Origin of the sequence: Pediococcus parvulus (assembly GCF_007990205.1) — a bacterium.
Classification (GTDB): Bacteria; Bacillota; Bacilli; order Lactobacillales; family Lactobacillaceae; genus Pediococcus; species Pediococcus parvulus.
The window spans coordinates 57,672-115,342 of the sequence record NZ_BJWE01000001.1; the positions used below are offsets into that span (position 1 = coordinate 57,672).

General features: G+C 38.3%; 54 protein-coding genes, 1 other RNA gene and 1 pseudogene (2 of these 56 cut by a window edge). 11 read left to right on the forward strand and 45 right to left on the reverse strand.

Annotated elements, in window-relative coordinates:
- Both rnjA and fakB read right to left on the reverse strand, forming a co-directional pair.
- Nucleotides 1-586, reverse strand: partial view of a ribonuclease J1 gene (rnjA, locus tag PPA04_RS00260; protein ID WP_057782346.1) — the start only. 1,100 nt of this gene lie to the left of the window's left edge; the window shows 586 of its 1,686 coding nt (coding positions 1-586); the start codon lies at nt 584-586; its stop codon lies off the left edge, out of view.
- A gap of 220 nt (nt 587-806) precedes the next feature.
- Nucleotides 807-1,670 (reverse strand): DegV family protein, encoded by an 864-nt coding sequence (gene fakB / locus PPA04_RS00265; protein ID WP_057782348.1) that lies wholly within the window; start codon nt 1,668-1,670, stop codon nt 807-809.
- A 202-nt stretch (nt 1,671-1,872) separates the two neighbouring features.
- On the opposite strand from fakB, the gene PPA04_RS00270 reads away from it, so the two are divergent.
- On the forward strand, nt 1,873-3,570 hold the full coding sequence (locus PPA04_RS00270) for an NFACT RNA binding domain-containing protein (protein WP_057782350.1): 1,698 nt from the start codon (nt 1,873-1,875) through the stop codon (nt 3,568-3,570).
- Nucleotides 3,571-3,626: 56 nt separating this feature from the next.
- Here PPA04_RS00270 and PPA04_RS00275 read toward each other — a convergent pair whose 3' ends face one another.
- The 12 genes from PPA04_RS00275 to PPA04_RS00330 all read right to left on the reverse strand — a co-directional run bounded on the left by PPA04_RS00275 (nt 3,627) and on the right by PPA04_RS00330 (nt 15,007).
- Nucleotides 3,627-6,089, reverse strand: coding sequence for an ATP-binding protein (locus PPA04_RS00275; protein ID WP_057782352.1), 2,463 nt, complete (start codon nt 6,087-6,089; stop codon nt 3,627-3,629).
- Between the two features lies 1 nt (nt 6,090).
- Nucleotides 6,091-7,173, reverse strand: a complete 1,083-nt coding sequence (locus tag PPA04_RS00280) for a carbamoyl phosphate synthase small subunit (RefSeq protein WP_057782354.1) — start codon at nt 7,171-7,173, stop codon at nt 6,091-6,093.
- A gap of 18 nt (nt 7,174-7,191) precedes the next feature.
- Entirely contained in the window at nt 7,192-7,728 is a 537-nt protein-coding gene (pyrR, locus tag PPA04_RS00285) for a bifunctional pyr operon transcriptional regulator/uracil phosphoribosyltransferase PyrR (RefSeq protein WP_057782356.1), read from the reverse strand.
- A 113-nt stretch (nt 7,729-7,841) separates the two neighbouring features.
- A complete protein-coding gene (locus tag PPA04_RS00290; protein ID WP_057782359.1) occupies nt 7,842-8,753 on the reverse strand; it encodes an RluA family pseudouridine synthase in 912 nt (303 codons plus the stop codon).
- Between the two features lie 2 nt (nt 8,754-8,755).
- A complete protein-coding gene (gene lspA / locus PPA04_RS00295) occupies nt 8,756-9,211 on the reverse strand; it encodes a signal peptidase II (protein WP_057782361.1) in 456 nt (151 codons plus the stop codon).
- A gap of 19 nt (nt 9,212-9,230) precedes the next feature.
- Nucleotides 9,231-10,889 carry a formate--tetrahydrofolate ligase gene (locus PPA04_RS00300; protein WP_057782364.1) on the reverse strand — a complete coding sequence of 553 codons (1,659 nt, stop codon included), beginning with the start codon at nt 10,887-10,889 and terminating at the stop codon, nt 9,231-9,233.
- Nucleotides 10,890-10,893: 4 nt separating this feature from the next.
- Nucleotides 10,894-11,298 (reverse strand): EbsA family protein, encoded by a 405-nt coding sequence (locus tag PPA04_RS00305; protein WP_068807403.1) that lies wholly within the window; start codon nt 11,296-11,298, stop codon nt 10,894-10,896.
- 8 nt (nt 11,299-11,306) lie between these two features.
- Complete coding sequence (locus PPA04_RS00310; RefSeq protein ID WP_186806931.1) at nt 11,307-12,425, reverse strand: NAD(P)/FAD-dependent oxidoreductase; 1,119 nt, start codon at nt 12,423-12,425, stop codon at nt 11,307-11,309.
- Nucleotides 12,412-13,569, reverse strand: a complete 1,158-nt coding sequence (locus tag PPA04_RS00315; protein ID WP_057782370.1) for a THUMP domain-containing class I SAM-dependent RNA methyltransferase — start codon at nt 13,567-13,569, stop codon at nt 12,412-12,414. Before PPA04_RS00315 ends, PPA04_RS00310 begins: the two co-directional genes overlap by 14 nt.
- 80 nt (nt 13,570-13,649) lie before the next feature.
- Nucleotides 13,650-14,024, reverse strand: an RNA gene (rnpB, locus tag PPA04_RS00320) — RNase P RNA component class B.
- Nucleotides 14,025-14,036: 12 nt separating this feature from the next.
- On the reverse strand, nt 14,037-14,378 hold the full coding sequence (gene gpsB / locus PPA04_RS00325; RefSeq protein ID WP_057782372.1) for a cell division regulator GpsB: 342 nt from the start codon (nt 14,376-14,378) through the stop codon (nt 14,037-14,039).
- Between the two features lie 59 nt (nt 14,379-14,437).
- On the reverse strand, nt 14,438-15,007 hold the full coding sequence (locus tag PPA04_RS00330; RefSeq protein ID WP_057782374.1) for an SLOG family protein: 570 nt from the start codon (nt 15,005-15,007) through the stop codon (nt 14,438-14,440).
- Between the two features lie 91 nt (nt 15,008-15,098).
- Between PPA04_RS00330 and recU the strand changes: the two genes are divergently transcribed.
- The gene (gene recU / locus PPA04_RS00335; RefSeq protein ID WP_147206649.1) at nt 15,099-15,734 is read left to right on the forward strand and encodes a Holliday junction resolvase RecU; all 636 of its coding nucleotides are present in this window, start codon (nt 15,099-15,101) and stop codon (nt 15,732-15,734) included.
- Nucleotides 15,724-18,012 carry a PBP1A family penicillin-binding protein gene (locus tag PPA04_RS00340; RefSeq protein ID WP_057782377.1) on the forward strand — a complete coding sequence of 763 codons (2,289 nt, stop codon included), beginning with the start codon at nt 15,724-15,726 and terminating at the stop codon, nt 18,010-18,012. The genes recU and PPA04_RS00340 overlap by 11 nt, the downstream gene beginning before the upstream one ends.
- A gap of 74 nt (nt 18,013-18,086) precedes the next feature.
- Here PPA04_RS00340 and PPA04_RS00345 read toward each other — a convergent pair whose 3' ends face one another.
- The 4 genes from PPA04_RS00345 to dinG all read right to left on the reverse strand — a co-directional run bounded on the left by PPA04_RS00345 (nt 18,087) and on the right by dinG (nt 23,621).
- Nucleotides 18,087-18,803 carry a DnaD domain-containing protein gene (locus tag PPA04_RS00345; protein WP_057782379.1) on the reverse strand — a complete coding sequence of 239 codons (717 nt, stop codon included), beginning with the start codon at nt 18,801-18,803 and terminating at the stop codon, nt 18,087-18,089.
- 26 nt (nt 18,804-18,829) lie between these two features.
- Nucleotides 18,830-20,131 carry an asparagine--tRNA ligase gene (asnS, locus tag PPA04_RS00350; RefSeq protein ID WP_057782381.1) on the reverse strand — a complete coding sequence of 434 codons (1,302 nt, stop codon included), beginning with the start codon at nt 20,129-20,131 and terminating at the stop codon, nt 18,830-18,832.
- 27 nt (nt 20,132-20,158) lie between these two features.
- Nucleotides 20,159-20,653: a cell wall elongation regulator TseB-like domain-containing protein gene (locus PPA04_RS00355; protein WP_068807278.1), complete on the reverse strand. Its 495-nt coding sequence runs from the start codon at nt 20,651-20,653 to the stop codon at nt 20,159-20,161.
- A 64-nt stretch (nt 20,654-20,717) separates the two neighbouring features.
- A complete protein-coding gene (dinG, locus tag PPA04_RS00360) occupies nt 20,718-23,621 on the reverse strand; it encodes a helicase C-terminal domain-containing protein (protein WP_057782385.1) in 2,904 nt (967 codons plus the stop codon).
- A 216-nt stretch (nt 23,622-23,837) separates the two neighbouring features.
- Between dinG and mvk the strand changes: the two genes are divergently transcribed.
- From mvk to fni, 4 genes are read left to right on the forward strand one after another with little or no spacing between them, the layout of a single operon-like run.
- Nucleotides 23,838-24,800, forward strand: coding sequence for a mevalonate kinase (gene mvk / locus PPA04_RS00365; RefSeq protein ID WP_057782387.1), 963 nt, complete (start codon nt 23,838-23,840; stop codon nt 24,798-24,800).
- A complete protein-coding gene (gene mvaD, locus PPA04_RS00370; RefSeq protein WP_057782389.1) occupies nt 24,787-25,752 on the forward strand; it encodes a diphosphomevalonate decarboxylase in 966 nt (321 codons plus the stop codon). Before mvk ends, mvaD begins: the two co-directional genes overlap by 14 nt.
- A 33-nt stretch (nt 25,753-25,785) precedes the next feature.
- Nucleotides 25,786-26,862: a phosphomevalonate kinase gene (locus PPA04_RS00375; RefSeq protein ID WP_057782391.1), complete on the forward strand. Its 1,077-nt coding sequence runs from the start codon at nt 25,786-25,788 to the stop codon at nt 26,860-26,862.
- A 12-nt stretch (nt 26,863-26,874) separates the two neighbouring features.
- Nucleotides 26,875-27,915 (forward strand): type 2 isopentenyl-diphosphate Delta-isomerase, encoded by a 1,041-nt coding sequence (fni, locus tag PPA04_RS00380; RefSeq protein WP_057782393.1) that lies wholly within the window; start codon nt 26,875-26,877, stop codon nt 27,913-27,915.
- A 47-nt stretch (nt 27,916-27,962) separates the two neighbouring features.
- On the opposite strand, the gene PPA04_RS00385 is transcribed toward fni, so the two are convergent.
- The gene (locus PPA04_RS00385; RefSeq protein ID WP_057782395.1) at nt 27,963-29,318 is read right to left on the reverse strand and encodes an RsmB/NOP family class I SAM-dependent RNA methyltransferase; all 1,356 of its coding nucleotides are present in this window, start codon (nt 29,316-29,318) and stop codon (nt 27,963-27,965) included.
- Nucleotides 29,319-29,420: 102 nt separating this feature from the next.
- On the opposite strand from PPA04_RS00385, the gene PPA04_RS00390 reads away from it, so the two are divergent.
- Nucleotides 29,421-30,233 (forward strand): Cof-type HAD-IIB family hydrolase, encoded by an 813-nt coding sequence (locus tag PPA04_RS00390; RefSeq protein ID WP_057782397.1) that lies wholly within the window; start codon nt 29,421-29,423, stop codon nt 30,231-30,233.
- A 75-nt stretch (nt 30,234-30,308) separates the two neighbouring features.
- Here PPA04_RS00390 and thmT read toward each other — a convergent pair whose 3' ends face one another.
- Nucleotides 30,309-30,527, reverse strand: coding sequence for a 2-hydroxymuconate tautomerase (gene thmT, locus PPA04_RS00395; protein WP_147206650.1), 219 nt, complete (start codon nt 30,525-30,527; stop codon nt 30,309-30,311).
- An 84-nt stretch (nt 30,528-30,611) separates the two neighbouring features.
- Here thmT and PPA04_RS00400 point away from each other — a divergent pair, with 84 nt between their 5' ends.
- Entirely contained in the window at nt 30,612-32,042 is a 1,431-nt protein-coding gene (locus PPA04_RS00400) for a C69 family dipeptidase (RefSeq protein WP_057782401.1), read from the forward strand.
- 169 nt (nt 32,043-32,211) lie between these two features.
- Here PPA04_RS00400 and ppsA read toward each other — a convergent pair whose 3' ends face one another.
- From ppsA to rpsP, 8 genes are all read right to left on the reverse strand, one after another.
- Nucleotides 32,212-34,614 carry a phosphoenolpyruvate synthase gene (gene ppsA / locus PPA04_RS00405; protein WP_057782403.1) on the reverse strand — a complete coding sequence of 801 codons (2,403 nt, stop codon included), beginning with the start codon at nt 34,612-34,614 and terminating at the stop codon, nt 32,212-32,214.
- A gap of 258 nt (nt 34,615-34,872) precedes the next feature.
- Complete coding sequence (locus tag PPA04_RS00410; RefSeq protein WP_229923034.1) at nt 34,873-35,133, reverse strand: hypothetical protein; 261 nt, start codon at nt 35,131-35,133, stop codon at nt 34,873-34,875.
- Between the two features lie 34 nt (nt 35,134-35,167).
- Nucleotides 35,168-35,875 (reverse strand): M57 family metalloprotease, encoded by a 708-nt coding sequence (locus PPA04_RS00415; protein WP_147206651.1) that lies wholly within the window; start codon nt 35,873-35,875, stop codon nt 35,168-35,170.
- A 186-nt stretch (nt 35,876-36,061) separates the two neighbouring features.
- Entirely contained in the window at nt 36,062-36,409 is a 348-nt protein-coding gene (gene rplS / locus PPA04_RS00420; protein ID WP_057782405.1) for a 50S ribosomal protein L19, read from the reverse strand.
- 119 nt (nt 36,410-36,528) lie between these two features.
- Nucleotides 36,529-37,287 (reverse strand): tRNA (guanosine(37)-N1)-methyltransferase TrmD, encoded by a 759-nt coding sequence (trmD, locus tag PPA04_RS00425; protein WP_057782407.1) that lies wholly within the window; start codon nt 37,285-37,287, stop codon nt 36,529-36,531.
- Nucleotides 37,284-37,805, reverse strand: coding sequence for a ribosome maturation factor RimM (gene rimM, locus PPA04_RS00430; RefSeq protein WP_057782409.1), 522 nt, complete (start codon nt 37,803-37,805; stop codon nt 37,284-37,286). Before rimM ends, trmD begins: the two co-directional genes overlap by 4 nt.
- Before the next feature lie 50 nt (nt 37,806-37,855).
- The gene (locus PPA04_RS00435) at nt 37,856-38,113 is read right to left on the reverse strand and encodes a KH domain-containing protein (protein ID WP_057782411.1); all 258 of its coding nucleotides are present in this window, start codon (nt 38,111-38,113) and stop codon (nt 37,856-37,858) included.
- A gap of 15 nt (nt 38,114-38,128) precedes the next feature.
- A complete protein-coding gene (gene rpsP / locus PPA04_RS00440; protein WP_046870580.1) occupies nt 38,129-38,401 on the reverse strand; it encodes a 30S ribosomal protein S16 in 273 nt (90 codons plus the stop codon).
- Between the two features lie 484 nt (nt 38,402-38,885).
- On the opposite strand from rpsP, the gene PPA04_RS00445 reads away from it, so the two are divergent.
- Nucleotides 38,886-39,557 carry an EAL domain-containing protein gene (locus PPA04_RS00445; RefSeq protein ID WP_057782413.1) on the forward strand — a complete coding sequence of 224 codons (672 nt, stop codon included), beginning with the start codon at nt 38,886-38,888 and terminating at the stop codon, nt 39,555-39,557.
- Nucleotides 39,558-39,639: 82 nt separating this feature from the next.
- On the opposite strand, the gene PPA04_RS00450 is transcribed toward PPA04_RS00445, so the two are convergent.
- From PPA04_RS00450 to PPA04_RS00520, 15 genes and pseudogenes are all read right to left on the reverse strand, one after another.
- A complete protein-coding gene (locus PPA04_RS00450) occupies nt 39,640-40,239 on the reverse strand; it encodes a PTS sugar transporter subunit IIA domain-containing protein (RefSeq protein ID WP_057782415.1) in 600 nt (199 codons plus the stop codon).
- Entirely contained in the window at nt 40,223-41,194 is a 972-nt protein-coding gene (locus PPA04_RS00455; RefSeq protein WP_186806932.1) for a sigma 54-interacting transcriptional regulator, read from the reverse strand. The genes PPA04_RS00450 and PPA04_RS00455 overlap by 17 nt, the downstream gene beginning before the upstream one ends.
- The gene (locus tag PPA04_RS00460; protein WP_057782418.1) at nt 41,128-41,613 is read right to left on the reverse strand and encodes a hypothetical protein; all 486 of its coding nucleotides are present in this window, start codon (nt 41,611-41,613) and stop codon (nt 41,128-41,130) included. The genes PPA04_RS00455 and PPA04_RS00460 overlap by 67 nt, the downstream gene beginning before the upstream one ends.
- Before the next feature lie 515 nt (nt 41,614-42,128).
- Nucleotides 42,129-42,293 (reverse strand): annotated as a pseudogene (locus PPA04_RS09860) (ribulose-phosphate 3-epimerase); the annotation flags it as partial.
- Between the two features lie 163 nt (nt 42,294-42,456).
- On the reverse strand, nt 42,457-42,678 hold the full coding sequence (locus tag PPA04_RS09865) for a beta/alpha barrel domain-containing protein (protein ID WP_147206655.1): 222 nt from the start codon (nt 42,676-42,678) through the stop codon (nt 42,457-42,459).
- A gap of 176 nt (nt 42,679-42,854) precedes the next feature.
- A complete protein-coding gene (gene ffh, locus PPA04_RS00475; protein ID WP_057782420.1) occupies nt 42,855-44,288 on the reverse strand; it encodes a signal recognition particle protein in 1,434 nt (477 codons plus the stop codon).
- Between the two features lie 17 nt (nt 44,289-44,305).
- Complete coding sequence (locus PPA04_RS00480) at nt 44,306-44,647, reverse strand: putative DNA-binding protein (protein ID WP_057782421.1); 342 nt, start codon at nt 44,645-44,647, stop codon at nt 44,306-44,308.
- Between the two features lie 16 nt (nt 44,648-44,663).
- Nucleotides 44,664-45,785 (reverse strand): signal recognition particle-docking protein FtsY, encoded by a 1,122-nt coding sequence (gene ftsY, locus PPA04_RS00485; RefSeq protein WP_057782422.1) that lies wholly within the window; start codon nt 45,783-45,785, stop codon nt 44,664-44,666.
- Nucleotides 45,782-49,351 carry a chromosome segregation protein SMC gene (smc, locus tag PPA04_RS00490; protein ID WP_057782423.1) on the reverse strand — a complete coding sequence of 1,190 codons (3,570 nt, stop codon included), beginning with the start codon at nt 49,349-49,351 and terminating at the stop codon, nt 45,782-45,784. The genes ftsY and smc overlap by 4 nt, the downstream gene beginning before the upstream one ends.
- 18 nt (nt 49,352-49,369) lie before the next feature.
- Nucleotides 49,370-50,071, reverse strand: coding sequence for a ribonuclease III (gene rnc, locus PPA04_RS00495; RefSeq protein WP_068807329.1), 702 nt, complete (start codon nt 50,069-50,071; stop codon nt 49,370-49,372).
- Between the two features lie 130 nt (nt 50,072-50,201).
- On the reverse strand, nt 50,202-50,447 hold the full coding sequence (gene acpP, locus PPA04_RS00500) for an acyl carrier protein (RefSeq protein ID WP_057783534.1): 246 nt from the start codon (nt 50,445-50,447) through the stop codon (nt 50,202-50,204).
- An 80-nt stretch (nt 50,448-50,527) separates the two neighbouring features.
- A complete protein-coding gene (gene plsX / locus PPA04_RS00505) occupies nt 50,528-51,538 on the reverse strand; it encodes a phosphate acyltransferase PlsX (RefSeq protein WP_057783532.1) in 1,011 nt (336 codons plus the stop codon).
- Nucleotides 51,539-51,558: 20 nt separating this feature from the next.
- Complete coding sequence (gene recG, locus PPA04_RS00510) at nt 51,559-53,610, reverse strand: ATP-dependent DNA helicase RecG (RefSeq protein WP_057783530.1); 2,052 nt, start codon at nt 53,608-53,610, stop codon at nt 51,559-51,561.
- Nucleotides 53,611-53,667: 57 nt separating this feature from the next.
- A complete protein-coding gene (gene fakA, locus PPA04_RS00515) occupies nt 53,668-55,344 on the reverse strand; it encodes a DAK2 domain-containing protein (protein ID WP_186806934.1) in 1,677 nt (558 codons plus the stop codon).
- 39 nt (nt 55,345-55,383) lie between these two features.
- Entirely contained in the window at nt 55,384-55,746 is a 363-nt protein-coding gene (locus PPA04_RS00520) for an Asp23/Gls24 family envelope stress response protein (RefSeq protein WP_057783527.1), read from the reverse strand.
- A gap of 392 nt (nt 55,747-56,138) precedes the next feature.
- Here PPA04_RS00520 and rpmB point away from each other — a divergent pair, with 392 nt between their 5' ends.
- Complete coding sequence (gene rpmB, locus PPA04_RS00525; protein WP_046870836.1) at nt 56,139-56,324, forward strand: 50S ribosomal protein L28; 186 nt, start codon at nt 56,139-56,141, stop codon at nt 56,322-56,324.
- Nucleotides 56,325-56,376: 52 nt separating this feature from the next.
- On the opposite strand, the gene PPA04_RS00530 is transcribed toward rpmB, so the two are convergent.
- Both PPA04_RS00530 and rpe read right to left on the reverse strand, forming a co-directional pair.
- Entirely contained in the window at nt 56,377-57,024 is a 648-nt protein-coding gene (locus PPA04_RS00530; RefSeq protein WP_057783525.1) for a thiamine diphosphokinase, read from the reverse strand.
- Nucleotides 57,024-57,671, reverse strand: the 3' portion of a protein-coding gene (gene rpe, locus PPA04_RS00535) for a ribulose-phosphate 3-epimerase (RefSeq protein WP_057783523.1). It continues 9 nt past the right edge of the window; the window shows 648 of its 657 coding nt (coding positions 10-657); its start codon lies off the right edge, out of view; its stop codon occupies nt 57,024-57,026. The genes PPA04_RS00530 and rpe overlap by 1 nt, the downstream gene beginning before the upstream one ends.

Sequence of the window (57,671 nt, forward strand, 5' to 3'; positions counted from 1 at the left end):
ACAACAAAGAATCTTTAACGCCAATAGCAGCCATTTTCTGGAAATTTGGTGAAGGTAAATCCCCCACTGGCGTTAAATCAAATTTGAAGTCTCCTGTTTGCACAATAGTTCCTTGAGGGGTATGAACAGAAATTCCCAAAGTGTCAGGAATTGAGTGCGTTGTCCGGAAAAATGAAACGGAAAGTTTTCTGAATTTTAAAACGGTATCTTCCTGTAGTTCATGTAATTCAGTTGTCCGCAACAAATTATGCTCTTTTAGCTTACCCTTAATTAATTCCGAAGCAAAAGGACCTGCCCAAATTGGCACGTTTAGTTTTTGAAGGAAAAATGGAATTCCACCGATATGATCCTCATGTCCATGAGTGATTACCAACGCTTTAATTTTCTTTTGATTTTCAATCAAAAACTGATAATCAGGGATAATATAGTCAACACCTAGAAGTTCATCTTCGGGAAACTTAATTCCACAGTCAATGATTACGATTTCATCTTGATATTGCACACAATACATATTTTTACCAATTTCGCCTAAACCACCAACGGCATAGACAGCCACTTCATTATTTTTAACTTTTAATTTACGCATAAAAAACTCCTTCTTTTAATAAACCCTAATAACCCATTTGAAAGGCATCAGTGTTTTTACGATCATAATAATTTTTTTCATGGCAAACAACTCTCACCATTCCGATTGTATTAAATTAACCTTATCACATTCCCCTTCAGTTCACAACAAAAGTACCAAGCCTTTTATAGAATAGTAATAAAATAAGACGCAAGCCAATATGCTTGCGTCTTATTTTAGTTTACTGTTTTGTATAATCCTCTAACCAGGCCAAAGCAAGTGCTTTTTCACCTAAATGGGCTCCAATAACTGGGCCAAAATAACTAATATCAATTGGCAAGTCTGGATACTTGGTTTGCAATTTTTCCTGCCACTTTAACGCGGCAGGTTCATCGTTTGCATGAATAATAATTGCTCGAATTGGGTAATCTAGATTTTCTTTACTCTTTGCAAATAATTCTTCTACCCTGGCCAAGGCCTTTTTAGTAGAACGAACTTTTTCAAAGGCTACGATTTCGTGAGCATCGTTGAAAGTCAAAATCGGTTTAATTTTTAACAATCCTCCGATAAACGCTGAAGCATTTGACAATCGTCCCCCACGAACAAGGTTCTGCAAATCATCAACGATGAAATATTCCCCAAAAGTGGAACGTAGTTGATTGAGGCGTTCTAAAATCGAGGCTGGTTCTTGCCCCTCACGTGCCATCCTGGCAGCTTCTAACACGAGTGATCCCATCAAACGCACCGTGATTTCAGAATCATATACGTAAACATTTAAGCCTTCTATCTCATTTTTAATAGAGTCCAAACTACTTACAAATCCTGAAATCGTGCTTGCTAGGTGAATACTAATGACATTTTCATAACCTTCATCACGTAACTGCTTATACAACTCAATCATTTTGCCTAGTGGGGGCTGAGTTGTGCTTGGAAAAGAACCCGAAGTTTTTAGTTTTTTATAAAACTCTTCATTAGTAATGTCAACGCCTTCATCATAACTTTTCCCATCAATCACTACGGGAATTGGTACGATGGTAATATTATTATCTGATATTTCTCTTGCTGATAAGTAACAGGTACTATCTGTTACAATGGCCGTTTTCATGTGTACACCAACTTCTACTTTTAAAATTAATATTTTCATGATAGCATATTTTTATAAATTTTCAAAAATTGTCTTGCTCTATTTAAAATTCTAGATTTAAGAACTTTAGATCTCTCTGTTTGAAACTTAGTTTATCACATTTTCTGGAGACACTGGTATACTAGAAGTTAACAGTCTATTCGAGAAGAAAGTAGGTTTCATTATGTCCTTTGATGGTTCTTTTACACACGCAATGGTTCATGAATTAAATGATTTATTAAAAAGTGGTCGAATTACAAAAATACACCAACCTTACGAAAATGAAGTAATTATTACATTCCGGGCCAATCGAAAAAATTATCCCGTTTTACTCTCTGCTCACCCAAATTATGCGCGAGTGCAAATTACAAAAATTCCTTATGCCAACCCTGCTGTCCCAACTAATTTTGCTATGATGCTAAGAAAATACTTGGATGGTGCCATCTTAAATGGTATTCAGCAGGTTGAGAATGATCGGATTGTCAATTTTTCATTTTCAAAACGAAATGAATTAGGTGATATTGAGGAACTTCTGCTGGCAGTCGAAATTATGGGCCGCAGAAGTAACATCGTCTTACTTAATAACACGACAAAGGTTATTTTAGACACAATTAAGCACATTAATGCTGACCAGAATCGTTATCGTTTGTTACTTCCAGGAGCCACATACATCACACCACCCAGTCAAGACAAGTTAAATCCCTTTACTGATGAAACAAAGGCATATGCTAAAGCGCTGAGTGACTTCCCTAACCAGGAGGTTTTGGCTACTGAACTGCATCGCATTTATCAAGGATTAGATAAAAATACCAGCCTTGAATTAGCTAATTATTTGCATCAACACAACGAATCAAGCGCGTTTGATGACTTTTTCGAAAAATTCGATCAACCAAATCCTGTTATGACAACTAAAAAGCAAAAATCTAGTTTTACTGCTTTTCCATATGCAACTTTAGAAGGCACGCAGCAAAACTTTACTACCTTAGGTGACTTACTGGATGCATTTTACGTAGCGAAGGCTCAACATGATCGAGTCATTCAAAAAGCTGGCAATTTAGTGCATGTTGTCAAAAATGATTTAAAGAAGAATCGAACTAAATTAAAAAAACTTAACCAAACTTTGGCTAGTTCTGAACAAGCCGATGTTTACAAAATCAAGGGAGAAATTTTAACCACTTATCTTAATCAGGTTAAACGAGGAATGACAGAAATCACCCTTCCTAACTATTACGATAACAATCAAGATATTAAGATTTCTCTTTCTAACCAGATTTCACCCTCACAAAATGCGCAAAAGTATTTCAAAAAATATCAAAAGGCAAAAAATGCTGTTCATTATGTTTCTGAACAACTCACAAAAACGCATCAAGAGATTGATTATTTGGACAATATTATGACGCAAATTGAACTGGCAAATCCTCAAGACCTAGATGAAATTCGAGAAGAACTAGAAAAAGAGGGTTATTTAAAGGTTAATCAAAAGAAACGAAAACAAAAACGATCAAGAGCTAGTAAACCAGAAACCTTCCATGCTACAGATGGCACTCAAATTTCTGTCGGTAAAAATGATACTCAAAATGATCGTTTGACTTTGAAAACGGCTAAGAAAACGGATATTTGGTTGCATACTCAGAAGATTCCAGGGTCACACGTGATTATTCATGACGCTAACCCGACCGACCAAACACTCACTGAAGCCGCCACTTTAGCTGCCTACTTTTCCAAAGCACAACAGTCCGCACACGTTCCTGTTGACTATGTGGCTGTTAAACGCGTGCATAAGCCGAATGGTGCCAAACCTGGACTAGTTATTTATGAAGGCCAAAGTACCCTGATTGTGGATCCTGATGAACAGTTAGTCAATCAGTTAAGACAAGTTTAATTAGCAAAAAGGATGCTACGACAAAACGAGTCGTAGCATCCTTTTTTTGTATGAATTTATAACTTTGTGCTTGTAATTCTGGCTCCAATTGCCAACGAAAACGGTGGATTCTGTGGCTCGGGAATCTGTAATTGATTGTACGGAAAAACGTGTTCTAGTTTTAGATGCACATTTTGACTAGTTAACTTAAGTGGTGATTCGCAATTTGAGCGTTTCAGAATTAATTTAACCATGTCCGCCACAATATCATAGTTTAAAGCGTAGGTCATAAAGGGAATATCCTGAATTGCCAACGGAATCGTTCCTGTAACGATAAGGTGACTCCCCTCCTGTTTAAACATAACTGAATAGATGCCATCCTCTTGTTTGCTGAGCTCACTTAGAGATATGTGTTGCAGTTTATTAGAAATCTGTTTCTTTGCTGAAGAAGGAAAATGCAAACTTGCATCTTCCGCAGTGTCAAAACAGCCTAAATTTCGTTGTTTTTCTTCCATCTTTTCAGCCACAACTAAATAATTTGATTCTACATTCTCTGCCCGCGAAGTTCGGGATAATGGTAGTTGGGTAATTTTAACACCAGCTGTTTCCAAGTCCGTAACAATTTGCCACTTTCCTTGTGCAATTACAAAATCCGGTTGTTCACTATTCATAATATTTAAGCAGTTTTCAACAGTTAACGGTTCTAAATACAGTTTGTCAGCTAACCTTGGTAAAATTGAAATTGCACTTGGATTATTATTAATCAAGATAGTTTCAAACCCTAATTTTTGGCAAGCTTGAATTGTATGCACCGTCACATATTCAGCTGCCGCATTCGTACCAACTTGATTATTAGCCGTACCCAAAATAAACACTTTAGGCTTTTCACTAATTTGTGATTCATTTTCTGTTTCAAAAGTTGTGTAATAACTACGATTATTATAAGGAAATTCTCCCGCCGTGGGCTCAATCCCCTTAAACGTTGGTCGAATTTGATTTGTCTCACGGAAATCACGCACTTTTTTGTCAGAACATTTCCACAATTGTGCAATTTGAGAATCGCCATATCCATAATATTTAGCATTGCGCAAAACATCAACGTCAAAAGGATGTTTACGTAACTTTTTTTCAATTTGAACAATATGAATCAATTTGTAGAAATAAAAAGCATCTATTTTTGTGAGTTCTGCCAATTCCTCTACCTGATATCCCCGCCGAATGGCTTCCAGTAAATAAAAAACTTCTCCTGCTGTGGGATGTACTAAAACATTGATTAATTGACCTTCGTTTAGCCTTGATTCATCCAGAGCCGCTTGCTCAGAGGTAGATGTCGAATCAACTGATCGAATCGCTTTCAAGGTCGCTTCTTCAGTACTTCTCCCAAAAGCAATTACCGATCCAGTTGATTTCATTCGCGTATTTAGCTCCTGATTAGCATTAGCAAAACTAGCAAAAGAAAAAGTTGGAAAACGGACTGCAATGTGATCCAATGTTGGCTCAATTAAAGCCAAGGAATCATGCTGCCTCAGGCCTGGAATTGTGATACTTCTTAAATTTCTACCAAAACTAATTTGTGTGCAAACTAACGCAACCGGGTATCCAGTCGCCCGAGCAGCAAATGCCGTTGTGCGATCAAAATAAGGGTTTACCCGAATCACATAATAATTACCTGTACTCTGATTTAAAGCAAATTGAATATGACAAATTCCGCGAATCTTGAATTCTTGTACAATCCTTAAAGCTGAGGATCGAATCGCCTGAAATTCTTGATCTGTAAGAGTCTGAGTCGGCGTGAAGACAATTGAGTCTCCCGCATGAACACCAACTGGATTAAAATCTTCGGCAGCACAAATAAGCATTCTTGTATTTTCATTGTCTCGAATAACGGTCATTTCAATTTCTTTAAACCCGACAATGCTTTTCTCAACCGCAACTTGATGAGTGGTTGAAATTCTAAATGCGGACGCAAGCATTTGTTTCAGCTGATGCTCATTTTCGCATCTCATTCTGTTGTTATTGGTTATGGCAGCGACAGGTTTAACGATTACAGGATAACCAATTCGTCGCACAAATTTTAAAACCTCATTTGTATCACTTAAAATATTAGTTGGAATATAAGGTTCATGAATATTCTGTAAAATACGATTCAATGCCTCTGGATTTTGCGTATTTGCAATAGTCTTTAAGCTAACCCCCAAAACACGAATATTTAATTGATTAAAGATTCCAGCCTCATCAAGTTGGTGAAGTAATTGAAAAATAGGCGTTCCACCTAGTGTTGGTATTAAACCATCGAATTCATTATTTCTAAGAATTGTAATTAAAGAATTGGCATCCAAATTACTAATTATAAAGTGCTCCGGATCTAAATAGTCTCCCGCAACTGAATTAGCATTATTACTGACAAACGTAACTTCCTTGCCAGCCTTGTGAAGTTCTTGAATAGTTTGTAAGGTTGCTGTTTCAAGTTCAGTATCCATACCAATTTCATTTGGGCCAGACCCAATAATTACTATTTTTTGCAACTTTGTTCGTGCCATTTTACCGCTCCATTCGAGTAGTCATGATTTCGATGAATTCATCAAATAATTCTGAACTTTCCAATTGCCCAGGCGCACCATCAGGAAAAAACTGCACACTAAAAGCAGGAAAGTCCCGATGCCTTAATCCTTGAACAGATTGATCAACTAAATCAATGTGGGTAGTCAACATTTTATCGCGATTAATCGACTCACGATCAACTGTATACCCCTGTCCTTGTGATGCATAAAATATTTCATCTGTAATGATTGATAAAATCGGATGATTATCGCCATGATGCTCAAATTGTAATGGCTTAACCTTTGCCCCGTTGGCCATCGCAAATAGTTCATGTCCTAACCCAATAGCAAAGAGCGGAATCCGCTGTTCCACCTCTGCAATCATATCTGTCAATGATTTTGGTAAGTCAGTCGGACTACCAGGACCTGTTGATAAAATAACACCATCAGGGTCTAGATCAAAAATCTGTTCAGCAGTACAAGAATATGGTAGTACAGTCACATTGCAATTTCGTTGACTTAATTGCCGCAATATTCCATGTTTTAGACCTAAATCAACTACCACCACGTTCAACCCGGTTCCTGGGTTAGGGTACGCCTTTGGAGTTGAAACCTGGCTAACTTGTTGATTAGTCAACACAATCGCATTCAATTGATCAAATGCATGAGCTAAGTCCTTAACCGGATCAACAATGCTCCCCTTAACGGTCCCTTTGGCTCGCAACTTGTGAATCAACGCTCGTGTATCAATGCCACTAATACCGGGGATGTTTTGAATTTTTAAAAATTCATCTAATGAAAGTCTTCGTTGACGATTAGTTGAAACATCAGCGACATCGCGGACAATAACACCTTTACATGTAGGTTCAATTGATTCGTAACTAGCCCGATCAATCCCATAACCCCCAATTGAAGGCTGAGAAAAAACAATAATTTGATTGTGATAGATTTGGTTCGTAATAATTTGTTGATACCCAGTTGCACTTGTATTAAAAACAACTTCTCCAAAAGTAGTTGCTGGCGATCCAAAAGCCTGACCACGATAGACCGTGCCATCGTCTAAAATTAAATATCGCTCACTCACGGTCCTCACCTCATTTAACTATTTGCCATTAACAATCTTAACTGAATCTTCTTCATCAATTTCAGAAACGGAAACTTCAATTTTTTCATTCTGCGCAGTCGGGATGTTTTTGCCAACAAAATCTGCTCGGATTGGTAGTTCCCGATGTCCCCTGTCTACCAAAATCGCTAAATTAATTCGTTTAGGTCGACCTATATCCATAATGGCATCCATTGCCGCTCGAATTGTCCGTCCAGTATATAATACGTCATCTACCAAGATAACTTTTTTTCCTTCCAAACTAAATTCAAAATGTGGTTTCCCAGGTAAATTTGGGTCACTATCTAATTGATGAATATCGTCGCGATAAGCTGTGACGTTCAACTCGCCAACTGGTACTTCGACATTTTCAAGTTGTTTTAGTCTCTCCGCGATTCGCTGAGCCAAAAAAACTCCCCGTGTTTTAATTCCAATAATGACCAAATCCTCTACACCACGATTACGCTCAATAATTTCATATGTAATTCGTGTCAAAGCACGCTTCATCGCCATTGTGTCCATGATTTCTTTTTCCAAAGCAGCCAACTTCCTTTCTAAAATAAAGGCGAACCAAATTTACATTTGCTTCGCAAAACTACCTAATCTATATACGCACCTACTAATTTATAAAGCGCTATTACGAATTAACTTTAACCATGTTCAGATTGTGTGTCAAGCCATTTAAGTGTCTTTTCAAACACTGCAGGCAATGGTGCCTTAAATTCAAGATACTTGCCGGTTGTTGGCTGCTTAAACCCTAAGACACTGGCGTGTAAAAATTGACCATTACCTTTTAAAGTTTTTCGGGGTCCATACAACGGATCGCCAGCAACGGGATGTTCAATATATTTCAAATGAACGCGAATCTGATGAGTTCTACCCGTTTCCAATTTGCACTGAATTAAAGTGTAGTTTCCATAACGTTTGAGAACCTTAAAATGGGTAACTGCTGGTCGGCCATCTGCCACAATTGCCTGTTTCTTTCTGTCTTTGGGTGATCGACCAATTGGCGCATCAATCGTCCCTTGATCTTCTTTGATATTTCCGTGCACCAGGGCAATATATAATCGCGTATTTGTTTTAGCTTTCAACTGTGCCGATAAACTCTGTTGCGCATGATCATTTTTGGCCACCATTAATAAACCTGATGTGTCCTTATCAATTCTGTGAACGATTCCTGGTCGATTTGTACCGTTAATTGTAGATAAGGGACTATGATACAGTAACGCATTCACTAATGTGTGATCTGGATGCCCTGCAGCCGGATGGACAACCATACCTTGTGGTTTATTGACAACAATGACATCGTTATCCTCATACACAATATCCAAAGGAATATTTTCTGGTTCAAGATCAAGGGGTTGAATATCTTCATCTTGAATTTCGATCTTATCGCCAGGTTTAACGCTGTACTTATTCTTAATTTGCTTTGAATTAACCAAAATATGGTCATTTTTAATTAAATTTTGAATATGTGAACGAGTTAAATCTGGAAAAGCCGCTGCCAACACTTTATCAATTCTGCCTTGTTGATCCTGGATAACAAGTTCATGGGTTAACATATTTAACTCTCCAATCTATCTTCCTTGAAAATTGCAATAAAAAGTACGATAACACCTATTGTTAGTGAAAAATCAGCCACGTTAAAAATGGGAAAATTGATAAAATCAAGTTGAAACATATCAACAACGTATTTCAATCTAACCCGATCAATAAAGTTTCCAAATGCACCGGCTAAAATTAAGCTTAAACTAATTTGATATAACCAATGTCCACGAGTTTGATACAAAAAATAAAGTAAAACGAACAAAGCCACTACTGTAATTAAATAGAAGAAAGTGGTTTTTCCTTCCAAAATACTCCAGGCTGCCCCGTTGTTTCGAATATTAGTTAGTGAAAAAATTCCAGGTATAACCTGATGAACAGCATCCATACTAATATTGGTTGCAACCCAAAATTTTACTAATTGATCAACTACGACAACTGCTAAAATAATTAAAAAATCTATGGCAAATAACATGTCATGACCTCATTTCCTATCAGAATAATCCGCTGATCTTACCATCATCACTGATGTCAATGTCCAACGCGGCAGGATGCTTGGGTAATCCAGGCATTGTTAGAATATTACCTGTCATTGCCACAATAAAACCGGCTCCCAGCTTAGGAACAAATGATTTTACATGAATAGTAAAATCTTTAGGAGCCCCCAATAATTTAGGATCGTCTGATAGTGAATATTGTGTTTTTGCCATACAAACTGGTAATTTATCCCAACCATACTTTTTAAAACGTTTGATCTGATTAATTGCTTTTTTAGAATACTCAACATGAACACCACCGTATATCTTAGTCACAATGGTTTCAATCTTGACCGTAAGATCAGCATCTGGTTCATACAGTGGCTTAAATGTGGCCGGTTTTTCAACAGTTTTACTTATCGTTTTAGCAAGGTCGAGTGCGCCGTGACCGCCTTTTGCCCAAACATCTGTATCCAAAGCTTGAATTCCCATATCTGCACAAATTTGTTTGACATAGTCAATTTCATGATTGGTGTCTTGAGTAAAACGATTAATTGCTACAACAACCGGTACTCCATATTGAGCCATACTTTTAATATGATGAACAAGGTTTGCAATACCCTTTTTTAATGCATCTAGATTTTCTGTTGCCAAATCTGATAACGCCTGACCACCATTAAGCTTCAAAGCCTTTACAGTCGCCACAATCACAATTGTATCCGGCGTTTTTCCTAATACCGGTGTCTTGATATCAAGAAATTTTTCGGCGCCAAGATCAGCGCCAAAACCTGCTTCGGTAATCGTATAGTCAGCCAAATTCAATGCGGTTTGTGTAGCAAGCACACTATTACAGCCATGCGCAATATTTGCAAACGGACCACCATGAATAATAGCTGGTGTATGAGCCAAAGTTTGAACTAGATTAGGCTTAATTGCATCTTTTAGCAAAGTTGCAATAGCCCCACCAACATTTAAATCTTGGACGGTCACTGGTTTCCGATCGTGCGTGTAACCAATCACAATTCGATTAATTCTTGCTTTCAAATCGTGCAAATCTTCAGACAAACATAGAATAGCCATTAGTTCACTGGCTACCGTAATATCAAAACCATCCTCCCGGGGAACACCTTGAACAGGGCCACCCAAGCCAATGACAATATTGCGAAGTGCGCGATCGTTGATATCTAAAGTTCGTTTCCAAACAATTCTGCGTTGATCAATTCCTAATGCGTTCCCTTGCTGCATATGATTATCAATGAGAGCAGCCAACGTATTATTGGCTGTTGTTAACGCGTGCATATCACCAGTAAAATGCAAATTAATATCTTCCATTGGTACAACCTGAGCATAGCCGCCACCAGTGGCTCCACCCTTCATACCCATCACTGGCCCCAGCGAGGGCTCCCGGAGCGCAATCATAACCTTCTTTTGTAATAAACTAAAAGCATCTCCTAAGCCAACCGTAACAGTTGATTTTCCCTCGCCAGCAGGAGTTGGATTGATTGAAGTAACCAAAATTAATTTTCTTTTAGTCTTTTTTTCTGTTTGCAGAGGCAATTTTATTTTGGCTTTATATGAACCATATTGCTCGATATCATCTTCCGATAGACCAATTTTTTCTGCAACTTTTACAATCTTGTCCATTTTTACATTTTGTGCAATTTCTATGTCTGTCATTTAATTACCCCGCAATTCCAGCACGTTTATCTTTTAAAGTTTGAAACAAATATTCTCGATTCTTTTTAGAAAGATAAAAAGAATACTGATCAGAATTAAACATAAAACTAATTCCAAATTTAGTCAGTTTCATTGTCTGAATGTCTGCCACATTCATCACTAGCCAGCTCTTTTGTAAACTTCGATTAACAACTAACTTATCAGCTTGTACTAACATTGAACGGGTAAAATACTGGACACCACAAATAATGATAAAGCCAATAAAAAATGCCGCCGTAATCCAATTAAAATGAGTGACCTCAAGCCAAAAAATAACTCCCATAATTAAAACTAACAGTGTCCACGACCATGATGAAATACTGGCTAAAAACGCTGGTTGATAATAAAAATTAGTTTTTGAGGATTGCACAGTGATCACTAACCTTTCATATGAAGATAATTAGAAATTTCTTTTTGATACTTCGAGTAATCTCTTGAAGATTCAAGTAATGAAACTAATAGTTTGGCAACTATCGGTCCGGTTGTTAACCCAGATGATCCCAGTCCTGAAGCCACTAAAACATGGTCATTATTTGGTAACCAGCCAAAGAATGGCGAAAAATCATCTGTAAACGACCGGGTGCCAACCCTAGTCGCGATTAAATCATCCTTAGATAAACGATTATCAATTCTTTTAGCACTTGCAAAAAGATCATCCAAAGCATCTTGAGTGAATTTTAAGTCAAAACCCGGTGTATTTTCGTGGGTCGCTCCAATAATTAAGCGCCCATCACCAATTGGCATAAAGTCCTTTTCACTTTCAGGCATTAATACCGGTGCAATTACATCATTTTGATAAGCTGGTACATTCAATTCAATTAATTGCCCTTTTTGTGGATGAACTTGTACTTCATAATTTAGAGGGGCCAATAATTCGTTAATGCCCGCTCCAGCACAAACCAGGATCAGATCAAATTTTTTAACTTGGCTTTCATCTTTGATAGTTTGATCATCAACTAACTCAACCTTGCTATGCACAAGGTTAACACCATTTCGTTCACTAATTTCCAAGAGATGTTTGACAAATCGATTTCCGTCAATGCGCGCCCCACCGCTAATAAAGATCCCTTGAAAATCTGCAGTAACAAGTGGCAATAGCGTCCGAATTTCTTGCGCATCCACACGCTTAATTGTCCCCATTTCCGGAGCATTCACTTTTCTTTGATTAGCCAATGATTCTAACTCATCCAAATCAGCACTTTCTTTTCTGGTGACAATTGTCCCAGATTGCAGATAAGTTTTGGAATTCATTTGAGTTTCTTTAGCCAATTCAGCAATATAGGTTGCCCCATCTTTAGCTAATGCGTACCATTTCTTATTCCGGCGTTTTGATAGCCAAGGCGAAATAATTCCGGCAGCAGCCCTAGTAGCCTGACCTTTTCCTGGATCATATAAGGTAACCGAGTAATCACTGTTTTTACTTATTAAATACGCAGCAGTTGCACCAACAATGCCACCACCGATAATGGCAACTTTTTCCATACTAATTCGTTTCACGCTTTCCTTCATGATGCCAAACTGGCTTTCCCCAATATTGGAAATAATCAGTCCTTAAAGCACCATTGTACAGTTTTCTTTTTTTAGTGGCTTGACCACCATAAAATCGTTCAAATTCCAAATCACTTGTTAAAATATATTTACTCCAGGTTTTTAACGGCTTGTAAACGACTCCCATTTCACAATAGAGTTTACGTACGCTTTCTTGATCACTTAACCGTTGTCCATAAGGAGGATTGGCTACAATAACACCATTTAATTTATCTGTTTTGAAATCTTTAACAGCCATTTGCTTAAATGAAATAAGATCTCCCAAACCCGCTTCGAGTGCATTTCGTTTAGAGATATTAATCATATTTTGATCAATATCGTAACCTGTAATATCAAGTTTAGCATCATAATTAGCCTGGGCGTCTGCTTCATCACGTAATTTTTCACTCACTGTATCAGGAACCCAATCCCATTTTTCACAAATGAAGTTACGGTTAAACCCGGGCGCAATATTTTGACCAATCAATGCAGCTTCAATGGGAATCGTTCCTGATCCACAAACAGGATCAACAAACGGCATATCTGGTTTCCAACTGGTCAATAATACTAAAGCAGCAGCCATGTTCTCCTTTAAAGGAGCACCACCTTTGTCAATTCGATAACCTCGTTTGAATAAACTGTCTCCAGTGGTATCCAAAGTCAACTGAACCTGATCCTTGTTAATTGCAACTTCGATTGGATAAACGGCACCTGTTTCTGGTAATCTTGTTCGTCGATGATAAGTTTCTGAAAGCTGGTTCACAATTGCTTTTTTGACAATGGCCTGTGCATCCGGCACACTGTGCAATTGTGAATTTCTTGATCTTCCCTCTACAGGAAAATTAGCATCAATGGGCAATAATTTATCCCAGTTTATTTGTTTAGTTTGCTCAAAAAGAGAATCAAATGTCTTGGCTTCAAACTCACTGACCACAATTTTAATTCGATCTGCCGTTCTTAACCAAAGATTTGTTCTAAGAATGTCTTCAATTGTACCTTCAAAACGAACGCGGCCATTTTGAACCTCAACATCATAACCAAGTTCGCGTAATTCCTTACCTACCAGTGCCTCAATTCCACTAGCACAGGTGGCCATTAATTCAAATTTTTGCATAAATTTCACCTTTTATATTTTTAATCTAAAAAAAACTAGGATAAAAGCGAACTTCTACCCTAGTCTCCTGAAATGTAAATCTCTATAAGCCATGTTTTGTCCAAAATGAATTCTCAGGTTCAATTCAAATTTGGGTAATCATCTATCTCCAAGCGTCACCGCTTGCCCCCACATTTAGTTCAATTCCAGATGTGAAGCGCCCCTACCAATGTTTGGGTTGCCCGCTCGTGGGGTTTACCGCGTTCCAACAATATGATTTCTCATATTGATACGTTTCTGTGGCACCTTAGGGAACATGAGAACATAGCCGAAACCTTAGTTCTGTATTCCGCCGTTATCTCAAATGAGATACCTCAGCTTATTTTTTCACCGAGCACGAACACTACAAGCATCGCAGCTTGTGCGGGCATGGACTTTCCTCAGCCTACATAAGTAGACCGCAATTACCCGAGATTTACAAAGTATAATTAAATTCGATGTGATTCATTTTCGCCATTGTCAAGTTGTGAGCCGAACACCCGACGCTCCAAGTTTGAAAGCCGCTTAAGAATATCCATGTTGGTTGCGCTATTGACAGGCTGTGTACTAGAAGTAGTTTTGCCCACGGAAACTTGTTTTGTTAGTTCATCAATTTTATCGAGTAGTCTTTCATTTTCATCCTTTAACTGTTGGATATTTTTTGAAAAAGTCTCATAATCTTTGATAACTGAATCCAAATAGGTATCAACGTCTGCTGGATCGTAGCCACGCATCTTAGGTTTAAATTCTTTTTGCAAAATATCTTTTGGAGTAAGATTTATGTTATCCATATTTAGCACCTCATAATTATTGTAATATCTGCGTAACACGTATTCCATTGTATCAGACTTTAATCCAAATTAAAACTGTTGTTCTCATTTTCTGCATATTCATCCGCTGCTTCTTGTAGATCATCAAAATCTATCACTTCTAGTGGATAAGGATGATTCTCTCGCCATTTCTGAATAAGATCATAGTCATACTTAGTCTTTCCGGGATGCCCTGGATCGTATATTAAAATTGCCTGGTCTGTATGGGTTAACATAAAGCGTTGATAGGCCCTCAACTGTTGAGGCGCTTGATACGGTTTATGACTAACGCTATCTGTAAAATCTGCTTTTGCTAAAATTTGGGAAAGTTTTGCTTGATTATTCTCGTTCCACTGTTGACCAAATTCCGTAAACGGTAGCATTACGGCAACTTTAAAGTCAGGATACTCAGTTTTTAGTTGAACGCCAATTTCCATTGCCCACTGTTCTACTCCTAGTTGAGCACCAGTTATTAGCCAATCAGCACCTGACTCAAGACGAATTTTAAGCGCATCTTTTATAACTTTTTGAATAATTAATAGTTTTGGATCTTTATCATTAAAAATTTCTAATTCATAACTTCGATATCCTGTAACCCAAACACGACTCATAAAGTATTCCTCCAAATTTTAAAAATAGATTTCAGATAGTTTTTAACTTTACATCTATAGTATAATATAGAAAATAGGAAGTGATGAACAAGTGAACTTTCATTACCCATCAGGAAAGAAATATATGCATCCAGACTCGTCTTCCAACTCTGGCATTAAGAAGGCCCCCACGCAGTTCGGAAAACGGGGAATGTCATTAGAAGATGAATTAAACGAAAGTAATCAATATTATCTTTCACACGGAATTGCAGTGGTTCATAAAAAACCAACTCCCATTCAAATTGTTAAAGTTGATTATCCTAAGCGAAGTGCCGCAGTTATTAAAGAGGCCTATTTCCGTCAGGCGTCTACAACTGATTATAATGGCGTTTACAAGGGTTATTACATTGACTTTGATGCAAAGGAAACTAAAAGGAAAACTGCATTTCCACTCGATAATTTTCATGACCACCAAATACGTCACATGAAAGCTTGCATTGCTTCCAAAGGTATTTGTTTTACAATTATTAAATTCGTCGAAATCGATCAAATTTTTTTGCTTTCGGCAACGGATCTCTTTTATTTTTGGGATCGTCAAAAAAATGGTGGTAGAAAGTCCATTCCACTTAGTTATATAAAAGAAAATGGCTACTTAATTAACTATCAGTTAAATCCCCTTATTCCGTATCTGAATGCTGCGGACAAATTGTTAATTAAGAAACACGAAGGAGAACAACATGCAAACTAATAATCACAATTCTGATAATTATCAGCCTCACCGTACCCAACATTCGCAGTTAACTCAGCCACCTCATCGTCGTCGCTCCATCTTTAAACGAATTCTTTTGTGGCTAATTGCACTATTTGTTTTAGCACTAATTGGTGGCGCAGGGCTTTTTATGTATTATGCCAAGGATTCCCCAAGTATTTCGGAAGAACAATTATCTAGTGATGAAGCAACTGTTGTTTATGACAAAAGCGGTAAAGTTATTAGTCGTTTAGGTGCTCAAAATCGGGACTATGTCAAAGCAAACGAAATCCCTAAATCTCTTAAAAGTGCGGTTGTTTCAATTGAAGATAAACGTTTTTATAAAAATAATGGCGTTGATCCCGTTCGAATTGTTGGCGCGGCATTCGCAAATTTAACTGGCTCTTCACTTGGCCTTCAAGGTGCCAGTACACTAACTCAACAATTGGTTAAACTTTCAGTATTCTCAACCTCTGCAAAAGACCGAACGTTGCGTGTAAAGGCTCAGGAAGCTTGGTTGGCCTTAAAAGTTGACAAAAAGTATTCGAAAGATAAAATTCTGGAGTTTTACATCAATAAAGTTTACATGGGCAATGGCGTTTACGGAATGGGAACCGCGGCCAAGTATTATTATGGGAAATCACTTTCTAAGCTAAGCCTCGGTGAAATTGCCCTGTTAGCTGGTATGCCACAAGCGCCTACTTCTTACGATCCCACTAAATATCCAACGTATGCATTATCACGGCGTAACACCGTCTTACAGGCCATGGTAAGCAATAAAGTAATCACTAAGGCTCAAGCAGCCAAGGCCGAAAAGACAAGCGTTAAAACTGGTTTAGTTAAAACCCACAGTACAAATGGTCTTTCCACGGTAAGTAGTAAAATTGTAGACTCTTACTTGAAGCAAGTCATTAGAAGTGTTCAGTCGAAGGGATTTAATCCTTATACGGATGGTATGAAAATTTATACCAACTTAGATTTAGCCGCTCAAAAACGACTTTATAAAATTGGAAATTCAAGTAACTACGTTCAATATCCTGATTCTAAGTTTCAACTTGGTGTTTCGATTACCAATCCAAATAACGGAAAAGTGGTCGCCATGCTGGGTGGTCGGCAAAACGGAAATGTCACTTTTGGTTTGAACCGGGCTGTTCAAACGGATCGTAGCAGTGGTTCTACTGCTAAACCGTTGATGGACTATGGACCAGCCATTCAGTATCTAAATTGGCCAACCAGTCGAACGGTAAAGGATGAGCCCTTTACTTACCCAGGATCAAAAACAAAATTATATGACTTTGATAAAGCATACAAGGGAAAAATGACAATGCGTCAAGCACTTGTTCAATCCCGAAATATTCCGGCAATTCGAACCTTACAAGATGTTGGTATTAGTAAGGCAACCACCTTCTTAGGAAAACTTGGTATTTCTCAAAAAGGAACCTATAATCTTCAAAACGGAATTGGCTTATACATTTCACCCCTTCAGGAAGCAGCTGCTTATGCGGCGTTTGCCAATGGCGGAACCTACTACAAACCATATTATGTCAATAAAATTGTGACCCAAAGCGGCAAAACCTATCGTTATAGTAGCCAAGGTAAACGAGCAATGAGTAAAGCTACAGCCTATATGATCACAGACATGCTTAAGGGGGTCCTAACTGATTCAAATGGTACCGGATCAACAGCTGCTATTTCAGGACTTTATGAGGCTGGTAAAACTGGAACAACGGCTTACCCATCCGACATTGCTAGCAACTATCCAAGTACTGCTTCAATGGACTCTTGGTTTACGGGATACACGCGTCATTACAGCATGTCAGTGTGGACCGGCTATGATGAGCAAAATACTGCTTCCGGATTCCTAAGCGAACAGGAAACTCTTATTGCGCAACAGGTTTATAAGAGCATGATGGGCTATCTTGCCACATCTGTAACCAATGAAGACTGGGTAAAACCAGCCAGTGTGACAGAAAAAACCGTAAATGGTGTGAAAGAACTATTCAAGGCAAACTCTAGCTATAGTACTTCAGGAGCTAGCGATGAAGACTCTTCAAATAATTCATCAAGTTACTCTAGTTCCTCAAGATCTAGTTCTTCTACTGTTACCACCAGTCGGGATACATCTTCAAAGAGTAGTAGTAGCAGTAATAGTAACAACAGTAGCTCTAACAATAGTTCCTCCAGCTCATCAAGTTCTAGTTCCAGCAGCTCAAGCAGTGCAAGTTCTAGTTCGAGCTCATCCAGTGAAGAATCTTCATCAAGTAGCAACAAAGAATAAACAAAAAGAACCTATATTCTCTAACTAGCCGAAAAACGACTAGAAAATGGAATATAGGTTTTTTTGAGCCCTTTTTAATCTTGGTCTGAAATCTTATATATAGGAATTTTGGGACCTGTTAAGTCAGCTTTTGTAGTTGGCCGATTTGAATCCGAACTGTTTATTGAACCGTTCCGTTGGCGATTTTCTTCTTTTTGGACTTGTTTCACTGTGGTTAAGTTTCGCTTTTCCCAGTTTAACAAAATACGATCCATATATCTTAAACTATATGCCTGACTTAAAACGGCCTCTTTTAAGGCTAATGAAATCATTTCTGGAGCATAATGGTCATCGGTTAGCCATTGATTAATAGTTTCATATTCAATCGGCGACAATGGTCGACCAAATTCAGATTCGATTTGAGCAAAAACAGTTTCACGGGTTACTTTATTAGTCTCCTGTTTTTGGGCCTGAACCTCATTGCTTGCCGACTGCAATAGTTTTTCAAATAGTCGTTCAAAACTATATTGATCATAACTTTTCCCGTCAGCGTGCTTAACAGTTTTTATTTCCATTAATTTATTTTGAATCATTTCGTGCAATAACTCGTAAACTTTATTCTCCGTTAACCCCGTTTCTTTAGAAATTAACTTTGAACTAGGAAAAAGATCGCCTTGTCCGCGCTGTTTTTCAATAATTAAGTAAATAACTAATTCATCATTAGTTAACCCAAGTTGATGGAAGTTACTTAATAAATAGTTGGAAACGACCGTGTTCCCAGCTTTCAAAAACCTTCGTGTTAACTCATCCAAAGCTTTCCCCTCCTTTTTTCAGTTCACTATGGATAAAGCCGATGAAGCAATCTTGGGAATGGAATTGTTTCACGCACATGATCCTCACCAGTTATCCAAGTTAAGGTCCGCTCTAAGCCTAACCCAAACCCAGAATGCGGCACTGATCCATATTTACGTAAATCTAAATACCAGTCATAGTTTTTAGGATCTTGGCCAGCTTTTTTTATTTGACTAACCAAATAATCATAATCCGTGGCCCGTTCCGATCCGCCAATAATTTCTCCATAACCTTCAGGAGCCAATAAATCAGCACAAATTACTAAATCATCCCGGGTTGGATGTGGCTTCATGTAAAATGCTTTGATTGCCTTAGGATAGTTCATAACAAATACTGGTTGTTCAAATTGATCGGCCAAAAATGTTTCTTCAGGAGAGCCAAAATCTACACCCCATTGTAAATCAGGGAATTTTCCTGATTCTTGTAACATTTCAATAGCTTTATCATAAGTGATTCTAGCATAGGGTAATTTAGTATACTTCTTTAAGACCTCAATATCACGACCCAAAATTTTCAATTCATAAGCACAATGATCGATGACATTTTGTACTAAAAAGGCAACGTATTTTTCCTGTAATTCAAGACTCTGTTCTTGATGCATAAAAGCCATTTCGGGTTCGATCATCCAAAATTCGATTAAATGCCGCCGTGTTTTCGACTTTTCAGCCCGAAATGTTGGTCCAAATGAAAACACCTTGTCAAAAGCCATTGCACCAGCTTCTTCGTATAACTGACCACTTTGTGACAAGTAGGCTTCACGATCAAAATACTTGGTCTTAAAGAGCTCTGTGGTTCCCTCAGGTGCGCTTCCTGTCAAAATTGGTGCATCAAGTTTAATAAAGCCTTCGTTATTGAAAAATTCATAGGTAGCCCGAATTACTTCATTTCGAATTTCCATAATGGCATGTGGGCGTGAGGATCTTAGCCAAAGGTGACGGTGATCTAGTAAGAAATCAATCCCGTGTTCTTTTGGTGTGATTGGATAGTCGTTACTTTCCCCAATTACTTCAATACCATCAACTTCAATTTCGTATCCAAAATGTGAACGATCATCTTGATGAATAGTCCCTGTAATCCACATACTGGTCTCTTGCCGTAATTTTTTAGCAATTTCAAAAATTTCTTCGCCAACAACGCTTTTGACTACAACACCCTGAAAAAAGGCTGTGCCATCCCGCAATTGTAAAAAACTAATTTTTCCGCTAGATCGTTTGTCCGTTAACCAAACGCCAATTTTTACACGTTCGTCAACATGATCTTTGGAATCTACGATACTTATTTGTTCCAAGATAAATATCCTCCTTGAGTAATTTCATTAAATGTCATTCACTGATCGAACAACCGTACCATTTTTAAAGTTTAAAGTTTTCAGACATAATTGTCCAGAGGCATTCATATATCCGACCTCCCAAACAGGCTTTTGTTTGTAAATTCCCATTGAAATGGTGGTTACTTTTTTTGGACTATAATTGTTCCAAATCTTTTTAAGGGCATCGTTGCGATCAATTCCTGCTGATTGTTTAAAAATACGGATCTTTTTTCCATTATTCGAAATAATGACATACACGGGAATGTTTTGTTTGGTCACTCCCGTTACTGTGTAGAAGGTCTGTTCTGAGTTAGCCCACGAAAAGTTGGTTTCTGTCTTCAAATGAGCATATTTTTTTGCAATTTTCAGTGACTGACTTTTAGCTGAGTCTATTGGTTTACGAACTTCATGATACACAATAGAAGATCCACCAACCAAGATGATAACGGCTGCAATAAATATCAGAAACCAATGACTATTGTGTTTTCTTGAACGTTTCAAATTTACAGCTCACTTTCTTTTAAGTTTCAAACTTCACCATTATAGCAAACATATCAGGCTCTAGTTAGTGATGTTTCTTAAAGAATTTATCAAGTTCGCCATTTAGTTCATTTAGCGGCAACTTCTGTACTGGCATGTCCTTGGGCAAACTGTGAAGCATAGTCTTTCCGTAACTCTTATCAAGAATTCGGCGATCTAAAATGACAGCTGCCCCATAATCTTTTTCGGAACGAATTAATCGCCCGATCCCTTGCTTTAATCTGAGAATGCTTCTTGGTAATAATGCCGATATGAATGGATTTTTATGTGCTTGCTTTTGCAGTTTGGTCTCCGCCTTAGTAAAAATTTCGTCCGGAGAATCAAACGGTAACCTCGTTATAATTAATAAATCAAGTTTACCATTTGATAAGTCCATCCCCTCCCAGAAACTAGAGGCGCCAAACAACACACTAGTGGAACCAGACAAAAATTCTCGTGTCAATTTTGATTTTGTCCCATTCACGCCTTGAGCCAAAATTCGGCGTTTGTGTCCTAAGTCAGTTCTTTGAATACGGTTGAAAACATCTCTAATTGTTGCCAAAGAATTAAACAAAACTAGAATTTTTCCAGGTGTCACTTTTGCTAACTGATAAATCGCATCTGTTAAATACTGGGCATATTCGTCTGCATCAATTTCATTGATCACAGGACCGTCGTTAGCAACCTGCAAGAGTGCATTCTCGGCAAAATTATACGGACTACTATATTTTTTTACAGTGGTTGAAGCCGTTGCTAATCCAACTTGATTCAAGAAATACTTAGAGCGACTGTTAGAAAACAACGTTGCCCCAATTAAAGTTGGCTTTTGGAACCAAGGATAAACCTGATTCTTTATATAATTAGCACTCTCAATAATTCCCTGCGATAAACTCACACTACCAGCATCATGTTGTGGTCCAACTTGAATCCAGAAAAAATCTGCATCTTTATTACGTTGATTGGGTTTAAAAAACGATCCAAAAATTTGTAAAAATATTTGAGATTGTTCTTCAACTTCAAGTTGACTATTATTCAATTTAATCCACGTCCGTACTTCAGACTCAAGTAAATTTTGTTGTTGTTTTTCAATGATTTTGCTAAGGGCTTCAAACTCCAGAATTTCAGAAGTAAATTTTTCTTGTAAACTTTGAATAGTTCGTTTATTAGCTTCGTAAAAAGTTTGCAGTTCGGGATAGGTTATCACATGTTGAAATGGCAAATTGTTAGTTTCGGCTGGCATTTGACGGGCCAAAAAACGTTTAAACAATTGCTCTTGCAAACTAGCAATTAATTGATTAATTGTTTCTAAATGATCGGCCATTTGATAAACATGAAAACTTCCCATTGGATCACTTTGAATAATTGGTGATCGATTAATTCCTTGATTCATCTTAAGATGGCTAACTTCGCTATGTGCCATACTCATCAAGTGATTAATATCGAATGTGACCCGATTTTCTTGTAAAATCGTGTTTACAAAACGCTGCGCCTCATCCACAACCAAGTAGGGTTTATGAGCTTTATTGCCAAGTAAATCTGCGTGCCGCAAAAGAAATGCGTGATTAGTCACCACAATCTGTGAAATATGAGCTTTTCGAATGACGCGCTGGTAAAAATCAAGCTCATAAAACGGGTTAGTCGCATCTAAACTAGCAATTCCCTGGTGACGAATTTCATTTAATAGAGGAATTTTGTGATTATTGATATGTAGTTCATCTAAATCACCTGTTTTTGTATAGGTCAACCAAACCAACAGTTTCATTTTAATCAAACGACTTTGATTGGCTGGGTCACTCTCGTTAAGCTGTTGTGAAAATTTTGCCAAATCAATATAGTGACTACTCCCCTTCACTAGGGTGGCATTCATCGGGATTTGTAAAATTTTACTCAAAATAGGAATGGCCTTTTCCATCAACTGAGATTGTAATAAGGTTGTTGTTGAACTAATAACGACTGGCAATTGATTTTGAATGGCCAAATAAGCAAACGGTAACAAATACGCAATTGTTTTGCCAATTCCCGTGGGAGCTTCAATAACTAATGCTTTAGGATCGGGATTCTTGTAGTTTGCATAAATTGCATTCATGATTCGTGACTGGGCGCTCCGCCAACCCAAATCACCTTTAAATAGCGCTAACTTGGCCTTCTTAGATTGCGGATAACGCCCTAGTTGCTCAGTTGTCGCGTCAGTAAAACTTGTTCGTTGCACCCGCATGACAATGTTTTCCTTAACCATTAAGTAATCGGGCAAAGTCCCCGGATTCTTCTGTTTCCGTTCAAATGCATCACTAATTAATTCTGCGGTTTGTCGAGGTAAACTTCCAGACAGGATGTTCAACTGTTGTAACGTTAATAATGGCAATTCTGCCAATCGTTTCATCAGCATAATAAATAGTTTAGCTGTCGCAAGTGCGTCACTATCCGCAGAATGTGGGTGTTCATGTTTAATTCCAAAGTACCGCGATAAGTCTCGCAAACGATAACCATTCACACTAGGCAATAGAATCTGACTTAACGTAACCGTATCAACCGCTTTAATGGTTAAAGCTGGATAACCTACGCGTTCAAATTCATAATTTAAAAACGGAAAGTCAAAATTGACATTGTGCGCCACAAAAACGGTATCAGAAAGAAGCCCAAACAAGGTTGGCGCAATGTCGTCAAATAAAGGGGCTTTACGAACACGCCGATTGGTAATTCCTGTCAGTTGCTGAATGGCATTTGGAATCCCCATTTCTGGGTTAACGTCCGTTGCAAAAGTATTAATAATTTTATGATTTTTAACAAAAACACAGCTAATTTGGATTATCCGCTCGTTATCATTCAAATTAGTCCCTGTGGTTTCGATATCTACGACTGCATAAGTTGTATTAGAATCCATATTCTCACCAGTTAACTCATAAGATGTTTGTTTCATATCTTTAATGATACTACATTCATGCCAGTGCATAAATGCTTACTGACTTCTGTTACCAGAAATTAAAATTAAACTCACCTTTTCGACCTAATTCTGATCTATAAAGCAACAAGATTGCTAAATATAAAAATATGGTAAAATGTAAGTTTGTTTGTGGTTTATGTAATCTAAAACAGGTAGACTAAAAATGAAAAAAGTTATTGCTAAATAAAATCTTAAATTAAGTGTTTTTGAAAGTGAGCGAACGCTTTGCAAAAATCAACGACTGGTCAAAGTCATGCTAAAATTATTTTTTTTGGTGAACACAGTGTTGTCTACGGGCAACCTGCAATTTGTTTACCAATTTCGAAAATAAAAACCGTTGTGTCGATTAAATCTTCTAGTGAAGGCCAACAAGTTTCAAGTCGGTATTTTACTGGCTTTTTATCAGAAATGCCTGAAAGTCAAACTGGTATCCAATTACTAATCAAAACCATTTTAACTGAATTAAATCAAGAAAAAACGCCGTTTGGGCTAACAATAACCAGTGAAATTCCAGCCGAACGTGGAATGGGATCTTCGGCGGCCACTGCTGTCGCAATTGTCCGTGCTTTTTTCCACTTTTTTAAACAACCGTTATCTCATACTGAATTGTTGCGCCTTGCTGATGTTTCTGAGCAATACATCCATGGGAATCCCAGTGGCTTAGACGCTGCCACCGTGAGTTCACAAACCCCAATTTGGTTTGTTCGGGGACGCCGCCCTCAAGCCATTCCCATTAAACAAAATACATTCTTAGTTATTGCGGATACAGGCATTATGGGGCAAACGGGTCTGGCTGTTCAACATGTAAAATCCCAATTGGCCAGCGATCCTCAGGCTGAAGCAGCTATTGAATCTCTTGGAAAATATGCCAAACAAGCCCGTCATTGTCTAGCGATTGGCGATTCAAAAAAATTGGGTCTTTTAATGAACCATTCTCAAACTATTTTATCCAAATTAGGTGTCAGTCATCCTACGTTAGATCTGTTTGCAAATTTATCTCTTTCTAACGGTGCACTAGGTGCCAAACTCACTGGTGGTGGCATGGGTGGTTGCTTGATTTCGTTAACACCGGATAAACCTTCGGCCGAAAAGGTTGCCACAGTATTGGAAAAACACGGCGCAATTCATACTTGGATTGAACCTCTCGTCACACTGAATCGCAAAGGAGATCACCATGATCACAGCTAGAGCACATACGAATATTGCGTTCCTAAAATATTGGGGAAAAAAAGATTCAAACTTGATTTTACCTTACAACGACAGCATTTCTTTAACTCTAAATAAGTTTTATACGGATACCAGTGTCGAATTTACATCATCCATGAAAGAGGATGAAATTTTGGTAGATAATCAACCTTTGACAGGATCGGGTTTAAAAAGAGCTAAACGCGTTTTAGAGTTGATTCGGCAAAAAAGCGGGATTAAAGCGAGTGCGGTGGTTCATTCAACCAATCATGTTCCAACAACGGCTGGCCTTGCCTCATCTGCATCGGCATTTGCTGCCTTAGCTGCGGCTGGTGCAAAAGCTGCAAACTTACACCTCACTGATAAAGAACTCTCCATTTTGGCTCGTCACGGCTCCGGTTCGGCATCCCGTTCAATTTTTGGTGGTTTCGTACAGTGGCATGCCGGTCATGATGATCAAAGCTCATATGCACAAAGTATTCAATCACCTGTTAACTGGGATATTAATTTAATTACGGCTCTTGTAGATACAGCTCAAAAGAAAGTCAGTAGTACAAATGGGATGCAAGCGGTTGTTGAAACTTCCCCTTTCTTTCCAGCCTGGGTAAAAAGCGCGCAAGCAGACATCGAACCGATGAAATCAGCAATCCTTAACAAAAACTTAGCAAAGTTGGGCGCAATCGCCGAAAACAATGCAATGCGCATGCACGCGACAACGTTTGGAGCCGTTCCCAGTTTTACTTATTTCCAACCTCAAACGCTTGCAATTATTGAAGCTGTTCGCAACATCCGAAAACAAGGTGTAGAATGTTATAGTACCGTTGATGCTGGTCCTAATGTTAAGATAATTTGCGCCTCATCTGATAACGATTTGATTATGGAAAAATTAGAACCAATCATGGGTCACAATCAGTTATTAGTTTGCAAACCTGGACCTGGCGTGACGTACCGATAAACATTAATTAAAATTTTGAAGGGACATGATCCATTGATTACGGTAAAAGCACCTGGGAAGCTCTACATCGCTGGTGAATATGCAGTTGTAGAGTCAGGGTACCCTGCCATTATTGTGGCATTAAATCAATTTGTTTCGGCTTCAATTGAAAAAACAGAAAATGTTGGTCGGATCGTTTCTGAACAATATCATGAAAACTCAATTTCTTGGCGTCGACAAGGTTCTAAGATGATTTTTGATAATCGTGACAATCCGTTTCACTACATCCTTTCTGCAATTAGTTTGACAGAAGAATACGCCAGCAACCTTCACAAAGACTTGGGACTTTATAATTTATATATAAACAGTGACCTTGATAGCGCAGATGGCAAAAAATATGGTTTAGGCAGTTCCGCTGCCGTAACTGTGGCAACCATCAAAGCTTTGGCCAAATTTTATCACCTGCCTTTAACCAAGGACAGTTTATTTAAGCTAGCAGCTATTGCTCATTTCGATGTTCAAGGCAATGGATCCCTTGGTGACATAGCTGCTAGTGTTTATGGCGGCTGGATTGCGTATCATTCCTTTAACCGAGATTGGTTATCTGCGCAACGTCGCCAAACTTCTTTAATGGACTTGTTAGAAAAACCTTGGCCAGGATTGGATGTTGAACTACTGACTCCACCCGATGATCTAAAACTGATGATTGGTTGGACTGGTTCTCCTGCTTCAACCTCTCATTTGGTTGACAAGGTCGCCATGGGTAAAGTGAAAGATCAGCATGAATATCAGGTCTTTTTGAAGGAAAGTAAAGCTTGTCTAAAAGAAATGATCCGCGGTTTTCATGACCAATCGATTGCCGTTATTCAGCACCAATTGCGTGTAAATCGTGCCATTTTGAAAAAATTAGCTGATTTTAGTCAGGTATTAATTGAAACCTCAACTTTAAAAGAAATGATTAAGGATGCTGAAAACGCCGGCGGGGCTGCAAAAAGTTCCGGTGCGGGTGGTGGTGATTGTGGAATCGTCTTAATCGATAAAAATCGTCCCATCGAAAATCTCCTAAAAACTTGGCATGATAAGGGTATCAAACAATTAGAGTTTAACGTTCATAACGTCACTGAACTTTAAGGAGAACAAGCTATGAAAGATATTCAGTCCCATCGAAAAGATGAACATGTTTCTCTAGCAGAACATTTCTACCAAGATCAAGCTAAGGCTGGTTTCCAGCAAGTTCGCTTACTACCGAATAGTCTTCCGGAAATCGATAAAGCTCAAATTAATTTAAAAAGCCAATTTGGGGGAATCGTGACCGATTGCCCTTTTTATATTGAGGCAATGACTGGTGGCAGTTCGTACACCGGCAAACTAAATGCAAGTTTGGCACGGATTGCTAAGGCTACTCATTTGGCAATGGCCGTTGGCTCTCAAAGTGTCGCCTTAAAACAGCCCGCTTTACAATCTACCTTTGAAACTGTTCGCGAAATCAACCCAGATGGCGTTATTGCAGCAAACATTGGTGCCAATCACTCTGCCGTTGATGCACAAAAGGCGATCGACATGATTGACGCCAACTTGTTGGAAGTTCATATCAACGCGGCCCAAGAAATTGTGATGCCTGAAGGAGATCGTCAATTTAACTGGTTAACAAACATTAAAGAAATTGTTCAGTCCGTTTCCGTTCCTGTTATTGTTAAAGAAGTTGGCTTTGGCATGACTAAACAAACTATGGAAAAACTTGCAGCAATCGGGGTTCAATCGATTAATGTGGCCGGTCATGGTGGAACTAATTTCGCAAAAATCGAAAACGAACGCCGGCATGACAAAGTATACAGCTACCTTCAAGATTACGGCATTACTACCGTGGAATCTTTGTTGGAATCTCAGGCTTTGCAGAATAAGCTCCATATTTTGGCCTGCGGTGGCATTCGAACGCCTCTAGACATGACAAAGAGCTTTGCTTTAGGAGCCGAAATGGTTGGAGTTGCCGGAAAAATCTTACATTCCCTCCTTCGTGAAGGTGAAGAACAGACTATTCAAATGATCACGGATTGGCAAGAACAGCTAGCAGATTTGTTAACCCTGCAAGGTGCTTCAAACATTAAACAATTAAATTGTCAAAATTTAGTTTTTGATGCCGCGTTACGTGATTATTGTGGACAACGAAAAATTGAAATCAATTAAAAAAGTTACGACAAAATTGTCGTAACTTTTTTAATCACGCCATAAACTTAATTTTTAATCTCAAACCGCAATTTTTTTGGATAGAAATTCTTAACGACCCCATTGACTACTTTACCAAATCCAACCGTCAGCTCATGACTGATTAAGACATGCCAGCCATTTTCAACATCTACTACAGAAAAAGTATCCCCATGCACGTAATTTTGCCACTGCTCTTGCGTAATTAAAACTGGTTTTTGAAAATCAGTGGGTTTAAAAGCCAATGCCAATGGTAAAGACGGTTCAAAGCGATTTTTCTTAAAAACACCTAAATTGACACCCGGTCGAATGACTTGAAGTTTTGTAAGATCTGGCAAGTTGCCCGGCATCGCATATAAATAATCTCCAAATGCTAATAATCTGGCATCTTCAATCGGATTTACCAACAATTTATCTGCCACTTTATGCCAATCCTGTTTTTGTGCCTTAGACACATTAGATTTTTGCGGTTTTAAATCTTTTACCGTGGACTCACTGGGTTGTTTTTGCAACTGGGCAATAAAATGACCTTCTCCACGCATTTTATGCGGGAAAATTCTTGAAGTCTTAGCAAGTTCTGGATTATTATCAGCCCACTCTGGCCGCCCATCATCCATCCCTGGATACTTCTTAATCGGTAAAACCCGCAAATCTGAATAGGTTTGCAACAACCAGGCAACATTTTGCTCATCTTCTTCAGGAGCAAAAGTACAGGTAGAATAAACTAATCTGCCACCTGGTTTCAACATTTTTAACGCACTTTGCAAAATCTTTTTTTGTCGATTTGCACAGGATAATGGATATTCAGGCGTCCAGTATTGTACTGCTTCGTGATCTTTTCGAAACATCCCCTCACCCGAACAAGGAGCATCCACCACGACAACATCGAAGTATTCAGGAAAATGTTTTTCAAGTGTATCTGGTGATTCATTAGTTACAATTGTATTTTGTAAGCCAAAACGCTCTACATTTTCAGCAAGAATTCCAGCCCGTTTCCGATTAATTTCATTTGAAACTAATAAACCACTTTGATTCATATAACTGGCCAGATGCGTCGTTTTACCACCGGGAGCTGCGCACAAGTCTAAAACCTTGTCGCCGGGTTGCGGATGAGCTACTTCTCCTACATACATAGCACTTGGCTCTTGACTATATATTAGACCACTTTGGTGATCAAGCGTTTTACCGCTGACTGAACCATAATAGCCAAACGGACAATACGGAATAGCATCCTCAATTGAATGATCAAGGGGCTTGGTCTGGGCTTTCAACGGGTTTACGCGAAATCCTCTGGTGGCCTCTTCATCGAAAGATTGCAAAAAGGCCGGCGCTTCCTCACCTAATAATTTTGAATATTTTTTTATAAATGCCTCTGGTAACTGCATATTTTCACTCATTTCTAAATTTAATAGCATCCGACTTTAAACTGTGTTAATTTAAATTAAGACACATTATCTTTTATTATAAAGCTTATTGGAGTGAATGACATGCCACAAAAATTAATCACCATTGATCTTGATGGAACTACCCTAAATAGTCAAAATCAAGTTTCACCAAAAACGATTGAAGTTATCAAAAACGCCACTGAAGCCGGCCATATTGTCAGCATTGTCACCGGCCGTCCCTACCGTATTTCAGAAACCATCTATGATCAATTGCAGTTAAAAACACCGATGGTTAACTTTAACGGAGCACTCACTCACATTCCCCACCAACATTGGCAAGGCGAGTACAAACGCACCATCAGCAAGGCAATTGTGCTTGACATGTTAGAGAATCAACAAAAATTGCAACTTGAGATGATCGCAGCTGAGGGTAAACACACGTATCTGGCTAATCACTTGCCACCTTCAGATTTAAATTTCTTTCCAACAACTTTAAGTGAAGATCAATTGCTCTCAAAAACTTCACTGATTCACAACCCCGCTTCAATGATTCTGTTTGTCACACCCAACCAAGAACAAGTTGTTCGAAATACAGTTTTACATCATTATGGTCAACAAGTTGATGTGGGTGTTTGGGGAGGCCCAAATAGCGTTCTAGAAGTTGTTTCTAAAGGTATTCAAAAAGCAAAGGCTGTGGCCTACATTGCAAAACAATATCATATTGATCGGCAAAATATTGTGGCCTTTGGTGATGAACACAATGATGCTGAAATGTTAGCCTATGCTGGTCGTGGTGTGGCGATGCAAAATGCCACCCCAACGATTAAGTCAATTGCAAATGATGTCACTGAATTTGATAATAATCATGATGGTTTAGCCAAATACCTGGAATCTTACTTAAAATTGGCTAACTAAAAATGGAACTGATTCAAAACAATCCTGAGATTTCAATGATTGTTTGTAAAATTAGTTCCATTTTTTTATCGATAACTATTTCTCATCACTTCTTAAAACCCCGCCATCGCTGTAACGGTCAGGGCGCATTTCATTTAAGACAATATGAATGTGTTCTGCTGGTGCACCGGTATTCTTTGAAACTGCAGACGTGACATCTTTAACTAATTGGCGTAACTGGTCCGTTGAACGTCCTTCAATAAGATCAATATGAACTAATGGCATGTTGAATTCCTCCTCAATGTTGTTTACCATTATCGCAGGAATTCTCAAAAATTTCAAACTCAACTTATGCTAGAATGTAAACTATATATAATCACCGGAACAGGAGAAATTCTAATGATAAATCAAACTAATAAATATTCTGCTTGTACAAGTTTTTTAGCTGGCCGACTAGCAACCGCAGATGGTTCCACCTTGATCGGTCGCAATGAAGATTCACGGGCAGCTTGGCCAAAACATTTTGTGGTCCATCCTCATCGTGAATTCTCAGAACCCCAAACATTCAAATCAACCGATAATGGTTTTACGCTCAATCTTTCTAAGGTTGCTGCCAAATACACGGCCACCCCTGAATGGACTGACAAGTTTGGCTTGTTTGAAGAAGATGGCATTAATGAGTATGGCGTGGCCATGAGCGCAACTGAGAGTGCCTATACCAACAATCAAGCTTTAGGAGCCGATCCACTAGTTGAAAACGGGATAGGCGAAGAGGCCATGGTAACCGTCACACTTCCTTATATTAAAACCGCTCGTGAAGGAATCACTTATCTGGGTAACATTGTTGAAAGATACGGGACTTCCGAAACAAACGGAATTTTGTTTTCAGATCAAACTGAAGTTTGGTATATGGAAACGGCAGCCGGTCATCAATGGGTGGCACAACGCATCCCTGATGACGCATATGCTGTGGTGGCTAATCAATTATCTATTCAAGAAATCGATTTTGATGATCAAGACAATTTCATGACTGTCTCAGGTTTAAAAGACTTCGTGAATCAAAATCATTTAAACCCGCATCGAAATGGCTTTAATTTTCGTGAAATTTTTGGCACGAACGACTTGTCAGACGAGATTTATAACACGCCACGAGTTTGGTATGGTCAAAAACTTCTTAATCCAAGTATTGACCAACAACCTCAGAGTCAAAGTCTGCCTTTCATTCGCCGCGCAGAAAAACTAATACAAGTTGATGATGCTGAGCAAATTTTAAATTCCCATTTCCAAGGAACTCCGTTTGATCCAATTGGTGTCGGTTCAAAACATGAACAAACTTTATATCGACCAATTAGTCTTGCTAAAACACAAGAATCGCATATTCTCCAACTGCGCCCTAATTTACCTCCTGAAATTGCTGGGATTCATTGGCTTGCAATGGGGGTTGCCGCTCAAAGTCTGTATATTCCGTTTTACGCCGGAATAAAGGATACGCCGGTTAGTTACAAGAAAGGCTCCGAAACCTATCAAGTAGACTCTGCCTATTGGATTTACAAGCAAACTGGCATTCTAGTTGACGCTCACTACTTAGAATTTGGGCCCTTACTGGAAGATGTGCAAGATAAAATCAACCAGCAACTGATTCAAAACTTGCACATCAGTGACAAAATGGCATTAACTTTGGATGGCAAAGCCTTAGAAAACTATTTAACCAGTCAAAGTAATCAAAATGCAGCAATTGGCTTGCAAGCTATGCAGAAATTAACTGCCCAATTGATTACCAAAATGACAGATATGTCGCCGTTAAACTACAAGCAGGATATGAATCTATAATTAATCGCCCACTATGATCATCTTAGGGTGTAAATTAAACTGAATATTACTAAACTCAAGCAGCAGGAAGAACTTTTTTCCGCTGCTTTTTAAATATAGATAGCAAAAATGAGATTGAGGGAATTTTCCCCAATCTCATAATTTTATTGCCAATTATCAGCAAAAATTATTACCAATTGTAATCCGTTTTATCCTGTAGGCCACGTCCAGTCGCTTTATCAAGTATAAGTCGCTGTTCAAAATGAGCCACATTGCGTTTAGTTTCCTTAACCATATCAGGATTAACTGAAACATAATCAATCCCGCTTTGAATCAAGAAGTTCGTAAACTCCGGATATTCTGAAGGAGCTTGTCCACAAATGGAGACAGTCTTGCCATCCTTATGCGCAGTCACAATCAGATGACGAATCGCCCGCTTGACAGCAAGGTCACGTTCATCAAAAAGACTGGCAACCGTATCATTATTCCGATCACAACCTAAAATTAGCATTGCTAAGTCATTTGATCCGATCGAATAACCATCTACAAACTGGTTGAATTGATCCGCAAGAATGATGTTTGATGGAATTTCTGCCATCATGTAAACCTTAAAATCAGCACTGCGAACCAGGCCTTCATCACGCATAATGGCTGTTACTTTTTGAGCTTCAGTCACCGTCCGGACAAATGGAATCATTACATTTAGGTTCTTCAGCCCAAATTCATTCCGAACCTTCTTAACCGCTGCTAGTTCAAGTTTGAAGGCATCAATATACTTAGGATCGTAGTACCTTGAAGCCCCCCGCCAACCTAATAAGTCAGCAGATTCGTGTGGCTCATATTTCTCGCCACCCTTTAGGTTCCGGTATTCACTTGATTTGAAGTCTGAGAATCGCAGTACAACTGGTCGAGGTGCCATTGCGCGAACTACTTTAGCAATCCCTTCAGCAAGCATATTAACAACCTTGTCTGCCTGACCATTTTCAATTAAATACAAAGGATGTTCATGAATATATGAGGTCCAGATGAACTCCTCACGCATCAGTCCAATTCCGTCAGCCGGTAACGAAGCGTACCTATCAACTAGCCCTGGATCACCTAAATTCATCATGACACCCGTAGCAGTTGGTGCAAACGATTCTGCCGCCACGACCTGACCAGTTGTGGTTGTTTCTGGGGTGGCCTTTTTGAGCATGCTGGTTACTTCACCACGATAAACAACCCCGTTTTTAGCATCAACAGTCACGACATCACCCGTTTTAAGTACTTCGGTTGCAACTGTATTCTTACTTCTTGTCCCAACAATACAAGGAATCTGCATTTCACGGGAAATAATGGCCGCGTGACAAGTCATTCCGCCATTATTCGTGATGATTGCCACTGCCTTTTTCATGGCTGGGACCCAATCAGGTGAAGTCATGACGGTTACCAAAACTTCGCCTTGTTTAAATTGATCAATATCTTTCGGATTGTCAATGACATGCACAACGCCGCTGGCGACCCCAGGACTGGCTGCTAGTCCCCGAACCGCAATTTCAGCATCAGCTTCTGTAACCACGTTGCTACTACCATCAATAGCATTATCTTTATTTTTCTTACGTTGTGACCAAACAGTTTCTGGCCGTGCCTGGACAATCCACAGCCGATTCGTATTAGTATCCAAGGCGTATTCCATATCCATGTAACACCCGTAGTGACGCTCGATCTCCTTAGCGTAACCAGCCAATTCAATCACCTGACTATCTGTCAGTGCAGCCTGCTCCTGTAATTCAGTAGGTACGGTTTGTTCTTCGGTCCCACCATCTGCCACACGGACTAGCTCAACAGTCTGTTTAAGGATATCTTTTTCGACAATCTTCATCGATTGTTTATCAATGACAAAATGATCTGGTGTTACCTTACCAAGGACAATATATTCGCCCAAACCATAGATTGCATCGACCATAATCTTGGAGCCGTCGCCATTCGCAACGTTCACGGAGAACATGATGCCCGATGCCTTGGAAAAGACCATCATTTGAATTGCCGCTGATAGGGCAACCTTCTCGTGAGGGAAATGTTGTTTGTGACGGTAATAGGTCGCACGATCAGTGAAGAGTGAGGCATAACATTGTTGAACACGGTTCACAACATCCGCTGCGCCTTTAATGTTCAAATACGATTCTTGTTGACCAGCAAACGATGCATTGGGTAGATCTTCAGCCGTTGCAGAAGAACGAATGGCAACAAAAGGATCCTCTTGACCCATCTTTTTTGCCAAATCACTATAAGCCTGCTTAATATCGTTTGCCAGATCATCCGGCATCTGCGCCTCAACGATTAAGTTACGAATCTGCTCACAGGTTTTGTGCAGTTCATCTGAATTTTCATAATCTTTAATGCTTTCAAGCAAGTCGTTCACTTTATCATTCAATTTGGTTTTGTGCATGAAGTACCGATAAGCTCGAGCGGTTGTTGCAAAACCATACGGCACTGGAACATCCATCGAAGAAGTCATTTCGCCCAGTGAAGAAGATTTGCCCCCTACCAGATTAACGTCTTCCCGATGTAATTCGTTAAACCATAAAACATTTGCAGTATCGCGACTACTCATAATATTACCTCCTTGTATAATTAATTTCTGACTTTATTAATTACGAAACAGAAGATTAACAATGAAAGCGTTTTCATTAACTGCCCTTATTATAATTCAACTTTGCTTAAAGTGAAAGCAAAGTCTGTTAGTTTGAGGTATAAAGTACGAATATAAAACAACTAGAGAAAAGAAAAAAATTGAGAGAAAACATTTTCCCTCAATTTTTCAATTTGGCTTATTCTAAACAACTATTTGTTTCAAAATTTTTGTTGCTGCTTAACTATTAAACTCGCTAAGAATCATAAATGCAATAAAGCCCACAATGACAGCTAAAATTATAATGCCACCCAATAAAAAGTTAAAGACAAACCCAAGACCGCCACATAATAACAGGATGATAAAAATAATGGGATGCCGCAAACAAAATCTCAAAAAACTCATAATGAGTTTGAAAAAGAGGATGATAAAAATAATCCCCCCAATCAGGAGGGCAATATTGGTATTCGATACAGTAGCTGACAGAATAAAGTTTGTCATAAGTTATCAATCCTTCCCCATTTTAAATATACTTTTAATTGTTGCCTTGATAGATCGCCTTTAATCCCTCAAGGTCACCACTTGATAATCGAGTTTTGCCTTGATCTACCGGATACATCACAGAATTTCGATTACTGCTATGATCAAGTCCCAAGGCATGTCCCAATTCGTGGACTGCCACGGATAACTGAACGGACTCAGCATATCGGACATTTAAACTCGCCTTAGCATGATTAACTGTATAGGCATTTACCCCTGTTTGCTGAATCACTTCGGGACCACCATGCCCTAGCTCAATTGTACCTTGATTTGAAGTAGTCATTTTCTTATTGTAGATAGAGAAAAAAATTTGATTTTGTTTTTGGGTTCCTTTTCCAGCGACCAACTTCACAATACCAGTTCGGTTATATTCACGAATCGCCTGTTCAAATACTTTTTTTACGTGACTAGGAATAGTGGTTGCAAACTGATAGTAATACACGTTTGCTAAGGAGTGACCTTGAACCACACTTTCAATTGGTGTTGCCGTTTTGCTTGCTGATTTGGTGGTAGCTTTGCTTGTTTCCGTATTGATCTGATAATTTTTAGTGATTTTTTGTGGATTGATATTCGAAATAACTTGAGTGACTTGTTGTTTAAAATCGGTCGCAATGTTTTTGGCAGCTACTTGGTAATTTTTACCAAGTAATAAATATAACACCATAGCTAACATCGCTAACCACGCAATACCCCTGTGTTTCATTCTTGTTCCCCCGATTTTTTTACGAACTACGCCAAGTTAAACAGATTCATTTACGATCTGCATGATAATTATTGATATTAGTGTAGTTTGGAACAGTAGACAACCCAAATAGGTAAACCTTAATCATGATTTAAGTAAATTGCCATAAAAAAATACAAACCCTTAAGGTTTGCATTTTTGTCTATATTAACGACGGTCTTCTTTAATACGAGCAGCCTTACCATGTAAAGCACGTAAGTAATAAAGTTTAGAACGACGAACACGTCCATGACGAATAACATCAATCTTAGCAACTCGTGGTGAATGTAATGGGAATGTACGCTCAACGCCCACACCATTACTAATCTTACGAACTGTATAAGTAGCACTGATTCCGACACCATGGCGTTTGATCACAACACCTTCGAATAACTGGATACGTTCACGAGTACCTTCAACAACACGGGCATGCACACGAACTGTATCTCCAGCACGGAAATCAGGAATATCATCACGCAATTGTGATTCGGTAATTTTGTTAATTAATGGATTCATTTAAGAAACCTTCCTTTCATCAACATTCTTATCCTTGTTGAACAGCGGAATATTGTTTTCTTTAGTCTTAACAGACCAATCAAAAGTTTATCATAAAACTTACTGGCTGTAAAGCTGTTCTAGTTTTTTGCTTCAGGTTCACTCAACTCTGCTTTTATATCATTGAGGAGATTTAAGTCTTCTTTACTCAGCCTTATTTTTTTCAAAAGGTCCGGACGTTTTAATAAGGTTCGCTTTAAAGCCTGTTTTTGGCGCCATTGATCGATTAATTGATGATTCCCGTTCAATAATACCTCGGGAACCTGCATCCCTCTAAAATCAGCCGGACGTGAGTATTGCGGATATTCTAACAAACCAGTTGAAAAAGAATCTCCAGGTGCCGACTCTTTATTCCCCAAAACTCCAGGTAGTAAGCGCACGGTGGCATCAATCATTACCATTGCAGCAAGTTCCCCACCTGTAAGCACATAGTCACCCAATGAAACCTCATCCGTAGCCAATGTTTTAATCCGCTCGTCATAGCCTTCATAATGACCGCAAATAAAAGTTAAGTGTGCTTCTTGCGCAAAAGACTCCGCCATTTTTTGGTCAAACTGCTTACCACCGGGATCTAAAATGACCACTCGCCCCTTTGGTAAGTTAGCATTATCGTTTTCTACAGCGGCCATTGCATCAAAAATGGGTTGAGGTTGAAGGAGCATCCCCGCCCCACCACCATACGGGTAATCATCGACATTATGGTGTTTGTTACTAGAAAAATCGCGGAAATTGGTTACCTTGACATCAAGCAACTGGTCTTCAATGGCTTTTCCCACAATCGATTGATGTAAGGGACCGCTAAACATATCTGGAAAAAGGCTTAAAATATCAATTTTCATGAATCCAGCCCCTCCAGGAGTTCAACTGTAACTCGCTGATTATCCAAATCAACCTTTTTAATTACCTGATGAATATATGGTAACAACAAATCGTCCTTATCGGTGCGTTTAACGACCCAAACATCATTAGCTCCCGGAGACAAAATTTCAGAAACCGTTCCAAGCAACTGATCATCTGCGTCGTATACCTTAAGACCAATGATGTCATCATAATAAAACTCATCACTGCCCAATTTCTTCCGGTCATCTTCGGAAACCTTCAACTCAAATCGTTTATACTTTTCAACATCATTAATTGAATCGAAGCCATCGAATTGAAGTAAATAGACCTGTTTTTGTTGACGGGACTTTTTAATTTTTAAAGTTTGTACGGGAGTGGCATCATCCTTGGGAGAAAACAAGAATAGTTGCTTGCCAGCTTTGAAACGTTCTTCAGGAAAATCAGTAATTGGCAACACTTTTACTTCGCCTTGAATGCCATGTGTATTGACAATGGTACCCACTTTATAATATTGCATAATTTACCTCGTAATATACTAAAAACTCTTAAACAAAATCAACATTTCGTTTAAGAGTTTTTTGATTTGCCATCCTCAATCACTAACCGAACTCGTTTTTCGCCATGGAAACGAAAACTATAAACGACGTTCCGAATTGCTTGAGCAACTCGACCATGCCGACCGATAATTCGGCCAACATCTTCATCAGCCACACTTAAATGAAATTCATAAAAGCGATCGGATTCTGATCGTTCAATTGTAATTCGCTCCGGATACGAAACAAGTGGTTTAACAATTGTTAAGATTAAAGTTTCTACATTTTTCATAATTAAAAATGCCGATTACTTAGCAAGCTTTGATTCATGATACTTTTTCATAATTCCAGCTTTTGAAAGAATATTCTTAACGGTATCTGATGGTTGAGCACCATTGCTTAACCAACTTAAGATGTCTTCCTCATTTAATTTTACTACAGCTGGATTAACTAATGGATTGTAAGTACCAACTTGGGCGATAAAACGACCATCACGTGGAGAGCGAGAATCAGCAACTACCACACGGTAGAAAGGACGCTTTTTTGAACCCATTCGTTTCAAACGAATTTTTACAGACATGTCAACACCTCCTGTTTTATTTCACGTTAAATAATATACCAGTTATTCATTTAGATGTAAAGGTTTTTTTCTTTACAGGCAGTTTTTATTAAACAATTTCTTTGGAATTCATAGTTCCGGATCATCCCAGTCAAACTAAGTGCTTTATTTTATTGTTGAAAATTAGTTAATCCAGAAACGCCATTTTCTTTCCCACGTCACACCTCAATTATGTCATGGTTGGAATTATTAAAATAGGTTATTAATTTAGTAATTAAAACAATCGAACTATAGATAGTTCCCGATTCTTATTGCATTTTTAAACAAAAAATGGTATTTTAACAGTGTTAATTATATTTGCTCAACTCAAAAATGCAATTTTACATAATTTAAGTTTCTCAAAGTGCATTAAGAGTGACGACCCGTACTTGAGAAAGTCAAGCTTGCGGGTCTTTTTTCTTTAAAAGAAGTAACTAACCAATGATTTTTGTATAGGAGCCTTACAATGTATCAATATTTTATTCAACAAATCATTAATAAATATAATAAGTCTGTGGTCGGCTATGAACTATTACTTCGCAAACAAGTTGGTTCAAATTGGGGACCAGTTACAAACTTCACAAGTTTACCCCCTGAAATAGTGGCGGATGAAATCATCAAAATAGCTGAGCAACTTTATAGTAAAGTACCATTTTTGTCCGTCAACCTCAACCGAACCCAACTTATGAATCAAAAAATAGTTGATCCACTGATTGGAATTCAAAAACTGTTACGTCCTGTACAAATTCAAATTGAGTTGACTGAAGATGAGACTAAAAATCATTTTAAGGAATGTGACATTATTAATCAGTTAAAACAATTCATTGAAGAAGGCATGACCATCTCAATCGATGATGTTGATTGTGGGGTTAATACAGAAGATCAGGTAAGAGCTCTCATTCCATATACTAATGAAATAAAGTTTGCCCTTCAAAATTTTGGCCAATCAGTTTACTTTCCAGAAATTCAACAACGGATCATTTATTGGCGTGGTTTTGCTAAGAAACACAAAGTTCGTTTTATTCTTGAAGGAATCGAAAACGAAAAAATTGATGCTTTTATTGATCTTTTTGACATTGATATTCGTCAAGGATATTTTTATGAAAAACCGCACCCTATTCAGGAAAATCAACTTTGACTTTCGGATTACTAAAAAATAGCAACGACATATGGAACTAAGCCATAATAAAACCGGGTCTACACTTTCTGGTATTAGTTATTCACCAATACCAGAAAGTGTAGACCCTTTGATCTGAATCAATTAATGCATCATATTCAAATGATTTTACAGACAAATTTGACAACATACTCTGAGGTAAACTTTCTATCAATAATTTTTGAATTTGTTTTGCTGTACCAATACCAGTTAAACAAGTTGTGATTATCAAGTCTTTTTTATTTTTTTGATAGAGCATCTTACCACTTGGAATACAATGATCAGGTATTTTTTTAACAATTTGTTCTAATGAAATACCGTGTGTCATTTTTTCTCCCGCATCCACCACCATTAATGTTGACACGTTATCAATCAAACCAACTGTAAAACCCAACTTCATTTCTAGTTTTCTTACAATGTCCGCTGGAGAACCCATATCTATAAAAACCAATGTGTCCTTACGATGTTCATCATTCCTAAAATAATATTCAATCTTCTCAGCCATCTCTTTAGTATCAGAGTTTATCGGCATATCAATTGCATCAAAGATATTATTTTTCAAGAGCCTATTAACGACATTAGCAATACTACTGGCAGTGGCATATCCATGGGCTAATATAAGTCCGTGAGTTGTAATATTGTTTTGTTTAACATGTTTTTCCAACAAATTTCCGATTATAATCGTCTCGAAAAAAATCAATAATTCGATTAATCTCAGTAGAGTAATAATTAATTGGCATATCTGACTGAGCGTGTTTAAAAACAAGATAATCGTTAAAATCATTTACAGCATTGTAGCAATTTGATGCTAGTTCTCCGAAATCCATAGTTTCCCCACCCGCAGATATTGAATTTGTGATTAAAGAAATCATTCTATTTAGTGCATTATCATTACTTCCCTTTTGTGAAATTATATCAGGTAACGTCGTTTGAGGTGTGATGATCTGTAGTTCTTCTTGATTTTTGTGAAACGAAATTTTCTTTGATTGTTCTGGTTTCAATAATAGATCTCCATTATCATGAATAATTGACATTGCAACAATTTTCTTGATTTTAGATTTCATACCACCAATATTATCCTTGTATCGAACTTTAACCAATTCATCTATCAACTCAGGATAAATTTTGAATTCTCTATTGACAATTTTACTTTCCGCCATAAAGAATGACCAAATTAACTCCTTTTTCTCTGATAAAGTTCTTTCATAAATACTTGGGACTTTAATTTGAACTGGTATCCTTCTTATAAACGTTTTAAGAAAAGAACTACCAAGAGATTCTGTTGTTGCAAAAAGTAACCTCACATTGAGTTGCCGAGGATGCGTTGCCTCACCAACTCGATAAACTACACTATCGTCCAAGTATGTAAATAATTTTTCTTGACCATGTGCTGATAACCTCTGCACTTCATCCAAAAAAAGAACTCCGTTTTGTGCTTGCTCAAATATACCAACGTGGTCTTCTTCTGCACCCGTGAAAGCTCCCTTTTTATATCCAAATAATGAACTGGTTAACAGCTCCGGATTATCAGCATATTGCGCACAGTTAAAACTTATAAATGGCGCATCACTTGAAACCAAAGATTTTTCTTCACAGTACTCGTAAAACTTTTTTGCCAAATAACTTTTCCGGATCCAGTTTCTCCAGTTAATATTGTTGGCAACCCTTTACCAGGGTACATAGCAGCAGCCCGTAATTGTTCCAAGATTTGATATAGAGAAGCATCATGACCAATGATTTCACTAAAGGGTTCCTTTTTTTGATTTTTCTTCATAAAATCATGCAAATCTCTTAAGCTTTGAAAACCATCCAATTCACCATTACCGCCATTATTCAAAAACCATTCCCTTACTATAAAAATAACCGGTCTAGTACTTATTTTCAGTAATCTTTTTGAATGAACCAGTAGATTTAAATAGTGACTTGCTGTATTTCTTTTTAATTTAAACTTTTTAGAAACTTCAAAAGCATTTGAAGTCTTAAAACTTAAATTTTTACTCATTTTTTCAATATAGTCATCAATTTCATTAATTAACATCAAATTCACCCCCTGTTTCGAAGCAACGCAATCGCTTACATGCTAACATATGTACATAAAAAAGCGCAACCATTTTCACGAGTTTGATTGCGTCTTTATAACTTAAGTTTCATTTCACTCTATATTTGTGTGTCGCCTTTGCATATTCCTTTCAATTTGATGTAACTGCGCTTTTAACTGAAGAATCAGTCCTTCCATATAAAGAATTCGAACAAAGATCCCATCGGCCGAATGGAACTTTTTGAACTAGTATTCTTACTATCGGATTTTATAAACACATAGTGATCAGATAGCTTGAGCAAAGGACTCGACATATTTGCAACAATTATCATTACTTTACTACCAGCTTTTTTTGGCTTTTTTAATTCTGTCAATTATTTCTGGATTAGCTACCGAACCCGAAACTACTATATACAAATCATTTTTTAACTGCATAAGTCGATTACCAAACACTGGGCAACAATTACGGAGCGATCATTACCATCGGCAAAAATTTTTTAACATTAATTTTGATTTTATCCATTATCAGTCACTCTCAAAAGTTTCTTCAGATTTTCTCTAGCAGTTTTCAATTTTACTATACAGCTACCAGAAACAAAGTCATCGCAATTTGCGCACATGAAAGTTTGAATGTTGCTACTTTTAATTCCACCATCAACCGCAATTCTATAGTTCAAATTACCATTCTTTCGTTTTTTATCGAGCTAGTTAACTTTTTTGGCTCATTATAAGAACATTTTTGACCAACTCGATCTAGGCAAGTTAACCAAAACACGATGAATTAATGGCAATAAATATTTTATTGACTCTGGAGAAGAAACTGGATTCAACGTAATACCTGAATCAATACCTATCAATACCTAAGTTATTAATCTTAGTTATTAAGTAGTACAAATCTTCATTGCAATTACGGTGCATAGTGATTGCACTAGCATCAGCTTCTACAAACCTATCCAAGTATTTTTCTGGAGAAGAAACCATTAAACCATGTAATTTCTTAAAAATTACCAAATAAATAAAAAAGCACCCAGAAACGACTTCTAATCTCGTTTCTGGGTGCTTCATCTCTTGGAATATGTAGCATCTAAATAGACGAACATATTCTATCTTTTATTTTGTATTTAAACTCCAACTAGCAACCTTAATCACTATTTTCATCTAAAAACTTTCCAAAATCATCAGCACTTTATACCAAATATCGCAGTGCTCTTACAGAAAATTTTGAATTTATTGGCCTAATCCTACTTATTACGCCGATTTTTCTTCATACGTTTTTTCTTATTTTTCTTGACCTTACGGACCATAGAATTCATCGCCATCTTCGAGAGACGACCACCTACGCCCTTACCCAACAAACCATCCATACCGTTGAAGTTACCTTTAGACATTTGGTTCATCATTTTTTTCATTTGACCAAACTGTTTAATCATTCGGTTAACTTCAACCACTGGTCGACCAGACCCACCAGCAATCCGACGACGCCGGCTTGGGTTCAACAAGTTTGGATCTTCCCGTTCAGCAGGAGTCATAGATAGCACGATCGCCTTCATATGAGCCATATCTTTAGGATCAATATTAGCGTTCTTTAAAGCAGGATTATTGGCCATCCCTGGAATCATCTTCATGATATCTTCCATGGATCCCATATTTTGCATTTGATCCATTTGATCAACGAAATCGTTGAAGTCAAAACTATTTTCCCGGATCTTTTTGGTCACATCCTGGGCTTGTTTTTCATCGTACTCTTTCTGGGTCTTTTCAATCAAGGTGAGCATATCGCCCATCCCCAAAATTCGGGAAGCCATTCGATCTGGATGGAAGACATCGAGATCAGTCATCTTTTCGCCTTGCCCAATAAACTTAATTGGTTTACCAGTCACCGCGCGGATTGAAAGAGCAGCACCACCACGGGTGTCACCATCTAACTTAGTTAAGACAACGCCCGTCACATCCAACTGATTATTAAAACCTTCAGCTGTATTGACCGCATTTTGACCAGTCATGGCATCGACAACTAACAGGATTTCATTTGGATGAGCTAATGCTTTGATTCGAGAAAGTTCATCCATCAGTTTTTCGTCAATTTGTAAACGACCGGCAGTATCAATAATGACATAATCATTATTTTCTTCATCCGCTTTTTGCAAACCTTGACGCACAATCTCAACGGGATCAACATCAGTACCTAACTGGAAAACGGGCACATCAATTTGTTGTCCAACTTGGACCAACTGGTCAATAGCGGCAGGCCGATAAACATCCCCTGCAATCATCAATGGCCGCGCTTTTTGTTCATTTTTTAGCTTTAAAGCTAATTTACCAGCAGTAGTAGTTTTACCTGCCCCTTGTAAACCAACCATCATGATAATTGTTGGTATTTTAGGTGATTTGTTTAAGTCAACAGCTTGATCACCCATGATTTTAACTAACTCATCATTAACGATTTTGACAATCTGTTGAGTTGGATTTAAGCCCTTTAAGACATCCGCACCAATTGCTTTGTCACGAACTGTTTTAACGAAGTTTTTAACAACGGTAAAGTTAACGTCGGCCTCTAATAAGGCCAACCGAATTTCACGCATTGCTCCTCGTAAATCCGTTTCGGAAATTTTACCTTTTTTTCTTAATTTACTAAAAGCATTTTGAAGTCGATCTGTTAAACTTTCAAAAGCCATGGATTAGTCCCTACCTTTCATTCTCCCTCAATTGATTCTAGGTTATCTACTAATTGTAGAAGCGTTTTATCTTGTGCGTAATTGTTTTTAACATAGTCCATTAAACGATCCGTTTGGTGATTGCGCGCCAAAAAATCGCCATAAGTATGCAGTTTTTCTTCGTAATCTTCTAAAATTTGAACTGTTCTCTTAATATTATCATACACTGCTTGCCGACTTACAGTATAATTTTCCGCAATTTCGCCTAGTGAATAATCATCGGCATAATAAAGTTCCATGTAATTACGCTGTTTTTTGGTTAATAAGCTCCCGTAAAATTCAAACAGAAAATTAATGCGGTTATTTTTCTCAATCTCCATTTAATCACACTACTTCCTATTTGGCCGGCTCCAGAAAGCCACTAAACAGACCGTCGACAAAGTCTTTAGGTGAAAATGGACTTAAATCGTCCACCTGTTCGCCAAGTCCGACATACTTAACCGAAAGATGAAGTTGATTGCGAATTGCCAAAACAATCCCACCTTTTGCAGTTCCATCTAGTTTCGTCAAAATAATTCCAGTTACGTTGGTAGTTTCCTTAAAAATCTTAGCCTGACTCATTGCGTTTTGTCCAGTTGTTGCATCTAAAACGAGAAGAATCTCTTGCGGCGCATGCGGAATTTCACGTGTAATAACCCGTCGCATCTTATCAAGTTCCTTCATCAAATTAACTTTATTTTGCAATCTACCGGCTGTATCTACCAAAACCAGATCATAATTTTCGGCTTTAGCCTTTTTAACAGCATCAAATACAATTGCTGCTGGATCACTTTTCTCTGGTCCCGAAACAACCGGAACCCCGTCACGTTTACCCCATTCTTGTAATTGCTCGATGGCACCTGCTCGGAATGTATCACAAGCAGCTAGTAACACTTTTTTACCGCGCTTCTTAAATCGATTGGCAAGTTTACCGATACTAGTAGTTTTACCAACACCATTTACACCGACAAACAGGAACACACTGGGCCCTTCAGTTGCAAAAACCAAGTGATTATCTTCTTTTGTACCGTTGCGTGTATAGAGTGAAACCAATTTAGATACGATCAAGTTCGAGATAACTTTTTGATCGTTTTCGTGCTTGGCTTCAATTTCTTCGCGCACTTCATCACTAATCTGAACAGCTGTTTCAAATCCGACATCAGCGCCAATTAAAGTTTCTTCTAAGTCATCATAAAAATCATCATCAACCCCACTAAAATTTGTAAATAGGGCGGTCAGCTTTTGACCAAAAGTGCGGCGTGACTTTTCCAAACCACGGTTATAACGATCGATTTCTGCTGCTTCTTCGCTCGTCACATTTTGTGGATTAACTTGCGTATCAGCTGGTGAAATTTCAGGCTCTTCAGGTGTTTTCTTTTCTATTGTTTTTTCTTCGTTTGCTTTTTGTTCTAACGCTTGTTGCGCCAAAGCTTCTTGTTCTTCAAGTTTCTTTTTCTTTCTTCGACCAAATATACTCATTGCGTGCTGGTCTCCTTTCGTGAAACATCTTCAAGTGATACAGAAGCCATCTTCGAAACTCCGGATTCTTGCATCGTGACCCCATATAAGACATCGCATTCTACCATTGTACCCTTTCGATGGGTAATCACAACAAATTGGGTCTGGTGACGGAAATTGCGGAGATAATCTGCAAAACGCGCCACATTTGCGTCATCAAAGGCAGCTTCAACTTCATCCAAAATACAAAATGGCACTGGGTTAACTTCCAAAATTGAAAAAAGCAATGTAATCGCCGTTAGCGCCCGTTCACCACCAGAAAGTAAACTTAGTCGCTGAAACTTTTTACCAGGTGGCTGTGCCTTAATTTCCATCCCTGTGGTCAGTAAATGCTCAGGATCTGTTAATTCCAGTTTCGCCTTGCCACCACCAAACATTTTGACAAAGACTTTCGAAAATGAGGCTGAAATCTGATCAAAGGTGGTCTTAAAGCGTAATGCCGCTTCAGTATCAATTTCGTTGATCGTTTCAAGCAACTGCTTTTGCGAAGTCATTAAATCATCTTTTTGAGTGGTTAAAAATTGATAACGTTCAGATACCCGTTGGAATTCTTCAATCGCACCAACGTTTACTTCACCAATTTCGGCAAGACCCTTTTTAGCTAACTTAAGTTCACGTTGTAACTCATCTGGAGCTACAGCTATACTTTGTGCTTTGGCTAATTCCAAGCTTAATTGATATTTCTCACTTAAATCATTCAAGGCGTGATCAACTTGCTCTGACAAACGAGTTTGCTTGATTTTAATAGTTTGCAACTCGTCACTTGAAACGGAACCGAGCTCCTGAACGCGTTGCAATTCTTGCTCTTTTTCAGTTAAGGATTGATCAAGCTTGGTAAAACTTGCTTTCTGGTCTTCCAATTGCATTTTTAATTCAGCAATCGCTTTTTTACTTTCAGCCAGTTCTTTTTGTTGTGCCTCATTTTTAGAACCAGTCGATTCCTTTTCTGAGCGTATCGTTACCTGGCGTTTTTTAGAATTTTGCACAAGCAGCTGCGTTTTTTCAATTGTTTCTTCAAGCGCATTCAATCTCGTTTTTGCTTGGGTCAATGTGACCTGAGCATCTGTCAATTGATCCCGATAGTGCGCGAGTGCTTGTTGACTTTTATCCTGTTTTTCATGTAATTCAGTGAGCCGCTGTTTATATGAATTGGTATCGGTTGAAATCTTCTCCAAGTCGGCGTTCAATTGTTTTTCCTGTTGACTTAGATCCGCCGATTGGGTTGTGAAATCAGATTGTAAATCACCATTTTGCTGTGACTCATACTTAACAGCAACAATCCGACGATCCAACTCTGTGATCTGATTTTTGGAAATGGTTAGTTTTGATTGACCATCTTTAAACAAATCATTAGTGACATTAAATTGTTGCCTTAATTCGCTACCCTTTGTTTCGGTGGCGGCTAGTCGCTGCTTTAAATCCTGAACTAAAGCTTCACGACTAGCCAATTGTGTTTTCATTTGGCTAACCTGTTTCGCCAAATTACTCCGTGCTTGCTTTTGGGTCAATAATCCAGCAGTTTGGTGACGATTCACACCACCAGTCATCGAACCAGACGGATTAATAATTTCGCCATCTAAGGTTACGATCTTCAAACGAGTTGACAATTGCTTAGAAATCTTTGAAGCCTGCTTTAGATCCGTTGCCACACACACGTTACCCAGTAAAAACTGTTTAACCAATCTCCACTTATCAGAAGTTTGTACCAGATCTGCGGCAATTCCCTCTACACCCTCTAAATTCTCTAATTCATGTTGCACTTTAGCTGAGACTTGTTTGGCATGAATTCTTGAGAGAGGCAATAAAGTCACTCTTCCGGCGCGTTGCTTAGTTAAATACTGAATAATTTGGCGCGCATCCTGATCATTTTGAGTAACTAGTTGCTGAAGCTGGCCACCCAATACAGTTTCAATCGCTTTTGTGTATTTATCAGGAACTTCCAGTAATTCGGAAACAACGCCAATTAGACCCGGAAATTGTGTCTTATTTTTTAAAACGTTTTGCACACCTTGATAATAGCTACGAAGTTCTACATCTGAATTACTGAGCGTTTCTAACCTAGTCTTTGCTTGTTGATAAACCCGTAAAGCATCTAGCCAACTATCCTGACTTTGTTTTTGCTGTTCAGATAACTTTTGATAGTCACTTAAAGCCTCTTTTAATGTGTTTTTGGCAGTTTGGGCGTCCTTTTTTAAAGTCTCTACGCGCTTTTCTTGATCTTTAAAGCCAGCCGTTAATTCATCAAGTTGATCTTCTAATTTGCGCAGATCAGCATTGACATGCAATTGCTGTTGGCTATCTTGTTCATACCCTTTTTTTAGATTGACCTGTTCATTGTGAACTTGTGCCACTTGTTGCATTTTCTCAATATAAGTCGTCTGCAACTGATCAATCGTAGCTTGAATCTCAGTCTGCTTTTTTTGAATTTCTTTTTCAGACAAATCTGCTAGTGCTGACTTAATTTTTTCAACGGTCTGTTGATTAGCAGCAACCTGTTGATCTAATTCTACTTTTTGTGCCTGATAATCAGTTAGTTTTTGCGAATTAGCCTTGATAGTTTCCGCCAATTCACTGAGTTGTTGATCTTGATACTTAGTTTTCTCTGAACCGACATTTTGTTGACCGGCCAAATTCTCATACCTTTTAGTGGTATTCAATAAATCAGTTTGTAAATTATCTTTTTTTGATTCTAAAACTTGGCGTTGTTGCTTTAATTGATCAACCGTGATTGTCAAAGTCTTTTTTTGTTTCTGATATTGATCAACTAACTTTTCAGCAGCGGTTACTTTATCAGTGATTGATTGGCTTTGGCCTTGTAAACCCTCAATTAACTGAACTAATCGTGTTTTCTCCAACTTATCAAATTGCTTTTTTTGATCAACGTAATCTTGAGCCAGACTACTTTGTTCTTCCAAAGGCTCCAGTTGAGACTGGAGTTCGGCGATTAAATCACTCACTCGATCCAAATAATCGTTCGTTTTGCTTAGCTCTGATTCGGCTTTTTGTTTATCTTGTTTATAACTCAAAACGCCGGCGACCTCTTCAATAATGACCCGTCGATCTTCTGGTTTACTATTAAAGATTGCTTCAACCCGACCCTGAGAGATTACAGAAAACGAATCGCGACCTAAACCAGTGTCAATAAACAGATCCAACACATCTTTTAGTCGGCAGTCATTTTGATTAATCAAATACTGACTGTCACCATTACGAAACAATTTACGTGTCACACTGACTTCTGTAAAATCAGTCTTCAAAAAGTGATCCGAATTATCAAATGTAATGGTCACTGCCACCCGATTAAGAGGTTGTCTGCTTTGTGAGCCCGCAAAAATGACGTCGGGCATTTTTCCCCCACGTAAACTTTTAGCTGACTGCTCGCCCATGACCCAACGGACAGCTTCAATAATGTTACTTTTGCCACTTCCGTTTGGCCCGACAACTCCGGTAATTCCGTCTTCAAAATTAATCGTGGTTTTATCGGCGAAGGACTTAAAGCCACTTATTTGTAAGGACTTAAGTTTCATTAACATCAAACTCCTAATCTAAGCATTCTTTACCCGTAACTTTTGCAAGGCATCTTTGGCAGCATCTTGTTCCGCTAATTTCTTGGACTTACCCGTGCCAACACCAAGTTTTCGATCATCGGCAAAAACAGCAACTTCAAAATCTAGATCATTATCGGGACCTGCTTCGTTTAACAACTCATAATGAATCAAGACGTCGCCATCACGTTGCAAAATTTCCTGTAAATTAGTTTTGTGATCAATCACGTGATCAAAAGCACCAGTATCCAATTTAGGAAAAATAACTTGGTGCACAAACTTTTCAACAGTTTGTCGGCCCTGGTCTATATAGACTGCCCCAACAAAAGATTCAAAAATATCACAAAGAAGTGAATCACGATTCCGAGCGCCAGCCTTTTCTTCACCCTTACCAAGCCGGATGTATTGATCAAAATGACATTCACGCGCAAACTGACTAAAACTAGCTTCACAAACCATAGCTGCTCTCAAACGAGTTAGCTTTCCTTGTGGCATTTCTGGATAACGTTTAAAAATATATTCGGAGACGATTAACTGTAAAACTGCATCCCCCAAAAATTCGATTCGTTCATAAAATTTCAACCCTTGATTGGGATGTTCATTGACATATGACGCTTGAGTTAAAGCTTCGTCCAATAAACTTTCGTCATGAAATTCAATTTGAAAATTCTTCTTTAATGCTTCATCAATTGATTTTTTCAAAAGTTTCATCCTTCCTTAAATACTCACTATAACATTATAGCTTTTTTTAGCGAAACTGCCTACTACATCGCCATTACAGATACAAATTGAGACCGGAACAAAACATTCCAGTCTCAAAAGTGGTCATTTTTTATTTCTTTTGATTGGCGGTAATGAAATCAACTGCTTCACCGACTGTGGAAAGCTTTTCAGCATCCTCATCAGAAATTTCCGCGCCAAATGTATCTTCCAATTCAAGAACAAATTCAACAATATCAATTGAATCTGCGTTCAAATCAGTTTTAAAGTTCAAATCGTTTGTAACTTTTGCTTTATCGACATCAAAATGATCCACAATGATATCGGTAATCTTGGTAAATACCTCTTCTTTAGTCATGTGATACTCCTTATATCTTTTAATTACATCAGATAAGTTTAATGTTTTTCTTGGGTATTGTCCACCCAAAATGAGAAGATTTATTTTTTATCAGTTGGCCGCGCTGCAAAATAGTCTGCCAAATTCTGAGTCAAATTTGATTTAACCATCGAGCGGAGTTGACGTAAAGCATTAGATACCTGAATCTCATTACTTGATCCATGTGCTTTAACAACCGGCGCTTTTACACCTAACAGAACCGCACCACCATGTTTTGAATAATCCATTTTATCTTGAATCACTTTAAAAGCCGGCTTTAACAGCATTCCACCCAATTTGACCTGCACGCCAGAATCCAAAATAGTATGTTTGATTAATTTTAGCATCGATAAGGCGGTTCCTTCTGTATTTTTAAGAACCGCATTGCCTGTAAAACCATCCGTAACCACAACATCTGCCTTACCGGCTAAAAGCTCACGAGACTCAATATTACCCACGAAATTCAAGTTAGGATCGTCTTTGAGTACCTGGTAGGTCTCTTTATGCAGCGGATCACCTTTGTCTTCTTCAGCACCGTTATTTAATAAAGCAATCCTTGGATTCGTGACCCCCATTACGTTACTACTGTAAAAGTTACCGAGGACAGCAAACTGCTGCAAATTCTTCACTTTGCTTTCCGCATTTGCTCCAACATCTAGCATCGTAAATGAATCTGGTGAACCCTCTAATGCAGGTAGCGTCGTGGTCATTCCTGGTCGATTAATCCCTTTAATTCTGCCAATAATAAATAAACTCGCAGCTAATAATGCTCCCGTATTACCGGCTGAAAATAGTGCATCAGCTTTTCCCTCTTTAACAGCTTGAGCGGCTAACACCAAAGAAGAGGTCTTTTTTTGACGTACCGCCCGAACCGGTTCATCACCCATCGCAATTTCTGAATCTGTATGAACAATGGTAATCCGTTCACCATTGTTAAGATATTTTTTTATCTGATCTTCTTTACCAAACAGGGTAAATTTAACATCTGAATACTTGTCCCTGGCCAGCTCAACGCCTTGAACAATTTTTTCTGGTGCATAGTCGCCACCCATAGCATCAATTGCTAATTTCATTTTTATCCCTCATTTTCAAATTAATCAAAATTGGCATTTTTTTGCATAACAATCGTTAAATAATCACTTAATTTTCTAAATTGCTTGTCTATTTGCCAATCTTCTTCGTTCACAATTTTACTAGCCTCTAGTTGCGCCGTTTGCAACGCCCCAATATCCACGACGGGGTCGCCAACTCGAAACTCAGGAATACCTGACTGTTTACTTCCAAACACGTCACCAGAACCCCGAAGTTGCAAATCAGCCTGGGAAATTTTAAACCCATCGTTCGATTGAGTCATAATCTTCATGCGTTTAATCCCAGTCTCATTTTTAGGATCAGCCACCAAGATACAGTAAGCCTGATCTTGTCCACGTCCAACGCGTCCCCGTAATTGATGCAATTGTGCTAATCCAAACCGATCGGCATCATAAATAATCATGACTGTTACGTTGGGGACATCCACCCCTACTTCAATAACAGTGGTTGAGACTAAAAGCTGAAATTCATTGTCCTTAAATTGACGCATAATTTCATCTTTTTCATTAGGCTTCATTCTACCATGAAGCAAACCAACTTTATAAGTTGGTTCAAATTCGGTTTGCAATTGATCGTAGAGTGCCATCGCATTTTTCAAATCTAAAGATTCTGATTCTTCAATTAATGGTGTAACCACAAACGCTTGGTGACCAGCTTTAAATTGTTTTTTCACAAAATCCAGCATACCACGCACATTACTATTTTTGACCCAGCTAGTTAACACTGGTTTTCGACCATTAGGCATTTGATCAATCGTGGAAACATCCATTTCCCCATAGGCTGTGATTGCCAAAGTTCGGGGAATTGGCGTTGCTGTCATTGCCAAAACATCAACATCAGCACCCTTTTTGCGCAAGGTTTCCCGTTGTTTAACCCCAAAACGGTGCTGTTCATCAATAATAACTAAGCCGAGCTTTTTAAACTTGACATCATCTTGAATCAACGCATGGGTCCCAATCACTAGATTGATATCACCCTGTTCAATTCCCGCCAATAACGCCCGTCGTTGCTTGGACTTTGAGCCAGAAGCGCCGGTCAACAGACCTATATTCACACCCATCCCTTCGAATATCTTGGTGAGGTTGTTGGCATGTTGCTCGGCCAAAATTTCTGTGGGCGCCATTAAGGCCGTTTGGTAGCCCGCTGTAATTGCTGCAAACATGACAATTGCTGCCACAATTGTTTTTCCGCTCCCAACATCACCTTGCAACAGGCGGTTCATTCTAATCGGCCGTTTGAGGTCATAACAAATTTCATTAACCACGCGTTTTTGGGCATCCGTCAATTCATATGGCAAACTCGCAATGAATTTTTTTAATTCATCAATATTGTATTCAATAGCCGTTCCATTTTCTGTTTGATCTCGTTTTTTGAGTACTTGTAATTCCATTTGAAAAACGAAAAACTCTTCAAAAGTTGCCGTTCGCCGGGCAATTTTTGCCGATTTTAAATCGTCAGGAAAATGTAAATCATGAATCATTGTTTTGCGATCAATTAATCGGTACTTCTCAATTAACGTTTCTGGAATAATATTAGCAATTTTATCTTGAAATTGTTCAAAAGTTTGCGTAACCAATTTTTTTATCGTGTTTTGGCGAATATGTTGACTAGCAGGGTACACCGCATCAATTTCTGAAGAATCACCGCTTGAAAATGGCAATAATTTCATTCCAGTTAAACTTCGACGTCGTGCATCCCATTTGCCATAGACGGCAAACCTTTCATCAATTGTGACTTGTTTTTTTATCCAGGGTTGATTAAAAAAAGTGACCATAACAGATTCTTGATCGGTTAATAGACGAAAATTCAGGCGATTCTTTTTTCTGCCATAACGGGCAATAACCGGCTCTGAAGCTACAGTACCCTCTAAGGTTACTTTTTGTTGATCCACTAAGTCCGCCATGTTTTGAGGTCGTAAATCCTCATAACGAAACGGAAAATAAAGTAACAAATCTTCAATTGTATAAATCCCTAACTCATTTAGTGCTTTTGCGCGTTGTAGCCCAACGCCGCTAAGAACTGAAATGGGTGAGAAAATTGTGTTTTCAGTCATACATCGACTCCCTAACTACAAAAAGAGGCTGACAAATTTCCAACCTCTTCACATTACTTATTCAACTGAGACAATAAACGGATATACCGGCTGATCGCCTTCATGAACTTCAATTTCAAGTTCATCGTCTAATGCTTGAACGATACTCTCAAGTTTTTCAGCATCGGCCCTTTTAGCATCTTTGCCATAAATGATAGTCACAATTTCACTATCCTCATCCAGCATCAATTTAACCATTTCACTGGCCGCTTCAAGGATTGTCGGTTTTGTAGTGGCAATTGTGCCATCAATGATACCCATGAAATTGCCCTTTTTAATCGTTTTGCCCTGCACTGTCGTGTCCCGAATAGCAGTTGTGACTTCACCATTTTTAACAGAAGATAAATTATCTTCCATTGCAGTGACATTATCATCTAGTTTGCTATCCGGATTAAAGCCCATTAAAGCTGTCATTCCTTGTGAAATATTACGACTATGCACAATTTTAGCTGGAATGTCCGCCACTTCAATTGCCTGCTCAGCGGCTAAAAAGATATTTTTATTATTTGGTAAAATAATTGCCCGTTTCGCATGGGACTCATTAATTGCCGAAACAATATCCGCAGTACTTGGATTCATAGTTTGTCCGCCACTAATAATGTGGGTCACCCCAAGACTTCGGAACAACTTATCAACACCTTCGCCAGAAGCAATTGCAATGATCGCCGTTCCGTTTGTATCCGGAACTGTCTGTTCTGCTTCAACTGGATCGTCTTTTTCAATGATTTCTTCTTGCTGCTGACGCATGTTATCGACCTTAACTGTTGCAAGATCACCAAACTGCTGTCCCCAAGCCAATACTTTGCCAGGATGTTCAGTATGCACATGCACTTTAACGACATCATCATCATTAACAACTAAAAGTGAATCACCCAATTTAGCCAGATAATTATAAAAGGTATCGTAGTCAAAATCTTGTTCGACTTGTAATCCCTTGCCGATTCGAACCATAATTTGTGTACAGTAACCGTATTTGATATCAGCGGGATCAATCTTACCTTGAACACTTTGATGATGTTTAGCATCGACCATTTCATCCATCTGTTCTTCATCAGGTTGGTCCACTTCCGCTTCTGTACGACCGTTCAAAACATCATCAAAAGCATCAAAAACAAACGTCAAACCTTGACCACCAGAATCCACAACCCCAACTTCTTTTAAGACTGGCAAAAGATCGGTTGTCTTTTTCAAAGCTTCTTTACCAGCTTTTGTGACAGCATCCATAACATAAACAATATCATCTTTTTCTTCAGCAGCGTCATTTCCTGCCTTAGCGGCTTCTCGGATGACAGTTAGAATAGTTCCTTCGGTTGGTTTCATAACGGCCTTATAGGCTGTCTGAGCCCCGTCAGCGAACGCCTGCGCCAAATCATCAGCATTTAAAGTTGCTTTATCTTCCACACTTTTAGAAAATCCACGAAAAATCTGAGATAAAATCACACCAGAATTACCCCGGGCACCCATCAAGAGGCCTTTAGCAAGTGCACCAGCCAATTTACCAACATGTTCGCTTGGTTCATCCATTTCATACTTTGCGCCGCTCTCCATTGATAAACTCATGTTTGTCCCAGTATCACCATCGGGAACTGGGAAAACATTTAATGAGTTAATAAAATCGGCATTACGTTTTAACTTTCGCGCACTTGCCTGAATCATTTGATCAAATTCTTGGTTCGTGATTTCAGTAGTTGCCACTTTCAATTCTAAATTCCTCCTCGTTTTAGTCCTTCGTAACTAGGCTTCTAGTACCTTTACACCCTGGACAAAAACGTTCACAGAGTTTGCCGAAACACCTAACATTGATTCCAAATTATATTTTACTTTCGATTGCACATTTTTTGAAACTTCAGAAATTTTTGTGCCATAACTGACAACAATGTACACATCAATTGCCACACCATTATCTTGTTGACGGACAACAACGCCCTTAGCATAATTTTCTTTACGTAAGATCTCATTTAAATTATCACGAATCTGATTCTTACTTGCCATACCGACAACACCATAATTATCTGTTGCGGCGCCACCAACAACTGTGGCAATGACATCATTGGATACAACTACAGTTCCATTTTTTGTTTGAATTTTTACAGCCATCAAAAATAGCCTCCCTTAATCGTGATTCTTATATCAACGATATTTTACCATACTTCAACAAACCAAGAAACGCAACCACTTTTTAGACAATTATTTGTTAATCTCCACCAAAAGGTTATTTCATTGGTATTCAACCGGAAAACTGCTCACTTTTATATGGTTACAAGTAATTAGCTATCGTCACGTCGGAAAAATTGTGCTAAACTCATCAAGAACAATTAGTCGCTTAATTAAACCCACTTAAATCTCTACTTATGGTTGTTGAAACGAACTGTCAAGTAAAATTACTTGAAAGAAAAGTATTGCAATCGCGGGGCATATATGATAAGTTATTTAGGTGAGTTAAAAAGAATTCTATGATAAATATAGAAGCGACAAAGGAGGATTTTAAAATGGCAAAAGACTTTGTCACCGGTCGTCGTACCCACTTTGGTAACACACGTTCACATGCTTTGAACCACAGTCGCCGAAGCTGGAAACCAAATTTGCATAAGGTCCGCATTCTTGTGGATGGAAAACCAAAACGTGTTTGGGTTTCTGCTCGAGCATTGAAATCAGGCAAAATTAAACGTGCATAAAAAAGATTGAAGCTATCAAAGGCTTCAATCTTTTTTATTTGTACTTATTTTTTTATTTAGGTAAATCACGACTATAAATGGCCGCCACCATTCCTGCTGAAAAACTAATTGTAGCTTTCTCACTAATGAACTCATTGCTGACATAAACAATCGGATTCTCATCAGATTGTTTATGTAATCGATATTTTTCATCTGGTAAGGTTAGATTCCCCACGTTACCTAAAGTGACAATTGATAAATACTTATATTGCGGCTGTTTCAGCAAAACATGTTTTCCCGGATTAAAAAACAAAAAAACATTCTGTCGATCTATCAATTGGACTTGTTGCGCATATTTTCTAAATTGTGGCTTTAAAAACATAAAAAAATTACTCAAAAAATGATCTTGCCGACCACCCGTCGCCCCATAAATTTTTACTTCATCAGCATGCAGCAATGTAAAAGCTTTGGATACTGCCAATTCGGTATCTGTATCATCTTTAATAGGATTGACTTGGATAATCTTCGGCACAAGACGTTTTATTTCTGAGAATTCTGTTTTGCTCATGGAGTCAAAATCGCCAATTGCAATTTGAGGCACAATGTGTTGACGTAACAAAAACAGGCTTCCCCGATCAACGCCAATCCAGTTTTCTTTTTGATTAAAGATCTTTTCTGGATAGAACTGTTGGGGTCCACCTGCTAATATATTTACTTGCATTAATCTGTCGTCCTCGTTTTAAGCTTTTTAATTTGTGCGATTGGATCCTCACTATTGAATACATACGATCCGGCCACCGCAATGTCTGCTCCCGCCTTATAAACTGAAGCTACATTTTCATCATTAATTCCCCCGTCAACTTCAATCGTAAAATTATTCTCACCAGTTTGACGAAGCTGATTAAGACGTTGAATTTTAGGCAACATTTGAGAGATGAATTTCTGACCTCCAAAACCTGGGTTCACGGTCATAACAAGTACCTGATCCACAATCGGCAAAACATCTTCCACCAAGCTGATAGGAGTTCCCGGATTCAACACAACTTCAGCTTTTACACCATGTTGTTTGATCATTTCTAAAGCCCGATAAATATGTGGCGTACTTTCAACGTGGACACCCACAATGTCGGCACCTGCCTGACAAAACTGAGTAACAAATCTTTCTGGATTTTCAATCATTAAATGACAGTCCAATGGCATACTTGTGATTGGTCGAATTGCTTCAACCATTCCTGGACCAAAGCTTAAATTAGGGACAAATTGACCATCCATTACATCAATATGTAAAAGGTCTGCCCCACCTTTTTGAGCAATTTCAATATCCGGTTTTAAGTCTACAAAATTAGCACTTAAAATTGATGGCGAAAC

What these genes read in the sequence shown, in the direction of transcription:
- fni (WP_057782393.1), top strand. Translation starts at nt 26,875, where the DNA reads ATGAAAGATATTCAGTCCCATCGAAAAGATGAACATGTTTCTCTAGCA.
- fakB (WP_057782348.1), bottom strand. Translation starts at nt 1,670, where the DNA reads ATGAAAACGGCCATTGTAACAGATAGTACCTGTTACTTATCAGCAAGA.
- PPA04_RS00410 (WP_229923034.1), bottom strand. Translation starts at nt 35,133, where the DNA reads ATGACAAACTTTATTCTGTCAGCTACTGTATCGAATACCAATATTGCC.
- smc (WP_057782423.1), bottom strand. Translation starts at nt 49,351, where the DNA reads ATGAAACTTAAGTCCTTACAAATAAGTGGCTTTAAGTCCTTCGCCGAT.
- dinG (WP_057782385.1), bottom strand. Translation starts at nt 23,621, where the DNA reads ATGCACTGGCATGAATGTAGTATCATTAAAGATATGAAACAAACATCT.
- gpsB (WP_057782372.1), bottom strand. Translation starts at nt 14,378, where the DNA reads ATGGATAACATAAATCTTACTCCAAAAGATATTTTGCAAAAAGAATTT.
- PPA04_RS00460 (WP_057782418.1), bottom strand. Translation starts at nt 41,613, where the DNA reads ATGTTAATTAATGAAATTGATGACTATATTGAAAAAATGAGTAAAAAT.
- PPA04_RS00385 (WP_057782395.1), bottom strand. Translation starts at nt 29,318, where the DNA reads ATGCAGTTACCAGAGGCATTTATAAAAAAATATTCAAAATTATTAGGT.
- acpP (WP_057783534.1), bottom strand. Translation starts at nt 50,447, where the DNA reads ATGACTAAAGAAGAGGTATTTACCAAGATTACCGATATCATTGTGGAT.
- PPA04_RS00340 (WP_057782377.1), top strand. Translation starts at nt 15,724, where the DNA reads ATGCAAACTAATAATCACAATTCTGATAATTATCAGCCTCACCGTACC.
- plsX (WP_057783532.1), bottom strand. Translation starts at nt 51,538, where the DNA reads ATGAAATTAGCAATTGATGCTATGGGTGGCGACTATGCACCAGAAAAA.
- PPA04_RS00390 (WP_057782397.1), top strand. Translation starts at nt 29,421, where the DNA reads ATGCCACAAAAATTAATCACCATTGATCTTGATGGAACTACCCTAAAT.
- PPA04_RS00290 (WP_057782359.1), bottom strand. Translation starts at nt 8,753, where the DNA reads ATGTTAACCCATGAACTTGTTATCCAGGATCAACAAGGCAGAATTGAT.
- PPA04_RS00415 (WP_147206651.1), bottom strand. Translation starts at nt 35,875, where the DNA reads ATGAAACACAGGGGTATTGCGTGGTTAGCGATGTTAGCTATGGTGTTA.
- recG (WP_057783530.1), bottom strand. Translation starts at nt 53,610, where the DNA reads ATGACTGAAAACACAATTTTCTCACCCATTTCAGTTCTTAGCGGCGTT.
- rimM (WP_057782409.1), bottom strand. Translation starts at nt 37,805, where the DNA reads ATGCAATATTATAAAGTGGGTACCATTGTCAATACACATGGCATTCAA.
- ffh (WP_057782420.1), bottom strand. Translation starts at nt 44,288, where the DNA reads ATGGCTTTTGAAAGTTTAACAGATCGACTTCAAAATGCTTTTAGTAAA.
- PPA04_RS00520 (WP_057783527.1), bottom strand. Translation starts at nt 55,746, where the DNA reads ATGGCTGTAAAAATTCAAACAAAAAATGGAACTGTAGTTGTATCCAAT.
- rpmB (WP_046870836.1), top strand. Translation starts at nt 56,139, where the DNA reads ATGGCAAAAGACTTTGTCACCGGTCGTCGTACCCACTTTGGTAACACA.
- PPA04_RS00435 (WP_057782411.1), bottom strand. Translation starts at nt 38,113, where the DNA reads ATGAAAAATGTAGAAACTTTAATCTTAACAATTGTTAAACCACTTGTT.
- lspA (WP_057782361.1), bottom strand. Translation starts at nt 9,211, where the DNA reads ATGTTATTTGCCATAGATTTTTTAATTATTTTAGCAGTTGTCGTAGTT.
- PPA04_RS00400 (WP_057782401.1), top strand. Translation starts at nt 30,612, where the DNA reads ATGATAAATCAAACTAATAAATATTCTGCTTGTACAAGTTTTTTAGCT.
- rplS (WP_057782405.1), bottom strand. Translation starts at nt 36,409, where the DNA reads ATGAATCCATTAATTAACAAAATTACCGAATCACAATTGCGTGATGAT.
- PPA04_RS00275 (WP_057782352.1), bottom strand. Translation starts at nt 6,089, where the DNA reads ATGGCACGAACAAAGTTGCAAAAAATAGTAATTATTGGGTCTGGCCCA.
- PPA04_RS00315 (WP_057782370.1), bottom strand. Translation starts at nt 13,569, where the DNA reads ATGCAAAAATTTGAATTAATGGCCACCTGTGCTAGTGGAATTGAGGCA.
- trmD (WP_057782407.1), bottom strand. Translation starts at nt 37,287, where the DNA reads ATGAAAATTGATATTTTAAGCCTTTTTCCAGATATGTTTAGCGGTCCC.
- rpsP (WP_046870580.1), bottom strand. Translation starts at nt 38,401, where the DNA reads ATGTCTGTAAAAATTCGTTTGAAACGAATGGGTTCAAAAAAGCGTCCT.
- ppsA (WP_057782403.1), bottom strand. Translation starts at nt 34,614, where the DNA reads ATGAGTAGTCGCGATACTGCAAATGTTTTATGGTTTAACGAATTACAT.
- PPA04_RS00445 (WP_057782413.1), top strand. Translation starts at nt 38,886, where the DNA reads ATGTATCAATATTTTATTCAACAAATCATTAATAAATATAATAAGTCT.
- PPA04_RS09865 (WP_147206655.1), bottom strand. Translation starts at nt 42,678, where the DNA reads ATGAAGCACCCAGAAACGAGATTAGAAGTCGTTTCTGGGTGCTTTTTT.
- PPA04_RS00480 (WP_057782421.1), bottom strand. Translation starts at nt 44,647, where the DNA reads ATGGAGATTGAGAAAAATAACCGCATTAATTTTCTGTTTGAATTTTAC.
- thmT (WP_147206650.1), bottom strand. Translation starts at nt 30,527, where the DNA reads ATGGTAAACAACATTGAGGAGGAATTCAACATGCCATTAGTTCATATT.
- mvaD (WP_057782389.1), top strand. Translation starts at nt 24,787, where the DNA reads ATGATCACAGCTAGAGCACATACGAATATTGCGTTCCTAAAATATTGG.
- PPA04_RS00270 (WP_057782350.1), top strand. Translation starts at nt 1,873, where the DNA reads ATGTCCTTTGATGGTTCTTTTACACACGCAATGGTTCATGAATTAAAT.
- PPA04_RS00300 (WP_057782364.1), bottom strand. Translation starts at nt 10,889, where the DNA reads ATGACAGACATAGAAATTGCACAAAATGTAAAAATGGACAAGATTGTA.
- PPA04_RS00530 (WP_057783525.1), bottom strand. Translation starts at nt 57,024, where the DNA reads ATGCAAGTAAATATATTAGCAGGTGGACCCCAACAGTTCTATCCAGAA.
- PPA04_RS00330 (WP_057782374.1), bottom strand. Translation starts at nt 15,007, where the DNA reads ATGAGTCGTGTTTGGGTTACAGGATATCGAAGTTATGAATTAGAAATT.
- ftsY (WP_057782422.1), bottom strand. Translation starts at nt 45,785, where the DNA reads ATGAGTATATTTGGTCGAAGAAAGAAAAAGAAACTTGAAGAACAAGAA.